Annotated in this window: 56 protein-coding genes and 5 tRNA genes (2 of these 61 only partly in view); 19 read left to right on the forward strand and 42 right to left on the reverse strand. The window is 64.0% G+C overall.

The window, feature by feature from the left end; translation table 11 throughout:
* The 21 genes from rplD to BUA26_RS03145 all read right to left on the reverse strand — a co-directional run.
* Window positions 1-553, reverse strand: the 5' portion of a protein-coding gene (gene rplD, locus BUA26_RS03045) for a 50S ribosomal protein L4 (RefSeq protein ID WP_072757744.1). Its footprint begins 50 nt before the window's first position; only the first 553 of its 603 coding nucleotides appear in the window; its start codon is at window positions 551-553; the stop codon falls past the left edge of the window.
* Between the two features lie 11 nt (window positions 554-564).
* A complete protein-coding gene (rplC, locus tag BUA26_RS03050) occupies window positions 565-1,206 on the reverse strand; it encodes a 50S ribosomal protein L3 (RefSeq protein ID WP_072757746.1) in 642 nt (213 codons plus the stop codon).
* A 20-nt stretch (window positions 1,207-1,226) separates the two neighbouring features.
* Window positions 1,227-1,538 (reverse strand): 30S ribosomal protein S10, encoded by a 312-nt coding sequence (gene rpsJ, locus BUA26_RS03055; RefSeq protein WP_007082173.1) that lies wholly within the window; start codon window positions 1,536-1,538, stop codon window positions 1,227-1,229.
* A gap of 440 nt (window positions 1,539-1,978) precedes the next feature.
* Window positions 1,979-3,169, reverse strand: a complete 1,191-nt coding sequence (gene tuf / locus BUA26_RS03060) for an elongation factor Tu (RefSeq protein WP_072757748.1) — start codon at window positions 3,167-3,169, stop codon at window positions 1,979-1,981.
* A gap of 49 nt (window positions 3,170-3,218) precedes the next feature.
* Window positions 3,219-5,336, reverse strand: a complete 2,118-nt coding sequence (gene fusA / locus BUA26_RS03065) for an elongation factor G (RefSeq protein ID WP_072757769.1) — start codon at window positions 5,334-5,336, stop codon at window positions 3,219-3,221.
* Between the two features lie 181 nt (window positions 5,337-5,517).
* Complete coding sequence (gene rpsG / locus BUA26_RS03070) at window positions 5,518-5,985, reverse strand: 30S ribosomal protein S7 (RefSeq protein ID WP_072757771.1); 468 nt, start codon at window positions 5,983-5,985, stop codon at window positions 5,518-5,520.
* Window positions 5,986-5,997: 12 nt separating this feature from the next.
* Window positions 5,998-6,372, reverse strand: a complete 375-nt coding sequence (rpsL, locus tag BUA26_RS03075) for a 30S ribosomal protein S12 (protein WP_056386848.1) — start codon at window positions 6,370-6,372, stop codon at window positions 5,998-6,000.
* Between the two features lie 177 nt (window positions 6,373-6,549).
* The gene (gene rpoC, locus BUA26_RS03080; RefSeq protein ID WP_072757773.1) at window positions 6,550-10,764 is read right to left on the reverse strand and encodes a DNA-directed RNA polymerase subunit beta'; all 4,215 of its coding nucleotides are present in this window, start codon (window positions 10,762-10,764) and stop codon (window positions 6,550-6,552) included.
* Window positions 10,765-10,789: 25 nt separating this feature from the next.
* Window positions 10,790-14,950: a DNA-directed RNA polymerase subunit beta gene (rpoB, locus tag BUA26_RS03085; RefSeq protein ID WP_072759979.1), complete on the reverse strand. Its 4,161-nt coding sequence runs from the start codon at window positions 14,948-14,950 to the stop codon at window positions 10,790-10,792.
* Window positions 14,951-15,189: 239 nt separating this feature from the next.
* Entirely contained in the window at window positions 15,190-15,558 is a 369-nt protein-coding gene (rplL, locus tag BUA26_RS03090; protein ID WP_072757775.1) for a 50S ribosomal protein L7/L12, read from the reverse strand.
* A 45-nt stretch (window positions 15,559-15,603) separates the two neighbouring features.
* Window positions 15,604-16,137, reverse strand: a complete 534-nt coding sequence (gene rplJ / locus BUA26_RS03095; protein WP_072757777.1) for a 50S ribosomal protein L10 — start codon at window positions 16,135-16,137, stop codon at window positions 15,604-15,606.
* A 352-nt stretch (window positions 16,138-16,489) separates the two neighbouring features.
* Window positions 16,490-17,197, reverse strand: coding sequence for a 50S ribosomal protein L1 (gene rplA, locus BUA26_RS03100; RefSeq protein WP_072757779.1), 708 nt, complete (start codon window positions 17,195-17,197; stop codon window positions 16,490-16,492).
* A gap of 3 nt (window positions 17,198-17,200) precedes the next feature.
* Window positions 17,201-17,629 carry a 50S ribosomal protein L11 gene (gene rplK, locus BUA26_RS03105; protein WP_072759980.1) on the reverse strand — a complete coding sequence of 143 codons (429 nt, stop codon included), beginning with the start codon at window positions 17,627-17,629 and terminating at the stop codon, window positions 17,201-17,203.
* A gap of 196 nt (window positions 17,630-17,825) precedes the next feature.
* On the reverse strand, window positions 17,826-18,386 hold the full coding sequence (nusG, locus tag BUA26_RS03110) for a transcription termination/antitermination protein NusG (RefSeq protein WP_072759981.1): 561 nt from the start codon (window positions 18,384-18,386) through the stop codon (window positions 17,826-17,828).
* A gap of 7 nt (window positions 18,387-18,393) precedes the next feature.
* The gene (gene secE / locus BUA26_RS03115) at window positions 18,394-18,789 is read right to left on the reverse strand and encodes a preprotein translocase subunit SecE (protein WP_072757781.1); all 396 of its coding nucleotides are present in this window, start codon (window positions 18,787-18,789) and stop codon (window positions 18,394-18,396) included.
* A gap of 81 nt (window positions 18,790-18,870) precedes the next feature.
* Window positions 18,871-18,946: transfer RNA gene (locus tag BUA26_RS03120), tRNA-Trp, on the reverse strand.
* Between the two features lie 93 nt (window positions 18,947-19,039).
* The gene (gene tuf, locus BUA26_RS03125) at window positions 19,040-20,230 is read right to left on the reverse strand and encodes an elongation factor Tu (RefSeq protein ID WP_072757748.1); all 1,191 of its coding nucleotides are present in this window, start codon (window positions 20,228-20,230) and stop codon (window positions 19,040-19,042) included.
* Between the two features lie 79 nt (window positions 20,231-20,309).
* Window positions 20,310-20,385, reverse strand: a tRNA-Thr gene (locus BUA26_RS03130).
* 84 nt (window positions 20,386-20,469) lie between these two features.
* Window positions 20,470-20,543: transfer RNA gene (locus tag BUA26_RS03135), tRNA-Gly, on the reverse strand.
* A gap of 18 nt (window positions 20,544-20,561) precedes the next feature.
* A tRNA-Tyr gene (locus BUA26_RS03140) sits at window positions 20,562-20,647 on the reverse strand.
* Window positions 20,648-20,750: 103 nt separating this feature from the next.
* On the reverse strand, window positions 20,751-21,239 hold the full coding sequence (locus tag BUA26_RS03145) for an acyl-CoA thioesterase (protein WP_072757783.1): 489 nt from the start codon (window positions 21,237-21,239) through the stop codon (window positions 20,751-20,753).
* A 134-nt stretch (window positions 21,240-21,373) separates the two neighbouring features.
* Between BUA26_RS03145 and BUA26_RS03150 the strand changes: the two genes are divergently transcribed.
* Both BUA26_RS03150 and BUA26_RS03155 read left to right on the forward strand, forming a co-directional pair.
* Window positions 21,374-23,686, forward strand: coding sequence for a SpoIIE family protein phosphatase (locus BUA26_RS03150; protein ID WP_072757786.1), 2,313 nt, complete (start codon window positions 21,374-21,376; stop codon window positions 23,684-23,686).
* Entirely contained in the window at window positions 23,683-24,072 is a 390-nt protein-coding gene (locus BUA26_RS03155; protein WP_072757788.1) for an STAS domain-containing protein, read from the forward strand. Before BUA26_RS03150 ends, BUA26_RS03155 begins: the two co-directional genes overlap by 4 nt.
* Before the next feature lie 24 nt (window positions 24,073-24,096).
* Here the strand turns inward: BUA26_RS03155 and ychF are convergent, their stop codons facing one another.
* The 8 genes from ychF to BUA26_RS03195 all read right to left on the reverse strand — a co-directional run bounded on the left by ychF (window position 24,097) and on the right by BUA26_RS03195 (window position 31,782).
* Entirely contained in the window at window positions 24,097-25,185 is a 1,089-nt protein-coding gene (gene ychF, locus BUA26_RS03160; RefSeq protein ID WP_072757790.1) for a redox-regulated ATPase YchF, read from the reverse strand.
* An 81-nt stretch (window positions 25,186-25,266) separates the two neighbouring features.
* Complete coding sequence (gene pth, locus BUA26_RS03165; RefSeq protein ID WP_072759982.1) at window positions 25,267-25,860, reverse strand: aminoacyl-tRNA hydrolase; 594 nt, start codon at window positions 25,858-25,860, stop codon at window positions 25,267-25,269.
* A 53-nt stretch (window positions 25,861-25,913) separates the two neighbouring features.
* Window positions 25,914-26,609 carry a 50S ribosomal protein L25/general stress protein Ctc gene (locus BUA26_RS03170; RefSeq protein WP_072757792.1) on the reverse strand — a complete coding sequence of 232 codons (696 nt, stop codon included), beginning with the start codon at window positions 26,607-26,609 and terminating at the stop codon, window positions 25,914-25,916.
* Window positions 26,610-26,755: 146 nt separating this feature from the next.
* On the reverse strand, window positions 26,756-27,697 hold the full coding sequence (locus tag BUA26_RS03175) for a ribose-phosphate diphosphokinase (RefSeq protein WP_178368568.1): 942 nt from the start codon (window positions 27,695-27,697) through the stop codon (window positions 26,756-26,758).
* A gap of 50 nt (window positions 27,698-27,747) precedes the next feature.
* A tRNA-Gln gene (locus BUA26_RS03180) sits at window positions 27,748-27,824 on the reverse strand.
* A gap of 46 nt (window positions 27,825-27,870) precedes the next feature.
* Complete coding sequence (gene ispE, locus BUA26_RS03185; RefSeq protein WP_072757794.1) at window positions 27,871-29,346, reverse strand: 4-(cytidine 5'-diphospho)-2-C-methyl-D-erythritol kinase; 1,476 nt, start codon at window positions 29,344-29,346, stop codon at window positions 27,871-27,873.
* Window positions 29,347-29,425: 79 nt separating this feature from the next.
* On the reverse strand, window positions 29,426-30,028 hold the full coding sequence (lolB, locus tag BUA26_RS03190; protein WP_072757795.1) for a lipoprotein insertase outer membrane protein LolB: 603 nt from the start codon (window positions 30,026-30,028) through the stop codon (window positions 29,426-29,428).
* Entirely contained in the window at window positions 30,025-31,782 is a 1,758-nt protein-coding gene (locus BUA26_RS03195; RefSeq protein ID WP_083572853.1) for a tetratricopeptide repeat protein, read from the reverse strand. Before BUA26_RS03195 ends, lolB begins: the two co-directional genes overlap by 4 nt.
* Before the next feature lie 93 nt (window positions 31,783-31,875).
* Between BUA26_RS03195 and hemA the strand changes: the two genes are divergently transcribed.
* From hemA to ppk2, 3 genes are all read left to right on the forward strand, one after another.
* Complete coding sequence (gene hemA, locus BUA26_RS03200) at window positions 31,876-33,147, forward strand: glutamyl-tRNA reductase (RefSeq protein ID WP_072757797.1); 1,272 nt, start codon at window positions 31,876-31,878, stop codon at window positions 33,145-33,147.
* Between the two features lie 65 nt (window positions 33,148-33,212).
* Window positions 33,213-34,292 carry a peptide chain release factor 1 gene (gene prfA, locus BUA26_RS03205; RefSeq protein ID WP_072757800.1) on the forward strand — a complete coding sequence of 360 codons (1,080 nt, stop codon included), beginning with the start codon at window positions 33,213-33,215 and terminating at the stop codon, window positions 34,290-34,292.
* A 59-nt stretch (window positions 34,293-34,351) separates the two neighbouring features.
* Complete coding sequence (gene ppk2 / locus BUA26_RS03210; RefSeq protein ID WP_072757803.1) at window positions 34,352-35,116, forward strand: polyphosphate kinase 2; 765 nt, start codon at window positions 34,352-34,354, stop codon at window positions 35,114-35,116.
* 3 nt (window positions 35,117-35,119) lie between these two features.
* Here the strand turns inward: ppk2 and BUA26_RS03215 are convergent, their stop codons facing one another.
* From BUA26_RS03215 to BUA26_RS03225, 3 genes are read right to left on the reverse strand one after another with little or no spacing between them, the layout of a single operon-like run.
* Window positions 35,120-35,401 (reverse strand): acylphosphatase, encoded by a 282-nt coding sequence (locus BUA26_RS03215; protein WP_072757804.1) that lies wholly within the window; start codon window positions 35,399-35,401, stop codon window positions 35,120-35,122.
* 13 nt (window positions 35,402-35,414) lie between these two features.
* A complete protein-coding gene (locus BUA26_RS03220) occupies window positions 35,415-35,900 on the reverse strand; it encodes a TlpA family protein disulfide reductase (protein ID WP_072757806.1) in 486 nt (161 codons plus the stop codon).
* The gene (locus BUA26_RS03225; RefSeq protein WP_072757808.1) at window positions 35,897-37,174 is read right to left on the reverse strand and encodes a YihY family inner membrane protein; all 1,278 of its coding nucleotides are present in this window, start codon (window positions 37,172-37,174) and stop codon (window positions 35,897-35,899) included. The genes BUA26_RS03220 and BUA26_RS03225 overlap by 4 nt, the downstream gene beginning before the upstream one ends.
* Window positions 37,175-37,311: 137 nt before the next feature.
* On the opposite strand from BUA26_RS03225, the gene wrbA reads away from it, so the two are divergent.
* From wrbA to BUA26_RS03245, 4 genes are all read left to right on the forward strand, one after another.
* Complete coding sequence (gene wrbA / locus BUA26_RS03230) at window positions 37,312-37,914, forward strand: NAD(P)H:quinone oxidoreductase (protein ID WP_072757810.1); 603 nt, start codon at window positions 37,312-37,314, stop codon at window positions 37,912-37,914.
* Window positions 37,911-38,264 (forward strand): DUF2069 domain-containing protein, encoded by a 354-nt coding sequence (locus BUA26_RS03235; protein WP_072757811.1) that lies wholly within the window; start codon window positions 37,911-37,913, stop codon window positions 38,262-38,264. The genes wrbA and BUA26_RS03235 overlap by 4 nt, the downstream gene beginning before the upstream one ends.
* A 58-nt stretch (window positions 38,265-38,322) precedes the next feature.
* Complete coding sequence (locus tag BUA26_RS03240; protein ID WP_072757813.1) at window positions 38,323-39,963, forward strand: acyl-CoA dehydrogenase family protein; 1,641 nt, start codon at window positions 38,323-38,325, stop codon at window positions 39,961-39,963.
* A 196-nt stretch (window positions 39,964-40,159) separates the two neighbouring features.
* Entirely contained in the window at window positions 40,160-40,651 is a 492-nt protein-coding gene (locus BUA26_RS03245; protein WP_072757815.1) for an asparaginase domain-containing protein, read from the forward strand.
* Between the two features lie 39 nt (window positions 40,652-40,690).
* Here BUA26_RS03245 and sufT read toward each other — a convergent pair whose 3' ends face one another.
* Window positions 40,691-41,248, reverse strand: coding sequence for a putative Fe-S cluster assembly protein SufT (sufT, locus tag BUA26_RS03250; protein ID WP_072757817.1), 558 nt, complete (start codon window positions 41,246-41,248; stop codon window positions 40,691-40,693).
* Window positions 41,249-41,475: 227 nt separating this feature from the next.
* Between sufT and BUA26_RS03255 the strand changes: the two genes are divergently transcribed.
* Window positions 41,476-41,928: a hypothetical protein gene (locus BUA26_RS03255; RefSeq protein WP_072757819.1), complete on the forward strand. Its 453-nt coding sequence runs from the start codon at window positions 41,476-41,478 to the stop codon at window positions 41,926-41,928.
* Between the two features lies 1 nt (window position 41,929).
* On the opposite strand, the gene BUA26_RS03260 is transcribed toward BUA26_RS03255, so the two are convergent.
* Window positions 41,930-43,408 (reverse strand): NAD(P)(+) transhydrogenase (Re/Si-specific) subunit beta, encoded by a 1,479-nt coding sequence (locus tag BUA26_RS03260; protein ID WP_072757821.1) that lies wholly within the window; start codon window positions 43,406-43,408, stop codon window positions 41,930-41,932.
* Window positions 43,408-43,713 (reverse strand): NAD(P) transhydrogenase subunit alpha part 2, encoded by a 306-nt coding sequence (locus BUA26_RS03265; protein WP_072757823.1) that lies wholly within the window; start codon window positions 43,711-43,713, stop codon window positions 43,408-43,410. The genes BUA26_RS03260 and BUA26_RS03265 overlap by 1 nt, the downstream gene beginning before the upstream one ends.
* 150 nt (window positions 43,714-43,863) lie before the next feature.
* Between BUA26_RS03265 and BUA26_RS03270 the strand changes: the two genes are divergently transcribed.
* From BUA26_RS03270 to BUA26_RS03280, 3 genes are read left to right on the forward strand one after another with little or no spacing between them, the layout of a single operon-like run.
* Window positions 43,864-44,448, forward strand: coding sequence for an RNA polymerase sigma factor (locus BUA26_RS03270; RefSeq protein ID WP_072759985.1), 585 nt, complete (start codon window positions 43,864-43,866; stop codon window positions 44,446-44,448).
* Complete coding sequence (locus tag BUA26_RS03275) at window positions 44,445-44,852, forward strand: DUF3619 family protein (RefSeq protein WP_072757825.1); 408 nt, start codon at window positions 44,445-44,447, stop codon at window positions 44,850-44,852. The genes BUA26_RS03270 and BUA26_RS03275 overlap by 4 nt, the downstream gene beginning before the upstream one ends.
* A 3-nt stretch (window positions 44,853-44,855) precedes the next feature.
* Window positions 44,856-45,350 (forward strand): DUF3106 domain-containing protein, encoded by a 495-nt coding sequence (locus BUA26_RS03280; protein ID WP_072757827.1) that lies wholly within the window; start codon window positions 44,856-44,858, stop codon window positions 45,348-45,350.
* Window positions 45,351-45,466: 116 nt separating this feature from the next.
* On the opposite strand, the gene BUA26_RS03285 is transcribed toward BUA26_RS03280, so the two are convergent.
* A complete protein-coding gene (locus BUA26_RS03285; RefSeq protein WP_072757829.1) occupies window positions 45,467-46,567 on the reverse strand; it encodes an NAD(P) transhydrogenase subunit alpha in 1,101 nt (366 codons plus the stop codon).
* 138 nt (window positions 46,568-46,705) lie between these two features.
* On the opposite strand from BUA26_RS03285, the gene cdd reads away from it, so the two are divergent.
* The 6 genes from cdd to BUA26_RS03315 all read left to right on the forward strand — a co-directional run bounded on the left by cdd (window position 46,706) and on the right by BUA26_RS03315 (window position 50,261).
* Window positions 46,706-47,122: a cytidine deaminase gene (gene cdd, locus BUA26_RS03290; RefSeq protein ID WP_072757831.1), complete on the forward strand. Its 417-nt coding sequence runs from the start codon at window positions 46,706-46,708 to the stop codon at window positions 47,120-47,122.
* A 62-nt stretch (window positions 47,123-47,184) separates the two neighbouring features.
* Window positions 47,185-47,754, forward strand: coding sequence for a nitroreductase family protein (locus tag BUA26_RS03295; RefSeq protein WP_072757833.1), 570 nt, complete (start codon window positions 47,185-47,187; stop codon window positions 47,752-47,754).
* Entirely contained in the window at window positions 47,742-48,656 is a 915-nt protein-coding gene (locus BUA26_RS03300; protein WP_072757835.1) for a 5'-3' exonuclease, read from the forward strand. Before BUA26_RS03295 ends, BUA26_RS03300 begins: the two co-directional genes overlap by 13 nt.
* Window positions 48,657-48,737: 81 nt before the next feature.
* On the forward strand, window positions 48,738-49,316 hold the full coding sequence (locus BUA26_RS03305; protein ID WP_072757837.1) for an NUDIX hydrolase: 579 nt from the start codon (window positions 48,738-48,740) through the stop codon (window positions 49,314-49,316).
* Between the two features lie 60 nt (window positions 49,317-49,376).
* A complete protein-coding gene (locus BUA26_RS03310; protein WP_072757839.1) occupies window positions 49,377-49,742 on the forward strand; it encodes a hypothetical protein in 366 nt (121 codons plus the stop codon).
* A gap of 153 nt (window positions 49,743-49,895) precedes the next feature.
* Window positions 49,896-50,261 carry a hypothetical protein gene (locus tag BUA26_RS03315; protein ID WP_072757841.1) on the forward strand — a complete coding sequence of 122 codons (366 nt, stop codon included), beginning with the start codon at window positions 49,896-49,898 and terminating at the stop codon, window positions 50,259-50,261.
* A 286-nt stretch (window positions 50,262-50,547) separates the two neighbouring features.
* On the opposite strand, the gene BUA26_RS03320 is transcribed toward BUA26_RS03315, so the two are convergent.
* The 6 genes from BUA26_RS03320 to BUA26_RS03345 form a co-directional block, all read right to left on the reverse strand.
* A complete protein-coding gene (locus BUA26_RS03320) occupies window positions 50,548-50,847 on the reverse strand; it encodes an STAS domain-containing protein (RefSeq protein WP_072757843.1) in 300 nt (99 codons plus the stop codon).
* Between the two features lie 10 nt (window positions 50,848-50,857).
* On the reverse strand, window positions 50,858-52,045 hold the full coding sequence (locus BUA26_RS03325) for a methyl-accepting chemotaxis protein (protein WP_072757845.1): 1,188 nt from the start codon (window positions 52,043-52,045) through the stop codon (window positions 50,858-50,860).
* Between the two features lie 16 nt (window positions 52,046-52,061).
* Window positions 52,062-53,153 (reverse strand): protein-glutamate methylesterase/protein-glutamine glutaminase, encoded by a 1,092-nt coding sequence (locus tag BUA26_RS03330; protein ID WP_072757847.1) that lies wholly within the window; start codon window positions 53,151-53,153, stop codon window positions 52,062-52,064.
* Window positions 53,154-53,236: 83 nt separating this feature from the next.
* Window positions 53,237-53,887, reverse strand: coding sequence for a chemoreceptor glutamine deamidase CheD (gene cheD / locus BUA26_RS03335; protein ID WP_072757849.1), 651 nt, complete (start codon window positions 53,885-53,887; stop codon window positions 53,237-53,239).
* Window positions 53,884-54,768: a CheR family methyltransferase gene (locus BUA26_RS03340; RefSeq protein WP_255368140.1), complete on the reverse strand. Its 885-nt coding sequence runs from the start codon at window positions 54,766-54,768 to the stop codon at window positions 53,884-53,886. Before BUA26_RS03340 ends, cheD begins: the two co-directional genes overlap by 4 nt.
* A gap of 1 nt (window position 54,769) precedes the next feature.
* A protein-coding gene (locus BUA26_RS03345) for a methyl-accepting chemotaxis protein (RefSeq protein WP_072757851.1) crosses the window boundary here: on the reverse strand, window positions 54,770-56,101 show its 3' portion. Its footprint extends 411 nt past the window's final position; only the last 1,332 of its 1,743 coding nucleotides appear in the window; the start codon falls outside the window, past its right edge; it ends in the stop codon at window positions 54,770-54,772.

Genomic DNA, 56,101 nt, shown 5'->3' on the forward strand with positions numbered 1-56,101 from the left:
CGTGGTCGGAACCGACCAGGCTGACCGGATTCAGGCCCATCACATCCAGCACGTGGATATAAGGAATGTTGCGTGCGGCCAGGAATACCGACTCGGAAGCATCCTCCGACACCAGCAGCACGCGACCGGACACTTCCAACTCGGCCAGCTTGGCCACCATCGCGGAGGTCTTCGGCGTCTCGACGCCAAAGCTCTCGACGACTTTCAGACGACCCTGACGAACCAGCTCGGAGAAAATCGAGCGGATCGCGACACGGTAGGCTTTGCGGTTGACCTTCTGCTCGTAACTGCGCGGCTTGGCTGCAAAGGTGCGACCACCACCGACAAAGATCGGCGCACGGTAATCACCGTGACGGGCGCCGCCGCCCTTCTGCTTCTTGAATTTCTTGGTGGTGCCGGACATCTCGCCGCGCGACAGCTGCGACTGGGTGCCTGCACGGCCGGCCGCCTGATAGGCGATCACGACCTGGTGAACCAGGGCCTTCTTGTACTCACCGCCGAACACTTCGTCCGACACATTGAGTGACTTGGCGCCAATAACATTGAGTTCCATGGCGTCTCTCCTCAGCTCTTCGTCGTCGGGCGGATGATGACGTCGCCACCGGTTGCACCCGGTACCGCACCCTTCACCGCGATCAGATGACGCTCGGCGTCCACCTTGACCACTTCCAGACCCTGCTGCGTGCGATTCACTGCACCCATGTGACCGGACATCTTCTTGCCCGGAAACACGCGGCCCGGGGTCTGGCGCTGACCGATGGAACCCGGCGCGCGATGCGACAGCGAGTTACCGTGGGTAGCGTCACCCATCTTGAAGTGCCAGCGCTTGATCGTGCCCTGGAAACCCTTGCCCTTCGACACGCCAGCAACATCGACCATCTGGCCGACGGTGAACACGTCGTCAGCCTTGATCTCGCCGCCCACGGTGTACTTGCCGAGATCTTCGGCAGACACACGGAATTCCCATAAGCCACGACCCGGCTCAACCTTGGCTTTTGCGTAATGACCCTTCAGCGGCTGCGTCAGCAGGTTCGCGCGTTTGCTGCCCGCCGAAACCTGGACGGCGCTGTAGCCATCGTTATCGTCCGTCTTCAACTGGGTCACGCGGTTCGGCGTCGCTTCAATCAGCGTCACCGGAATCGAGCGGCCATCTTCAGTGAAGAGTCGGCTCATGCCGCATTTGCGGCCAACCAATCCGATACTCATCTTCGTATCCTGTCTGTCGCTCAACCGAGCTTGATCTGAACATCGACGCCAGCGGCGAGATCAAGCTTCATGAGCGCGTCCACGGTTTTGTCGTTCGGGTCGACGATGTCGAGCACACGCTTGTGCGTACGGGTCTCGTACTGGTCGCGTGCATCCTTGTCGACGTGCGGCGACGTCAGAATGGTGTAACGCTCGATCTTGGTCGGGAGCGGAATCGGGCCGAGTACCGTGGCACCCGTGCGCTTAGCCGTCTCGACGATCTCGCTGGCTGAACGATCGATCAGACGATGATCGTACGCTTTCAGCCGAATCCGAATCTTCTGGTTCGCCATAACCGTGTCCTGTTGTCGAAAGAACGTAATGTGAAACGAAACGGCTTCTCACCGCTTCGCACAACCCTTTAGCACCACATCGGCAGCCGCGTAAAAACCGCACAGCCCCAATTCGAAAAGACCAAGCGAGCACATGGCTCGCTTGGACAGAAACTGCATCGCGCAAGCAACATGATCAACAGGGCGGACCCCGCGACGACATTGACTTGCGATGGCCATCCTGGCCGGCGAACTCGAAGCACTTCCAATGCCTCATTTCGCGGTAGATCGAGCGAGAACAAGCCTCGGTCGATAAGCAAGCTGCCAAGTATACCTGCAAAAATCTGCTTAGTGAAGCGATCCGGCGAAAAATTCATGCAACGGATGGCTTACCCGGCATCGCAGGCCTGAAACCTGGCAGCGCAGGGTCGCCATCGGCGACCCTGCGCAAGTACAGCGTCTTACTTGATGACCTTGGCCACCACACCGGCGCCGACGGTACGGCCGCCTTCGCGAATCGCGAAGCGCAGGCCTTCGTCCATCGCGATCGGGTGGATCAGGCTCACCACCATCTTCACGTTGTCGCCCGGCATCACCATCTCCACGCCGTCCGGCAACTGGCAAGCGCCCGTCACGTCGGTCGTGCGGAAGTAGAACTGCGGACGGTAACCCTTGAAGAACGGCGTATGACGGCCACCCTCGTCCTTCGACAATACATACACCTCAGCCTCGAAGTCCGTATGCGGGGTGATCGTGCCCGGCTTGGCCAGCACCTGGCCACGCTCCACGTCGTCGCGCTTCAGGCCGCGCAGCAGCAGACCGGCGTTGTCGCCCGCCTGACCCTGATCCAGCAGCTTGCGGAACATTTCCACGCCGGTGACCGTGGTCTTCTGCGTGTCGCGGATGCCGACCACTTCGATTTCGTCGCCCACCTTGATGATGCCGCGCTCGATACGACCGGTCACCACTGTGCCACGGCCCGAGATCGAGAACACGTCTTCCACCGGCATCAGGAACGGCTTGTCGATCGTGCGCACCGGCTCCGGAATGTAGCTGTCCAGCGCGTCCACCAGCTTGATGATCGCCGGCACGCCGATTTCGCTCTGATCACCTTCCAGCGCCTTCAGCGCCGAACCGTGGATGATCGGCGTGTCGTCGCCCGGGAAGTCGTACTTCGACAGCAGCTCGCGCACTTCCATCTCGACCAGCTCGAGCAGCTCCGCGTCGTCCACCATGTCCGCCTTGTTCAGGAACACGATGATGTACGGCACGCCGACCTGACGGCTCAGCAGGATGTGTTCACGCGTCTGCGGCATCGGGCCGTCCGCCGCCGAGCACACCAGGATCGCGCCGTCCATCTGCGCCGCACCCGTGATCATGTTCTTCACATAATCCGCATGCCCCGGGCAGTCCACGTGCGCGTAATGGCGCAGCGGCGACTCGTATTCCACGTGGGCGGTCGAGATCGTGATGCCGCGCGCCTTCTCTTCCGGCGCTGCGTCGATCGCGCTGTAATCCTTGAACTCGCCACCAAAACGTTCCGCACCGACCTTCGTCAGCGCTGCCGTCAGCGTCGTCTTGCCGTGATCCACGTGACCAATCGTGCCGACGTTGACGTGCGGCTTGGTGCGTTCGAATTTACCCTTTGCCATGACTCTGAACCTCTAGAAAAGAACGGTATATGTTGGAAAGTCGGCCTTATCAGGCCTTCTTTATGACCTGCTCGGCAACGTTGTTCGGCGCTTCGGCGTAGTGGTCGAATTCCATCGTGAAGGTGGCGCGGCCCTGGGTCAGCGAACGAATGGTCGTCGCGTAACCGAACATCTCGCCGAGCGGCACCATCGCATCGATGGTCTTGCCCGACGGCGTGTCGTCCTGACCCTGGAGCAGGCCACGACGGCGGCTCAGATCGCCCATGACATCACCGACGTACTCTTCCGGGGTCACTACTTCGATCTTCATGATCGGCTCGAGCAGTACCGGCGACGCCTTCGCGAAGCCCTGCTTGAACGCCATCGACGCGGCGAGCTTGAACGCCATTTCGGACGAATCGACGTCGTGGTAGGAACCGAACACGAGCTTCACTTTCACGCCGACGACCGGGAAGCCGGCCAGCGGACCGCTGGTAATGGTCTCGCGCAGGCCTTTCTCCACCGACGGGATGAATTCCTTCGGGATCACGCCACCGGTGATGTCGTTGATGAAGAGGAAATCATTCTTCACGTTCGGATCGGCACGATCGGCCTCGGTCATCGGGGACAGCTCGATCACGACGTGACCGTACTGACCCTTGCCGCCGGACTGCTTGGCGTGCTTGTAATCCGACTTGACATCCGACGAGCGGATCGTTTCGCGGTAAGCCACCTGCGGCTTGCCGACATTGGCCTCGACGTTGAACTCGCGGCGCATGCGGTCCACCAGGATGTCCAGGTGAAGCTCGCCCATGCCCGAGATGATCGTCTGGCCCGACTCTTCGTCCGTGCGGACACGGAACGACGGATCTTCCGCCGCCAGACGGCCCAGCGCGACACCCATCTTTTCCTGGTCCGACTTGGTCTTCGGCTCGACCGCCATTGAGATCACCGGCTCCGGGAACGTCATGCGCTCCAGAGTGATGATGTGATCCTGCGCGCACAGCGTGTCACCGGTCGTCACGTCCTTCAGACCGACCGCGGCGGCGATATCGCCTGCACGGACTTCCTTCAGTTCCTGACGCTCGTTCGCATGCATCTGCAGGATGCGGCCGATACGCTCTTTCTTGCTCTTGACCGGGTTGTACACGGCGTCGCCGGAGTTCAGCGTGCCCGAATAGACGCGGAAGAACGTCAGCGAACCGACGAACGGGTCGGTCATGATCTTGAACGCGAGCGCGGAGAACGGCGCCGCATCGTCAGCCTTGCGGGTGGCTTCGTTGTCGTCTTCGTCGATACCGGCGACCGGCGGACGGTCGGACGGCGACGGCAGCAACTGCACCACCGCGTCGAGCATCGCCTGGACGCCCTTGTTCTTGAATGCCGTACCGCAATAGGTCGGAATGACTTCGTTTGCGAGCGTACGCATACGAAGACCGGCGATGATCTCTTGCTCGGTGAGGTCACCCCCTTCGAGATACTTGGTCATCAGCTCTTCGGTGGCTTCGGCCGCGGACTCGACCATGTAGCTGCGCGCCTCGGCAGCCTTGTCGGCCAGCTCCGCCGGAACCTCGCGGTACTCGAACTTCATGCCCTGGGATTCCATGTCCCAGATGATCGCCTTCATCTTGAGCAAATCGACCACGCCCTCGAAGCCGTCCTCGGCACCGATCGGCACCTGCATCGGCACCGGATGCGCGCCAAGGCGCGCCTTCAGCTGCGCAATCACCTTGTCGAAATTGGCGCCGGTGCGGTCCATCTTGTTGACGAAGGCCAGACGCGGCACCTTGTACTTGTTGGCCTGGCGCCACACCGTCTCGGACTGCGGCTGCACACCACCGACCGCACACAACACGAATACGGCGCCATCGAGCACGCGCAACGAGCGCTCGACTTCGATGGTGAAGTCGACGTGTCCGGGGGTGTCGATGATGTTGAAGCGATGCTGCTCCATCGAGCCATCCATGCCCTTCCAGAACGCCGTCGTTGCCGCCGACGTGATGGTGATGCCGCGCTCCTGCTCCTGCTCCATCCAGTCCATCGTGGCCGCACCGTCATGCACTTCGCCAATCTTGTGACTGACGCCGGTGTAGAACAGGATGCGCTCCGTGGTCGTGGTCTTGCCGGCATCGATGTGAGCCATGATGCCGAAGTTGCGGTAGCGGTCGATTGGAGTGGTGCGTGCCATGATATATACCTGTGTCGGGCTACCTGCCCTGCTTCAAAACAGCCGTCCGGGCCGCGCTTCTAATGAAAAGTCCGGCATGAGTGCCGGATCGTTCTTGCCGCCAGGGACAACGGCTTGAACCTCAAGAACCCGCCTTGGACGGCGGGCTTGTCCTTTGCCGTCCCGGAGGACGGCAACACCATTACCAGCGGTAGTGCGAGAAGGCCTTGTTGGCTTCCGCCATGCGATGCGTCTCTTCACGCTTCTTGGCCGCGCCGCCGCGGCTTTCCGAAGCTTCAAGCAGTTCGGCTGCGAGCTTGCGCGGCATCGACGTCTCGCCACGCTTGCGCGCAGCATCGATGACCCAGCGCATGGCCAGCGCCATGCGGCGACCCGGACGAACTTCGACCGGTACCTGGTAGGTGGCGCCGCCGACTCGGCGGGACTTCACTTCGACCGCCGGAGCGATGTTGTTGAGCGCCTTCTCGACCAGAGCCACCGGCTCGGCATTCTTTTCACCGATGTGCTGCAGCGCACCATAGACGATGCTCTCGGCCACGGACTTCTTGCCGCTCTTCATCACCATGTTGATGAAGCGGGCAATCAGCTGACTGCCATGCTTGGGATCCGGCAGAATCAGACGGGCGGGATGTGAACCTTTACGCGACATGTTTCGAGTCCTTTACTTCTTCGGGCGCTTGGCGCCGTACTTCGAGCGCGATTGACGACGCTTGGTGACACCAGCGCAATCGAGGCTGCCGCGCACTGTGTGGTAACGCACACCGGGCAGATCCTTGACGCGACCGCCGCGGATCAGCACCACCGAGTGCTCCTGCAGGTTGTGACCTTCACCGCCGATATAGCTGATGATCTCGAAACCGTTGGTCAGGCGCACCTTGGCAACCTTGCGCAACGCCGAGTTCGGCTTTTTCGGGGTGGTCGTATAAACGCGCGTGCAGACACCACGACGCTGCGGGCTGCTCTGCAGTGCCGGCGACCCACTCTTGTAGGTCTTGGGGCTGCGGGATTTGCGCACCAATTGGTTGACTGTCGTCATGCGAAGCTGTTCCTGAAAACATAAAGGCAGCCCGATCAAGTTCGGTCTGCCAAGAAGCGGGAATTTAACATGAGCAACCTGCCAGAGGCAAGCCAGCGCTCTGCCGTCCTTGACCCGAACACGAGGTGCATCCATGCACCTCATTTCGTATGTCAGCGAGTGGAACCCTGAACGGGTTTACTCGACATCGTTATCACTACCGACCGGAGCCTCGGCGAACGAGGCTGCAGGCGTAGAACCGGAGAGAGTCTCCAGATCCGAAGCGGACAAACCGCCCTGGCGACGACGCGCTGCGTGGTACGCCAGACCTGTACCTGCCGGAATAAGACGGCCGACAATAACATTTTCCTTCAGGCCCCGCAAGGTGTCGCGCGTACCACGAACCGCCGCCTCGGTAAGGACGCGGGTGGTTTCCTGGAACGAGGCTGCCGAGATGAACGACTCGGTTGCCAGCGATGCCTTGGTGATGCCCAGCAGGATGGACTGGTATTCGGCCGGACGCTCGCCCTTGGCGATCGCACGGTCGTTTTCGCCATTGATACGTACGCGTTCGATCTGCTCGCCGCGCAGATAATGGCTGTCACCCGGCTCGACGATCTCGACCTTGCGCAGCATCTGGCGAATGATCGCTTCGATGTGCTTGTCGTTGATCTTCACGCCCTGCAGGCGGTACACGTCCTGGATTTCCTTGACCAGGTACGAAGCCAGCGGCTCCACGCCCAGCAGACGCAGGATGTCATGCGGGCTCGGCTCGCCGTCGACGACGGTTTCGCCCTTCTCCACATGCTCGCCCTCGAACACGATGACCTGACGCCATTTCGGAATCAGCTCCTCATGCTCGTTGCCGTCGACGTCCTTGATGATCAGGCGCTGCTTGCCCTTGGTGTCCTTGCCGAAGCTGATGATGCCGGAGCGCTCGGCGAGGATCGCCGGCTCCTTCGGCTTGCGCGCCTCGAACAGATCGGCCACGCGCGGCAGACCGCCGGTGATGTCGCGGGTCTTCGAGGTTTCCTGCGGGATACGGGCAACCACGTCGCCCACGCCCACTTCGGCACCGTTCTGGATCGACACGATCGCACCGGCCGGCAGGAAGTACTGCGCTGCGATATCGGTACCTGGCAGCTTGAGCTCCCGGCCCTTCGCGTCCTCCAGGCGCACGATCGGACGCAGATCCTTCGCCTGCGCGCCGCGACGCTTCGGATCGGTGACCACCGCCGACTCCAGACCGGTCAGTTCATCGGTCTGGCTCTGCACGGTGACGCCATCGAGGAAGTCGATGAAACGCACCACGCCGGCCACTTCGGTGACGATCGGATGGGTATGCGGATCCCAGTTCGCCACGGTCTGGCCGGGCTTGACCGGCGCACCATCCTTGACCGCGATGATGGCGCCGTACGGCACCTTGTAACGCTCGCGCTCACGGCCGCTGGCATCGATCACGCTGAGTTCGCCCGAACGCGACACCGCGACCAGGTGACCCTGCTTGTGCTGCACCGACTTCAAGTTGTTGAACTTCAGCGAGCCGGTGGTCTTCACCGTCACGTTATCCACCGCTGCCGCACGCGAAGCCGCACCACCGATGTGGAACGTACGCATGGTCAGCTGGGTACCCGGCTCACCGATCGACTGCGCGGCGACCACACCCACGGCCTCACCCATGTTGACCAGGTGGCCACGGGCCAGATCGCGGCCGTAGCACAGCTTGCACACGCCATGGGCGGCGGCGCAGGTAATCGGCGAGCGCACCTTGATGATCTGCACGCCAGCCTTGTCGAGCTTCTCGACCAGCGCCTCGTTGAGCAACGTGTCGCGGGTGACGATCGGCTGATCGTCGTCGCCGGGGGCGTAGACGTCCTCGACCACCACGCGGCCCAGCACGCGCTCGCGCAACGGCTCGACCACGTCGCCGCCTTCGACGATCGGCTGCATGATCACACCGTCCTCGGTGCCGCAGTCGTCCATCGTGATGACCACGTCCTGCGCCACGTCGACCAGGCGACGGGTCAGGTAACCGGAGTTCGCGGTCTTCAGCGCGGTATCCGCCAGGCCCTTACGAGCACCGTGGGTCGAGTTGAAGTACTGCAGCACGTTCAGGCCTTCGCGGAAGTTGGCCTTGATCGGGGTCTCGATGATCGAGCCGTCCGGACGCGCCATCAGGCCACGCATGCCGGCCAGCTGACGAATCTGCGCCACCGAGCCACGGGCGCCGGAGTCGGCCATGATGTACAGCGAGTTCATCGACTTCTGGTTGACCATCTTGCCGTCGGCATCCATCACCTTCTCGGTGCCGATGCCGTCGATCATCGCCTTGGCGACCAGTTCACTGGTGCGCGACCAGATGTCGACCACCTTGTTGTAACGCTCGCCGGCGGTGACCAGACCCGACTGATACTGCTGCTGGATCTCGACGACTTCCTTCTCGGCTTCTTCCAGGATCGGCTTTTTCTCGGCCGGAATCAGCATGTCGTCGATGCCGATCGAGATGCCCGCACGCGTGGCGAAACGGTAGCCGGTGTACATCAGCTTGTCGGCGAAGACCACGGTCTCTTTCAAGCCCAGCAAGCGGTAGCTGGAGTTGATCAGACGCGAAATGTTCTTCTTGGTCAGCTCGGTGTTGGCCAGCTCGAACGGCAGGCCTTCCGGCAGGATTTCAGCCAGCAGCGCACGGCCGACGGTGGTGTCGACGATCTTGGTCTCGTGCGTGCGGGTGCCGTCCTCGGCAATGTGCACCAGTTTCAGACGCACCTTGACCTTGGCATGCAGCTCGACCGCACGGTTGTCGTAGGCACGGCGTGCCTCGGCAACGCCGGAGAACACCATGCCGCTGCCCTTGACGTTGATCAGCTCGCGGGTCATGTAGTACAGACCCAGCACCACGTCCTGGGTCGGCACGATGATCGGCTCGCCGTTGGCGGGGCTGAGGATGTTGTTGGACGACATCATCAGCGTGCGCGCTTCCAGCTGCGCCTCGATCGACAGCGGCACATGGACGGCCATCTGATCGCCGTCGAAGTCGGCGTTGAACGCGGTACAGACCAGCGGATGCAGCTGGATCGCCTTGCCTTCGATGAGCTTGGGCTCGAACGCCTGGATGCCCAGACGATGCAGGGTCGGCGCGCGGTTGAGCAGCACCGGATGCTCGCGGATCACCTCTTCGAGGATGTCCCAGACCTGGGCCTCTTCGCGCTCGACCAGCTTCTTCGCCGCCTTGATGGTGGTGGCTTCGCCACGCGCCTGCAGCTTGGCGAAGATGAACGGCTTGAACAGCTCCAGCGCCATCTTCTTGGGCAGGCCGCACTGGTGCAGGCGCAGGGTCGGACCGACCACGATCACCGAACGACCGGAGTAGTCCACGCGCTTGCCGAGCAGGTTCTGGCGGAAGCGGCCCTGCTTGCCCTTGATCATGTCGGCGAGCGACTTCAGCGCACGCTTGTTGGTGCCGGTGATGGCACGGCCGCGGCGGCCGTTGTCGAGCAGCGCATCGACCGATTCCTGCAGCATGCGCTTCTCGTTGCGCACGATGATGTCGGGCGCATTGAGCTCGAGCAGACGCTTCAGACGGTTGTTGCGGTTGATCACGCGACGGTACAGATCGTTCAGATCGGAGGTGGCGAAACGGCCACCGTCCAGCGGCACCAGCGGACGCAGGTCCGGCGGCAGCACGGGCAGAACGGTCAGCACCATCCACTCCGGCTTGTTGCCGGACTCCAGGAACGCCTCGATCAGCTTCACGCGCTTGGTCAGCCGCTTCAGCTTGGTTTCGGAGTTGGTGGAGGTGATCTCTTCCTTCAGACGTATCACTTCGCCCGGCAGGTCGAGCGACTTCAGCAGGTGGAACACCGCTTCGGCACCCATGCGCGCGTCGAACTCGTCGCCGTGCTCTTCGGTCGCTTCCAGGTACTGATCTTCACTGAGCAGCTGGCCGCGCTCGAGCGCGGTCATGCCCGGATCGATCACCACGAAGGCTTCGAAGTACAGGATGCGCTCGATGTCGCGCAGCGTCATGTCCAGCATCAGGCCGATGCGGGAGGGCAGCGACTTGAGGAACCAGATGTGCGCGGTCGGGCTGGCCAGTTCGATATGGCCCATGCGCTCACGACGCACCTTGGCCAGCGTCACTTCCGTGCCGCACTTCTCGCAGACCACGCCACGATGCTTCATGCGCTTGTACTTGCCGCACAGGCACTCGTAGTCCTTCACCGGTCCGAAGATGGCGGCGCAGAACAGGCCGTCACGCTCCGGCTTGAAGGTGCGGTAGTTGATGGTTTCCGGCTTCTTCACTTCGCCGTACGACCATGAACGGATCAGCTCCGGCGAGGCCAACGCGATCTTGATCGCGTCGAAATCCGGCGTCGCGCGCTGCTGATTGAACAGATTGAGCAAGTCTTTCATTCGAAATCTCCGGTGACTGCGCGGATCACTTGATCTCTTCCAGATCGATGTCGATGGCAAGCGAGCGGATTTCCTTCACCAGCACGTTGAAGGATTCCGGCATGCCTGCGGTCATCTCGTGGTTACCGTCGACAATGTTCTTGTACATCTGGTTACGGCCCTGCACGTCGTCGGACTTCACCGTCAGCATTTCCTGCAAGGTGTAGGCCGCGCCGTAGGCTTCCAGAGCCCACACTTCCATCTCGCCGAAGCGCTGACCACCGAACTGCGCCTTGCCGCCCAGCGGTTGCTGAGTGACCAGCGAGTACGGGCCGGTGGAACGCGCGTGCATCTTGTCGTCGACCAGATGGTTGAGCTTGAGGTAATGCATGTAGCCGACGGTGACCGGGCGGTCGAACGACTCGCCGGTGCGACCGTCGAACAACATGGTCTGACCGGACTCCGGCAGGTCGGCAAGCTTCAGCATCGCCTTGATTTCGGTCTCTTCCGCACCGTCGAACACCGGCGTCGCCATCGGCACGCCTTCCTGCAGGTTGGTGGCGAGCGCGAAGATCTCCTTGTCGGTGAGCGACTTCAGGTCGACGTGCTGCACGGCTCCGGCTACATGGGTGTTGTAGATCTGGTCGAGGAACTCGCGGATCTTGCCGACCTTCTCCTGCGCTTCGAGCATCTTCTGGATCTTCTTGCCCAGGCCCTTGGCGGCCCAGCCCAGATGAACTTCCAGAATCTGGCCGATGTTCATGCGCGACGGCACGCCCAGCGGGTTCAGCACGATGTCGACCGGCACGCCGTCAGCGGAGTACGGCATGTCCTCGACCGGCACCACGTTGGAGACCACGCCCTTGTTGCCGTGACGGCCAGCCATCTTGTCGCCCGGCTGGATGCGGCGCTTCACGGCGAGGAACACCTTGACCATCTTCAGCACGCCCGGCGCGAGATCGTCGCCCTGGGTGATCTTGCCCTGCTTCTCCTTGAAGCGCTTGTCGAACTCCTCCTTGTGGCGCTTGACCTGATCGGCCGCACGCTCGAGGAACTCGGTGACTTCCTCGTCCTTGACGTTGATCTTGAACCAGTCGTCCTTCTTCAGGCCGTCCAGATAGGCGTCGGTGATTTCGGCGCCGCGCTTCAGGCCGCCCGGACCGCTCATCGCGGACTTGCCGACGAGCTGGGTACGCATGCGGCTGTAGATCGCGCCTTCGAGGATGCGGAACTGATCGTCCAGATCCTTGCGGATCCGCTTGACCTCGGTTTCCTCGATCTGCTTGGCGCGCTTGTCCTTCTCGATACCGTCGCGAGTGAACACCTGCACGTCGATGACGGTGCCGTCCATGCCTGGCGGCACGCGCAGCGAGCTGTCCTTCACATCGGACGCCTTCTCGCCGAAGATCGCGCGAAGCAGCTTCTCTTCCGGCGTGAGCTGGCTCTCGCCCTTCGGCGTGACCTTGCCGACCATGATGTCGCCGGCCTTCACCTCGGCACCGATGTAGACGATGCCTGACTCGTCCAGACGCGCCAGCGCCTGTTCGCCCACGTTCGGGATGTCGGCGGTGATTTCCTCGGCACCCAGCTTGGTATCACGGGCGATACAGGACAGCTCCTCGATGTGGATCGAGGTGTAGCGGTCTTCCTGCACGACGCGCTCGGACAGCAGGATCGAGTCTTCGAAGTTGTAGCCGTTCCACGGCATGAACGCGATCAGCATGTTCTGGCCGAGCGCGAGCTCGCCCAGATCGGTCGACGAACCGTCGGCCAGCGTGTCGCCCTTCGCCACCACGTCACCCACGTTGACCAGCGGACGCTGGTTGAGGTTGGTGTTCTGGTTGGAACGGGTGTACTTGGTCAGCGTATAGATATCGACGCCGGCATCGTTGTCGCCGACTTCGACTTCATTGACGCGCACCACGATACGGGCCGCGTCGACCTGGTCGATCACACCGCCGCGCTTGGCGGAGACGATGACACCGGAGTCGCGCGCCACGGCACGCTCGATGCCGGTACCCACCAGCGGAGTCTGCGAACGCAGGGTCGGCACGGCCTGACGCTGCATGTTCGCGCCCATCAGAGCGCGGTTCGCGTCGTCGTGCTCGAGGAACGGCACCAACGCCGCCGCCACCGACACGGTCTGCATCGGCGAGACGTCCATATAGTCGACTTCAGCGGCCGGACGCAGCTCGGACTCGCCACGGAAACGGCAGGACACGAAGTCCTCGACGAAACCGCCGTGCTTGTCCAGCGGCGAGTTCGCCTGCGCGATCACGTGGTCGCCTTCCTCGATCGCGGACAGGTAATCGACCTTGTCGGTCACCTTGCTGTTCGCCACCTTGCGGTACGGCGTTTCAAGGAAGCCATACGAGTTGGTGCGGGCGTACACGGCCAGCGAGTTGATCAGGCCGATGTTCGGGCCTTCCGGCGTTTCGATGGTGCAGACGCGGCCGTAATGGGTCGGATGCACGTCACGCACTTCGAAGCCGGCGCGTTCACGGGTCAGGCCGCCCGGCCCGAGCGCGGAGACGCGGCGCTTGTGCGTTACTTCGGACAGCGGATTGTTCTGATCCATGAACTGCGACAGCTGCGACGAGCCGAAGAACTCCTTCACCGCCGCCGCAACCGGCTTGGCGTTGATCAGGTCCTGCGGGGTCAGGCCATCGGCCTCGGCCAGCGACAGGCGCTCGCGCACCGCACGCTCGACGCGCACCAGACCGATGCGGAAGGTGTTCTCGGCCATCTCGCCGACCGAACGCACGCGACGGTTGCCCAGGTGATCGATGTCATCGACGGTACCGTGACCGTTCTTGATGTCGATCAGCACCTTCAGCACGTCAAGAATGTCGGACGTCTCGCCCTGCTCCTTGACCAGCCGCTGCGATTCGTCTTCCTTGCGCTCGCTGAAATACTTGTGGTCATACAGCACGCCCGGACCGAGGATTTCCTTGCGGCCCACGCGACGGTTGAACTTCATCCGGCCCACGCCCGACAGGTCGTAGCGGTCGAAGGTGAAGAACAGATTGAAGAACAGGTTCTGCGCGGCATCCTTGGTCGGCGGCTCGCCCGGACGCATCATGCGATAGATTTCCACCAGCGCCTCCAGCGGCGTCTTGGTGTTGTCGATGCGCAAAGTGTGCGAAATGTAGGCGCCGCGGTCGAGATCGTTGACGTACAGCGTCGGCACGACTTCGATACCCGCCTTGCGGAAGTTCTCCAGCTGCTCGGCAGTAATCTCGTCATTCGCCGAGGCCAGCAGCTCGCCGGTCTTGCTGTCGACGATATCGGTGGCCACGATGCGGCCGACCGGGTAATCGTCCGGCACTTCCAGCGCGGTGATGTTCTCGGCCGCCAACTGGCGCACGTGACGCGCGGTGATGCGCTTGCCGGCTTCCACCAGCACCTTGCCGCCAATCGCGAGGTCGAAGCTCAGCGTTTCGCCGCGCAGACGCTCGGCGACCAGCTCCAGCGTGGTGCCGCCCTTCTTGCCGAGGTGGAACACGTTGTGCTCGAAGAAGATGCCCAGCATCTCCTCGTTGTTGTAGCCGAGCGCGCGCAGCAGCACGGTCACCGGCAACTTGCGGCGACGGTCGATGCGGGTGAACAGCGCATCCTTCGGGTCGAACTCGAAGTCCAGCCAGGAGCCGCGGTAGGGGATCACGCGAGCCGAGAACAGCAGCTTGCCCGAGCTATGCGTCTTGCCGCGGTCGTGATCGAAGAACACGCCCGGCGAACGGTGCAGCTGCGAGACGATAACGCGCTCGGTGCCGTTGATGATGAAGGTGCCGGTCTCGGTCATGAGCGGAATCTCGCCCATGTAGACCTCCTGCTCCTTGATGTACTTGACCACCTTCTTCGAGGCCGGGCTGTCCTTGTCATAGATGACCAGGCGCACGGTGGTGCGCAGCGGCGCACCGTAGGTCATGCCGCGGTTGCGGCATTCGCGCTCGTCGAACGCCGGCTCGCCGAGCCGGTAATCGACATATTCCAGTGCGGCATTGCCCGAATAACTGGTGATCGGAAAGACCGATTTCAGTGCCGCATGCAAACCCTTCTCGCCGCGCTGTTTGGGCGCGACATGCTCCTGCAGAAACTCCCGGTAGGAATCAGTCTGGATGGTCAGCAGGTTCGGCACGCCCAGTACGGGCGGACGCTTGCCAAAATCCTTGCGGATGCGTTTCTTCTCGGTAAACGAGTAGGCCATGATCGGTAGCGCCTCGGTTCGCAGTGACGCCGGTGGTGCACACACCGGCTGAATGAAAAATCAGATGTTCGACAAATCCGTGGATTTGGGAATCGAGAATCGAGATTCGTGTAACGAATCCCGATTCTCCATTCCCCTCCTCGTTCAACACTTTCGCGCCTAAGCAGGCAAAGCCCGGGGGCTCGCGCCCCCAGGCTTGCTTGACGCTAGATCAAACTGACGGCGCGCAAGGGCGCCGATTACTTCAGTTCGACCGTTGCGCCGGCAGCTTCGAGGTCCTTCTTGAACTTCTCGGCGTCTTCCTTCGAAACGGCTTCCTTCAGGACGCCGCCGGCCTCGGTGAGGTCCTTGGCTTCCTTCAGGCCCAGGCCGGTGATCGCGCGAACAGCCTTGATCACGTCGACCTTCTTGGCGCCGGCGTTCTTCAGGATGACGTCGAATTCGGTCTGCGCCTCGGCAACCGGGGCAGCAGCAGCCGGGCCAGCCGCAGCGACCGGAGCGGCAGCGGACACGCCAAACTTCTCTTCGATGGCCTTCACCAGGTCCATCACTTCCATCAGCGACTTGGCGGCTACGGCTTCAACGATTTGTTCGTTGGACAGGGACATTTGATTTACCTCTGGAAATGGATTCAGTTTAGATAGACGTCGAACTTAGGCGGGCTCGGCTTCGGCCGGGGCTTCGGCGGCGACTTCGCCACCACCCTGCTTGTCGGCCACAGCCTTGACGGCGCGGGCAAACATCGAGGCCGGTTCGGCCAGCAAACGGGCCAGCATGGCCAGAGCCTGTTCGCGGGTCGGCAGCGAGGCCAGGACGTCGACGTGCTCAGCCGGCAGCAACTTGCCTTCCACCGAGACGATTTTCGCCTTCAGCTTGTCGTTGCCCTTGGCGAATTCCTTGATCAGACGCCCGGCAGCGCCGGGTTCTTCCATCGAGAACGCGTACAGCAGCGGACCGACCAGGACGTCCTTGACGACCTCGAATTCGGTACCGACCACGGCGCGCGAAGCAAGCGTGTTCTTGACAACTTTCAAGAACACCTTGGATTCGCGAGCCTTCTTGCGCATCGCGGTCATCTGTTCGACCGTGGTGCCCGCGTACTCGACAGCAATCAAGGAGTGAGCCTTCGCGGCAACTTCTGCCAGTTCGGCGACTACTTCATGCTTCTGAGACAGATTTAGAGCCATTGCACTCCTCCAAATGAACTCCGCTTACGGCTCCTGCCGCTTGCGGTCCTGGGCGACGCCATCCTTGACGTCGGGGACATGGGTTGTCCCGGGTGGTGGCCTTTCCAGAACACATCGAACAATTCCAGAAGGGGCAGCACCATCTGCGCAGGCCGGATTCGCGATAAACCCGATTAAGCGACCCCGCTGGTGACGACGGCGATTCCATGCCAATGCGAGCTCCCTGCCCGTCGTCATCACGCGCTGACCGCGCCTGCGGTCTTTGACAGCGGTCCCGACCTTCTTGCGAAGCATCAGGACTGCCCTCAAAAACTGCCCACACCGGCGAGATCGCCGGCGTGGGACTTGATATTTACTTGGTGGCGATCGTCAGCGACGAGGTATCGACGGCAACGCCGACGCCCATCGTGCTGGACAACGCCACTTTCTGCAGGAACTGACCCTTCGCGGTGGAAGGCTTGGCCTTCAGCAGGTCGGCGATCAGCGTGTTGAGGTTGTCCGCCAGCTGGGCAGCATCGAAGCTGGCCTTGCCGATGGTGGCATGGATGATGCCCGCCTTGTCGTTGCGGAACTTCACCTGGCCGGCCTTGGCATTCTTGACCGCGGTGGCGACGTCGGCGGTGACCGAGCCATCCTTCGGGTTCGGCATCAGGCCACGCGGGCCGAGCAGCTGACCGAGCTTACCGACGACGCGCATCGCGTCCGGCGTGGCGATCACGCGACCGAAGTCGAGATCGCCGGCCTGCATGCGCTCCGCCAGATCGTCCATGCCGACAGCGTCAGCACCGGCGGCCTTGGCGGCCTCGGCCTTCTCGCCCGGCGGGCAGAACACGGCAACCTTGACGGTCTTGCCGGTGCCGTGCGGCAGCAGCGACGAGCCACGCACGCCCTGGTCGGACTTCTTGGCGTCGATGCCCAGACGCACGGCCACATCCACCGACTCGGCGAACTTCGCCGTGGCGTTGTCCTTGACGATCTTCAGTGCTTCTTCCAGGCCGTAGAACTTGCCCGGCTGCACGGCGGCCGTAGCCGACTTCATACGCTTCGTGAGCTTTGCCATGTCTTAACCCTCCACCACAAGGCCCATGCTGCGGGCGCTACCGGCAATGGTGCGCACCGCGGCGTCGAGATCGGCAGCCGTCAGATCCGGCTCCTTCTGCTTCGCAACGTCTTCCAGCTGCTTGCGGGTGACCTTGCCGACCTTGTCGGTATTCGGCTTGGGCGAACCCTTGGCGACGCCGGTGATCTTCTTCAGAAGAATCGTGGCGGGCGGGGTCTTAGTGATGAAGGTGAAGCTGCGGTCGGAGTACGCGGTGATGATGCAAGGAATCGGCAGACCCGGCTCCAGCTTCTGCGTGGCGGCATTGAACGCCTTGCAGAACTCCATGATGTTCAGACCGCGCTGACCGAGGGCGGGGCCCACCGGCGGCGACGGGTTGGCCTGACCGGCCTTGACCTGCAACTTGATGTAACCGACAACTTTCTTTGCCATGGGATTTTCCTCGCGAGTCCAGGCGCCTTGCGGCTCCTCGCTGTGCACCGATCCGTGGATGAAAGGAACGGATCCGCATCGTGCAGATCCTGAAACGCGGGCACGCCGGATCAAAAAGATCCAGCGTGAACCGCGCAGTATAGAGATTGGTCAGGCTTTCAGCAAGCCCCGTGCCAAGATGAAGCAACCAGCCGAATCAGGCCTTCTCGACCTGACCGAATTCCAGCTCGACTGGGGTCGACCGACCGAAAATCAGCACCGCAACGCGCAGGCGACTCTTCTCGTAGTTGACTTCCTCGACCACGCCGTTGAAATCGTTGAACGGGCCTTCGGTGACGCGAACCATCTCGCCCGGCTCAAACAACACCTTGGGCCGAGGCTTCTCGACACCCTCGCGCACGCGACTGAGGATGGCATCGGCTTCGCTGTCCTTGATAGGCAGCGGGCGATCGGCGGTACCGCCGATGAAACCCATCACTTTCGGGGTTTCCTTGATCAGATGCCAGCACTCGTCGTCGATCCGCGGCGCCTTGCCTTCGGTATTCGTCTCGATCTGCACCAGCACGTAGCCGGGGAAGAACTTGCGCTCGCTGCGCCGTTTCTGGCCGCCGCGCATTTCGATCACTTCCTCGGTCGGCACCAGCACTTCGCCGAACTTCTCTTCCATCTCGGCACGCTTGATCCGTTCATCGAGAGAACGTTTCACCTGATTCTCGAAGCCCGAATAGGCGTGCACCACATACCAGCGCTTGCTCATGCTCACCTCAGCCACCCAACTTCAGCAGCCAGTCGAGAATGACCGACTTCAGGATCAGATCGATCAGACCCAGCAGCAGCGACAACACAACCACCACCAACATAATGATGCCGGTCGTCTTGATCGTCTCGTCGCGAGTCGGCCAGACCACCTTGCGCATTTCGAACTGCGACTCGGCGATGAAATTCCGCATGCGCCGGCCCAGCGCGGTGAACGCGGCGATCGCCAGCGCAAGCACCAGCGCGGCCAGCACGCCCAGCAGGCGCACCGACGAGGAAATGTTGCCGTCTCTGCCGAGCCAGGAATAGGCAAAGACACCGGCAGCCAGCACCAGCACCGCCAGTACCAGCTTGCCGATGTCGGCGGCGTTCGTGCCCTTGGGCTGTTCTGCCTTCGTATTCATGCACTAATGACAAGGTGCCAGCAGCATGCCGTGCCTTGCGGCCGACCTTGCCATCGTCACCCGTCTCGATCCTCGGGGAAGTGGCACGCCAGGAGGGACTTGAACCCCCAACCTGCGGTTTTGGAGACCGCTGCTCTGCCAATTGAGCTACTGGCGTACATGGCTTGAACTTGAAACACGACAGCGAGCGGCTTGAATCCGCTCGCCTCCGTGAACTTTGAGCGGCGCACCGAAGCGCGCCACCCATATCTTACTTGATGACCTTGGCCACCACACCGGCGCCGACGGTACGACCGCCTTCGCGAATCGCGAAGCGCAGGCCTTCGTCCATCGCGATCGGGTGGATCAGGCTCACCACCATCTTCACGTTGTCGCCCGGCATCACCATCTCCACGCCGTCCGGCAACTGGCAAGCGCCCGTCACGTCGGTCGTGCGGAAGTAGAACTGCGGACGGTAACCCTTGAAGAACGGCGTATGACGGCCACCCTCGTCCTTCGACAACACATACACCTCAGCCTCGAAGTCCGTATGCGGGGTGATCGTGCCCGGCTTGGCCAGCACCTGGCCACGCTCCACGTCGTCGCGCTTCAGGCCGCGCAGGAGCAGACCGGCGTTGTCGCCCGCCTGACCCTGATCCAGCAGCTTGCGGAACATTTCCACGCCGGTGACCGTGGTCTTCTGCGTGTCGCGGATGCCGACCACTTCGATTTCGTCGCCCACCTTGATGATGCCGCGCTCGATACGACCGGTCACCACTGTGCCACGGCCCGAGATCGAGAACACGTCTTCCACCGGCATCAGGAACGGCTTGTCGATCGTGCGCACCGGCTCCGGAATGTAGCTGTCCAGCGCGTCCACCAGCTTGATGATCGCCGGCACGCCGATTTCGCTCTGATCACCTTCCAGCGCCTTCAGCGCCGAACCGTGGATGATCGGCGTGTCGTCGCCCGGGAAGTCGTACTTCGACAGCAGCTCGCGCACTTCCATCTCGACCAGCTCGAGCAGCTCCGCGTCGTCCACCATGTCCGCCTTGTTCAGGAACACGATGATGTACGGCACGCCGACCTGACGGCTCAGCAGGATGTGTTCACGCGTCTGCGGCATCGGGCCGTCCGCCGCCGAGCACACCAGGATCGCGCCGTCCATCTGCGCCGCACCCGTGATCATGTTCTTCACATAATCCGCATGCCCCGGGCAGTCCACGTGCGCGTAATGGCGCAGCGGCGACTCGTATTCCACGTGGGCGGTCGAGATCGTGATGCCGCGCGCCTTCTCTTCCGGCGCTGCGTCGATCGCGCTGTAATCCTTGAACTCGCCACCAAAACGTTCCGCACCGACCTTCGTCAGCGCTGCCGTCAGCGTCGTCTTGCCGTGATCCACGTGACCAATCGTGCCGACGTTGACGTGCGGCTTGGTGCGTTCGAATTTACCCTTTGCCATGCGCGCTAAACCCCGATGGAGTCAATGAGTTGGAAGGAACTAGCCCTTGCGGGGCGATAACCGTAACGGTCGAAAAAGATGGTGCTCATAACAGGAATCGAACCTGTGACCTCTTCCTTACCAAGGAAGTGCTCTACCGACTGAGCTACATGAGCATGTATTGGTGTACTTCAACCGTCCTCCATGACAGCGAAATCAAGACCAGCATCCTGCTGGACTTTTCAATTAAAGCAGAGCAATGGAGCGGAAGGCGGGAATCGAACCCGCGTAATCAGTTTGGAAAACTGATGTTCTACCATTGAACTACTCCCGCCCTGCGCGGAACTCTTGCTGGTGGAGGGAGGTGGATTCGAACCACCGAAGGCGTAAGCCAGCAGATTTACAGTCTGCCCCCGTTGGCCGCTTGGGTATCCCTCCAACAAAGAACGCGTATTGTGTGGATCGGGCCCCAAACTGTCAACACCTTGCGGCGCCAGATTCGAATGCGGGACTGAATTTCCGGCGAGATTCGATACGCGCCTCAGTCCAGTGAAGCGGCCCGCAGGTCGACCAGCTTCTCCATCCCCTTGGACAGCTCCAGCAACTGTTTCGCCTGCGCCTGCAGGCGCCGCTCGTTGTCGTCACGCGGTTCCCAGTGCGGCACCGGCGTGGGCTTGCCGTCGGGGCGATCCAGCGCCACGAACACCATCACGCAGCTGGTCGCCAGCCGGTGCTCATCCGTGCGCAGGTCACGTGCCAGGACGTCCACGGCCAAATGCATGCTGGAGGTGCCGGTATGAATCAGGCGTGCCCGCACCGTGACCATGTCGCCGATCAGGATCGGCGCGACAAACTGGATCCCGCTGACCGAGGCGGTGACGCAATACGCTCCGCTCCAAGCCACCGCACAGGCGTAACCGGCCTGATCGATCCATTTCATCGCCATGCCGCCATGCACCTTGCCGCCGAAATTGACATCGGTGGGCTCGGCGAGAAAACGGAACGTGACCTCGTGCTGTTGTCCTGACATGGGTTTGTTGCTGCCTGCGTGAAAGGTCCGGGAGCGCGATTATGCCTTGACTGCCGACCACGTCGCAGTCGCCGCACCTGCCGCCTTGCAGACGGCATGGCTTCATGGCTAGATGCGGAACAGGGGAGGACTGTATGACCTTGCACAGCATTTCATCGCGAATGGCGCTGTGGGTTCTGGCCGGTTCTACCCTTGTGCTCGCTACCGTCGGCGCCCTGTTATTCAGCTTCACTCGCGCCCAGATACTGCAGCACAGCCATCATGAAGCCGCTGCCCTCGCCGCCAGCGCAGGCAGCCAGATCCAGGCCCGGATCGACCGCGTCGCGGTCTCCGCGCAGATGCTCGCGACGATCATCGCCACGCGCCAGGACAGCGCCGAGCCGCTGTTGCGCGACACATTGCAGGCCAATCACGACATGGACGGGCTGGCTGCCGTCTTCAAGCCTTCGTCAGAGCCAGGCGACATCCACCCCTACTCGCCATTCATCCGCCGGCTGGACGACGGCACATTGATCACTCGCGACCTGTCATACGATGCCAATCCCTACGGGGACAGCAACTGGTTCCTGGGCGGACTGAGCTGTTCGGCTGGCTGCTGGCAGCGGCCGTTCGTTTCGCTGTCGCGGCGGCGCCAGCTGATCAACTATTCGGTGGCCATCAGCCGCGAGGGGCATCCTGTTGGCATCATCAATGCCGACGTGACGCTCGACTGGCTGCATCAGATCCTCGGGCATCTGAACAAACCGGAAGGCGCCTATGCCTTCGTGCTCGACAGCGATGGCAACTACCTGGCGCACGACAATCCCGCCCTGGTGGGCAAGCGTGGCACGCCGACGCTGCTCGAGGTTCTGGCCGGCGACCGGGCTGAATCGGTGCGCCTGCCGGTCGCGCAGAACCCGCGGGTGCGGGGTGCGGTGTGGATCTATTCCGTGCCGATCGAAGGCACTCATTGGCGGCTCGGCCTGGTAGTGCCGGAGATTCAGATCTATGCCGGCGTGCGTCGCATCTTCTTGTGGAGTCTGGCGCTGGGCATGCTGGCACTGCTGGCGGTTGCCCTGATCACGTTGCTGACCATCCGCCGCACGATGGCGCCGCTGGGCGTGCTGGCCGACCGCGCCGAGCATGTCGCCCGCGGCGAACTGGATTTCGAATTGCCGCCGACCACTCGCCATGACGAAGTGGGGCGTCTTACTCAATCCTTCGACCAGATGCGCCATGAACTCGCGTTGCATATGGAGGATCTGGCACGAGTCGCGCGGGAAAAGCAGCGGCTGGCCAGTGAACTGGAAATCGCCCACCAGATCCAGATCGGCCTCCTGCCCAGCGAACACTACCTCGACGCCGTCTGCGCCCACTTCGAACTGCATGCGGCGCTGCGTCCCGCCCGCGCGGTCGGTGGCGACCTCTACAGCTATTTCATGCTCGACCCGGGACGTTTCTTCGTCATGGTCGGCGACGTCTCCGACAAGGGTATCCCGGCCGCGCTGTTCATGGCGCAAACCATCACCCTGGCCAAAGCGCTGGCGCCGCGCGGGCAGACCCCACAGAGCCTGCTTCGGCTGCTCAACCTGGAGCTTTGCCGCGGCAACGACAGCTGTATGTTCGTCACTTTGTTATGCGGCCTGCTCGACACCGGCAATGGCAATCTGGTGCTCGCCAGCGCCGGGCACGAACCGCCGATCCTGTGCAGCCGCGATGCCCCGCAACTGCTGGACTTCCCTACCGGCGCGGTACTCGGGCTGTACGAGGACTCCGACTATCCGGAACACCGCCTGCGTCTGCGCCGGGGCGAGACGCTGCTGATGTATACCGACGGCATCACCGAGGCCAGCGACCATCATAAGCAGATGTACGGCATCGAACGCACCATGGAAAGCCTCGGGCAGGTTTCGTCGATGGCCCCTACGGCGGGCTATATCGAACGATTGCTGGGAGACGTGGATCTCTTCGTGGCGGACGCTGCACAGGCCGATGACATCACTTTGCTGGCGCTGACCTGGCACGGCTCCACGCCGCCGAGTACCGAAATAGGCATCGGCAACCAACTGCCGGAGGTATTCGACGCACTCGATCGCTGCGAGCACTTGCTGCGGGAAGCCGACGTTCCGCTCTCGCTGCACAGCGATATGCGTCTCGTGCTGGAAGAACTCATGGTCAACACGGTCGAGTATGGCTATCCCGAGGGGCGCCCTGGCCAGATCCGCATCCTGCTGCACCCCAGTCCAGACGCGGTCACGGTCGAGTTGATCGATGACGGCATTGCATTCGACCCGTTGCAATCCGTCCTCCCGGACCTTCCGGGCGACCTCGCTGACCGCGAAGACATCGGCGGTCTCGGCATTCACCTCGCACGCACCATGACCAGCGAGATGCGCTACACACGGGACGCGCATCGCAACCATCTGCTGCTTCGCTTCATCTACCCGAACCAGGACTCCTCATCATGACACTCCGTCTGCATAGTGAATTCCCGGCGCCCAACCGTGTCATCTTGCAAGTCGGCGGCCGTCTCGATGCGATGACCTTCGGCGAACTCGACGAAGCCGCGCTGGCCCTGCTCCGGCGACTCGACGATGGCGGCACCGTGGTGATCGACCTGGCCGGCCTCGAATATGTCAGCAGCGCCGGGCTGCGCAGTTTCGCCAAGATCCGCAAGAGCATGCGTGCCCGCGGCGGGCACACTTTGCTGCTGAATCCGCAGCCGCAGGTGCGCAAGGTATTCGACATCGTCAAGGCGGTGCCGGTGAGCGAAGTTTTCACCAGCACGCAGGAGCTCGACGCATATCTCGATCGCATGCAGCGCCAGATCACCGAAGGCGACAACGACGAGTGATCAGCTCAGCACGCTGCCAGTGTTTCAGACGTTGAACAAGAAGTGCAGCACGTCACCGTCCTTGACGATGTAGTCCTTGCCTTCCTTGCGCAGTCGGCCAGCCGCACCGGCACCGGCTTCGCCCTTGTACTGGATGAAATCGTCATAGCTGATCGTCTCCGCGCGGATGAAGCCGCGTTCGAAGTCGGTGTGGATCACCCCCGCCGCCTGCGGTGCGGTGGCGCCGCGCTTCACCTGCCACGCGCGCACTTCTTTCACGCCGGCGGTGAAGTAGGTCTGCAGGTCGAGCAGTTTGTAACCGGCGCGTATCACCCGGTTCAGACCCGGCTCGTCCAGGCCCATGTCCTTCAGAAACTCGTCGCGATCGGCGTCTTCCAACTGCGCCATCTCCTCCTCGATCGCCGCACACACCGGCACCACCTCGGCGCCTTCGGTGACGGCACGTGCACGCACGGCATCGAGCAGCGGATTGTTCTCGAAACCGTCGTCGGCGACGTTGGCGATGTACATCAGCGGCTTCAAGGTGAGCAGGAACAGGTCGCGCACCAGCGCCTTCTCTTCCTCGTCCAAGCCCAGGCTGCGCGCGGACTTGCCTTCATTGAGGCCGGCCGACAGCTTCTGCAGCACCGGCTTCTTCGCCAGAGCTTCCTTGTCGTTCGCCTTGGCCGCGCGCTCGGCACGGTTCAACGCCTTGTCGACCGATTCCAGGTCGGCCAGCGCCAGCTCGGTGTCGATGGTCTCGATGTCGGAAATCGGATCGACCTTGCCGGCGACATGGATCACGTCACCCTCGAAACAGCGCACCACGTGGGCAATCGCATCCACTTCGCGGATATGCGCGAGGAACTTGTTGCCGAGACCTTCGCCCTTCGACGCACCCGCAACCAGGCCAGCGATATCGACGAACTCCACCGCGGTCGGAATTACCTTCTGTGGATTGACGACGGCGGACAGCGCGTTGAGTCGTGGATCCGGCACCGGCACCACGCCCACGTTCGGCTCGATCGTGCAGAACGGAAAGTTCGCCGCGGCGATACCGGCTTTGGTCAGCGCGTTGAACAGGGTGGACTTGCCGACGTTAGGCAGACCGACGATGCCGCATTTGATACCCATGATGATTCCGGTGGGGAAACGCGCCTGGCAACCGTTCGAACGACCGGCCTGCCACGCGCGTCTGCCGCATGAATTGTGGTGTTACTTGGTTTTGCCGTCTTCTGTCGTATGCAACTGTTGCATCGCCTTGTCGAACTGGCCGTCGACTGCCAGCGGCAGCACGTCCAGCGCGCGGGCGATGCCTCCGAGGATCGCCTCCTCGTCCTGCGCCGATGGCCGGCCCAGCACCCACGGCGTGACCTGATCGCGATGGCCGGGATGACCGATGCCCACGCGCAGGCGATGAAACTTGCCATGACCCAGATGCGCCATGAGGTCGCGCAGACCATTCTGGCCGCCGTGGCCGCCGTCGAATTTCATCCGCACGATACCGGCAGGCAGGTCCAGATCATCGTGCGCAATCAGGCACTGTTCCGGCTCGATCTTGTAATAGCGCAACGCCGAAACCACAGCGATGCCGCTCTTGTTCATGAAGGTGGCGGGCTTGAGCAGCCATACCTGCTGTCCACCGATGCGCACTCGGCAGGTTTCGCCGTGCAGCTTGCCTTCGAAACCGAAACGCTCGCCCTGCCCGGCAGCCAGAGCATCAACAAACCAGAACCCGGCGTTGTGCCGGGTTCGGAGATATTCGGCACCGGGATTGCCCAGTCCGACGATGAGTTGCAGTCCAGCCATGGGCAGCCAGCCATGCAAGTCCCGCGCTCGATGCGAGCGCGGGACAGCATGACTTACTTCTTGTCGGCAGGCTTGGCAGCGGCCTTGGCTGCCGGCTTGGCAGCTGCGGCCTTGGCGGCCTCGGCCTCGGCTTCGGCGGCCGCGTCTTCGGCCGCGTCTTCGGCACTTTCCTTGACCACGTTCACCGTGACCACCGGGATGTCATGCGCCTCACCGAGCTGCAGCGCGGGCAACTCGACATTGGGCGGCAACTTCAGCTGCGACAGGTGAATGATGTCGCCCGCTTCGAGCTTGCCCAGATCCAGCTCGATGAACTCGGGCAAGTGCTTGGGCAGGCAGCTGATTTCCACTTCGGTCAGGTTGTGCGAGATCACCACACCGGAAGTCTTGCCGGCGGTCGACGATTCCTGGTTGAGGAAGTGCAGCGGCACGTTCACGCGCACTTTCGCGTTCTCGTCGATGCGCAGGAAATCCATGTGCATCATCAGCTGCTTGAACGGATGCTTCTGCCAGTCGCGCACCAGCACCTTCTCTACCTTGCCGTCGACGTTGAGGTCGAGCACCGAGGAGAAGAACCACTCGTGCTTGGCGGCGAGCAGGATGGTGTTGTGCTCGATCTGGATGCTCTGCGGATCCTGTCCGGTGCCGTATACGACAGCAGGCACGAAGCCGGCATGACGCAGGCGGCGGCTCGCACCTTTCCCCTCGTCCTTGCGGCTCTGCGCCTTGATTTCATGAGTCTTGGCCATTTCAGTATTACCTTGGGTTTTGAAGAACCGCCTCGCGGCGGTTTTGTGACTTTTCCGCGACCAGAAAAGCCGGTTACTTCCACGCGGCATCCGTGCCGCGAAAAGCTGAACATCAAAACCGCCCATCCTGGGCGGACTTTCAACTATCAATCCACGTACAGCGAACTCACCGACTCGCCAAAGGCGATGCGGCGAATGGTTTCCGCCAGCAGCTCGGCGACCGAGAGCTGACGGATCTTGGCGCAGGCCTGCACTTCCGGGCGCAGCGGCAAGGTGTTGGTGACGACCAGCTGGTCGAGCTGGGAGCCTTCGATATTGCTGATCGCCGCGCCCGACAGCACCGGGTGCACGCAGTAGGCGACCACCTTGCGGGCGCCGCGCTCCTTGAGAGCTGCAGCTGCCGCACACAGTGTGCCGGCGGTGTCGACGATGTCGTCGACCATCACGCAGGTCTTGCCGTCCACGTCACCGATGATATTCATCACGGTGGACACGTTCGCCCGCGGCCGACGCTTGTCGATGATGGCCAGATCGGCGTCATCCAGCCGTTTGGCGATGGCACGGGCACGCACCACGCCACCGACGTCCGGACTGACCACGATCAGGTCGTCCATGCTGTGGTTGCGCCAGATGTCTGCCAGCAGCACCGGCGAGGCATACACGTTGTCGACCGGGATGTCGAAGAATCCCTGGATCTGGTCGGCGTGCAGATCCACCGTCAGGACCCGATCGACACCGGCGGCGCCGATCATCCTGGCGGCCAGCTTGGCGGTGATCGGCACCCGCGCCGAACGGGGCCGGCGATCCTGCCGGGCGTAACCGAAATACGGGATCACCGCGGTGACGCTGGCCGCCGAGGCGCGCTTGAGCGCATCGGTGAGGGCCAGCAGCTCGAACAGGTTGACCGCGCTCGGCGCGCCGGTGGGCTGCAGCACGAACACTTCCTGCTTGCGGACGTTTTCCTCGATCTCGATCTGCACTTCGCCGTCGCTGAACGTGCCGACCTGCGCCTTGCCCAGCGGCACGCCCAGACGATGGGCGACATCCTCGGCCAGGGCACGATGCGCGTTACCGGTAAACAACATCATCGGGGTGGACGTGTCCACTGTGTTACCTCGAAACAAAAGCCATCATGAAATGGCTGGGGCGGCAGGATTCGAACCTGCGTATGCGGGAATCAAAATCCCGTGCCTTAACCAGCTTGGCGACGCCCCAGTAATATTTGTGTTCGTTTGTATCTGTCGCTGTTCTTGCCTGACCGTCAGCGGCCGTCCGTTGTCCGTGTCGCCCGCTCCGCGCCCTGATGGCGCGCCAATGCATCGCGCAGGGGTGAAACGTCGACACCCATGGCCACCTGCGCCGTGAATGCCGCCGGACATCGCGCGGCAATCGCCGTCGCCCGATCGAATGACTTCGCTTCCAGAAACACGCAGCCACCGCTGCCGGAAAGCCGCGCCTGACCGAAACCGCCCAGCCAGTCCAGTGCTGCAGCGACCCGCGGGTGCCGCGCACGGACCACCGGCGCAAAGGCGTTTTCCGTCGTTTCACCGGAAACAAAGGATGAAATTGTCGCCCGCGGCGCATTTCGTGTCAATTCAGACGCTTGAAAAAGCGCGGCGGTCGGCACCGGCTCATGCGGGTCGAGTACTACATAGTGGCGCGATGGCAGGCTCAGCGGCGTGAGCTGCTCGCCGATGCCTTCGGCCCAGGCCGAGCGGCCGCGCACGAACACCGGCACATCGGCGCCAAGCTGGCGACCCAGTTCGGCCAGCACGTCCTCGGCCAGGTCCAGCCCCCATAGCCGGTTCAGCGCCACCAGCACTGTCGCCGCGTCGGAACTGCCGCCACCCAGCCCGCCACCCATCGGAATGCGCTTGCTCACCTCGATGTCCACGCCGATCGAGGCGTCGGCGTGCTCGATATCCACGCCGGTCGGGACGCCGGCGCGCTCGATATCCGCGCCGGTCGCGATACCGGCATGCCGCTGCAGCAGTTGCGCCGCGCGCACCACCAGATCCGTGTGCGCGGGCACGCCGGGTATCTCCCCCAGCCGCCGAACCTCGCCATCGTCGCGCAAGCGCAGGCGTATCTCGTCGCCCCAGTCGAGCAGGCGGAACACAGTCTGCAGCTCGTGGTAGCCATCGGGCCGCCTGCCGATGATGCGCAGGAACAGGTTCAACTTGGCCGGCGCCGGCCACACTGTCCATTCGTCGTGATCCGGCGCCGACAGCGGCCGGCTCATGAATACGCGCAAGTGATCGGGAAACCCATTCTCGCGATCGCGCTCACGCGCATACGCAAACGCCGGATCGTCCTTATCGACCACCGCAAAACCGTGCTTCGCATAGAACGGCGCATTCCATGGCACATCGGCCAGCGTGCCCAGGTCGACCCGCCGGTAGCCGGCTGATCGTGCCCATGCACAGGCACGCTCCAGCAAGGCCGCGCCGATGCCGCGCCGACCGTAATCCGGCAACACGTCGATTTCGGCGATGCCGATGACGGCATCGCCCGCGTCCGTATCCAGCCACACAAAACCGACGGGTACTGCGGCCTCGTTCAATGCCACCCAGACCAGACCGCGACCGATCGCCTGCTGCAGCAGTTCCGGTGGGATCGACATGGCCGAGTAACTCGCCCACGCCGGATGACCACGGAACAATTGCACGGCCTGGCGCTCGATCGCGCACAAGGCGTCGACCTGACCCGGATCTGCACGTTCGATCAGGAATGACATCGTGGTTCCGCAATCCGCACAACGGCCGTGTCGCCGCCAGAGGGCGCAAAGCCTAACCCAACCGGGATGACATCGGTGCTTACTGGAACTGCCACGACTCGATCGACAGTTTCACCTTGTACGGCAATTTCTCGGCGTACACCTTTTTCGGCAGCGGCGGCTGGCGCGTGGCGTCCCATTCCCGATAGTCGACCGCCCAGCCATCCTGCTGCAACAGCGCCGGCAACCGGTCCGTACCGAAGCTCAGTTCGGCCGGACCACTGTCGGCACGCAGACCCAGCACCCAGGCGCGCAGGTTGCGCAGCGGCACTTCCCAGCCCAGCGCCTTGCGCATCAGCGCCTCGGCATCCGGGCCGCGCAACGGGCCCGATCCGAGACCCTCCAGCAGGGCTTCATCCGGGCCACCGCTGAGGCGAAAACTCTTGCCCGTGATCGGTGCGCGCAGCACGAATTCGTACTGGTCGCCGTTCTGCGTCCAGCTGAAACTGCCGCTGCCGCCGTCCTTTCCGTCGGAAACGCCGAGGCGTCCCTGCAGCACCCAGTGATCGGCATGCGCCAGCGCCTGCTCGCGTTGAACCTGGGCATTGAGCAGCCCGGTATCGCCCTTCATGCGCACCGCGGGCACGCAGGCGGCGAGCAGCAGCGGCAGCGCGACCGCGAGAAAACGGAGATTTCGCGTCATGGTTGCAACCGCTTCAGGGCTTCCTGCAGGCTGCTGCTGTGCGGATCGAGTTTGCGCACTTCGTCGAAGATCCGCTGCGCGTCCTGCGTATGGCCCAGCTTCCAAAGCACCTCGCCCAGGTGCACGCCGACGTCGGCATCCTTGCGCGCCAACCACGCGCCGCGCAGGGCCTGCGCGGCCTGATCCAGGTTGCCCATGCGGTATTGCAGCCAGCCCCACGAATCGGCAATGGCTGGATCATCCGGTTTGGCTGCGCGGGCGGCACTGAGTAAGCGCTCGGCCTCGGGCAGGTCGCGGTTCGCATCGGCCAAGGTGTAGCCGAGCGCATTGCTGGCGTCGACATCGCCTGGCTTGATCTTCAGCAGATGCTGGAAATCCTGCACCGCCTGATCGATCTGGCCTGCCTGGGCATAGGTCAGGCCGCGGTCGTACAGCAGCGCCGGATCGTCAGGTGCCACCTGCAACGCGTGACTGAAGGCGGCCTCGGCCTTCGCATACTTCTGTTCGCGCAGGTACAACTCGGCATCGGCCTGCCAGACCTGCCGCAGTTGCGCCGGCTGATTGAGATAGCTCAGCTGCATCTGCTCCAGCATTTGATGCGCGTCGGCCTGCCGGCCTTGCGAATGCAGCAGCAGCGCACTGCGCAGGTCGGCGTCGAACGCGTGCGCATCGTCATCGCCCACCTGCTCGTACCAGGCCAGTGCCTCGGCCTCGCGATGCTGCATCTCGGCTAGTTGCCCCAACAGGTAGGCGTTGCTTGAACGTACGGCGGGTGTCGCCTTCTGCAGCTCCTGGTACAACGCCGCCAGCGCTTCTTCATTCTTTTCGTGCGCAGCCAGACCTGCACGCATCGAGTAGATGTCGGCGTTCTGTGGCCCCTGTTCGAGCAACCTGGCCGCGCCGGCATAGTCACCGGCCTGGCTGAGCAGGCCGGCATAGGCCAACCGCAGCTGGGTATTCTTCGGCGCCTTCGCCAGCGCCTTCTGCAGCAACACGCGGGCACCCGCGCGATCACCGTCCTTGAACTTCATCTGCGCCGCCCAGGCGTAGGTTTCGGCACTCTTGAAACGCTGCACCGCCGCGTCGGCGATCTGCACGGCGTAGGCGTGCCGCCCGAACTTGTCGCCCAGTTCGCTCATCGCCAGCCACGCCTGTGCCTCGCCGGGCAGGCGCTGTGGCGTCGCCAGGGCTTCCAGCAGACGCGCCGCCTGGGCCTGATCGCGGGCACCCACCAGCACCCGGCCGAACTGACGCCAGGCATCTTTGTCGCCGCTGCCGGTCAGCAGCTCCAACTGACGGCGCGCCTCATCGGCATCGCCACGATTCAGCGCAAGCTCGGCGCGCGCCTGGGCCATCTCGGCCGGCTTCGCGCCCAGCGCCTGCCAGCGGTCCAGTGCGCGCTGGGCAGCTGCATTGTCATTCACGGCAATTGCCAGGCCGGCAGCCCGTTCGGCCACCCCGGGATCGTTGCTCAGCGCCATCGCCTTCTCGTAATGGTCCGATGCCGCCTTCAGGTCGGTGCGGCTCAGCGCCATCTCGCCGGCCAGCAATTGCGCCATCACGTCATGATCAGCGTCCGGCGTGGCCACCACCAGATGGGCCAGCGGCTGCGCTGTGCCGGCCGTTTTCTGCGCAGACCGCAGCGGCGTACCGGCGCAACCAGCCAGGCCCAGCGCCAGCAGCGCAAGTGCCGTAAAATGCCGCAGTTGCTTGAACTTGCTTGCCCCGCTCCGCACACTACTCTCCATCCACATGCCTGTTCCGATCGCACTGCTCGTCGCAGGGCGACATTGCACCAAGCTTAGCCTACGCCGCCGGATTCCTGCCGCCGAGATGCTCTCCTCACCATGCCGCTGATCGCCCTCGGGCTCAATCACCTCACCGCGCCGGTCAGCCTGCGCGAGCAGGTGGCGTTCGATACGGACGCCGCGGGTGAGGCTTTGCTCGAGCTGACCCGCGAACCGGGCGTGGAAGAGGCGATGATTCTGTCCACTTGCAACCGCACCGAGCTGTATGTCGGCGTGGCGGCCGGTGCCGAGGACATTCCACTGGCATGGCTGAGTCGTCATCATCGTCTGACTCCCGGCAAGCTGGATGAGTTCCTGTATCGGCACGATGAAGACGACGCCGTGCGCCACATGTTCCGCGTCGCCACAGGGCTCGACTCGATGGTGCTGGGCGAACCGCAGATCCTCGGCCAGGTGAAGGATGCCTACCAGCAGGCGCGCGGTGCGCAGACACTGAAAGCACCGCTGGACCGGCTGATGCAGCAAACCTTCGCCGTAGCCAAGCGTGTGCGCACCGACACCCGTATCGGCGCGCACACGGTCTCGGTCGCGTTCACGGCGGTGCGGCTGGCCGAGCAGGTATTCGCCGATCTCCAACAGGCCTGCGTATTGCTGATCGGTGCCGGCGATACGATCGAGCTGGCCACGCGGCATCTCGCCGAGAAGCAGGCGCGCCGGATCATCGTCGCCAACCGCACGCTGGAAGCCGCGCAGGAACTGGCCGGCCGCTACGGCGGTTACGCGATCGCGCTGGCCGACCTGCCGCAGCATCTGGCCGAGGTCGACATCGTGATTTCCTCCACCGCCGCACGGCAACCGATCGTGACCCGCGCGATGGTCGAGCAGGCGATGGCGACACGCCGGCGCAAACCCATGTTCATGGTCGACATCGCGGTACCGCGCGACATCGAGGCCAGTGTGGGCGAGCTGCCTGACGTCTATCTGTACGGCATCGACGATCTGCGTCAGGTGATCGATGAGAACCTTCGCTCGCGCGCCGCCGCCGCGCACGATGCCGAAGCGATCATCGATCTGCAGGTAGGCCGCTACATGGCCTGGCGCCGCGCGCTGACCTTGAAGAATCCCGCAGTGGATATGCGCCAGCACGCGGAAATCTACCGTGATGAAGTGCTGGGCAAGGCCCGCGCGATGCTGGCCAACGGCAAACCGGCCGACGAGGTGCTGGCGTTTCTTGCCAACACGCTGACCAACAAGCTGCTGCACCACCCCAGCGCGCGTCTGCGCGAGGCGGCGCTGAGCGGCGATCTGGATCTGTTGCATGCGGCGGGCCGTTTGTACGGACTGGACCAAGAAGTGAGTGAAGAGGAGTGAGGAGTTAGAGAAAGCACCACCCCGCCTTTACTCTTTTCTCACTCCTCTCCACTCACTCCTCAACCATGACCCCATCGATCCGTCGCAAGCTCGAAGCACTGGCCGAACGCCACGAAGAAATCGGCCTGTTGCTGTCGCAACCCGACGTGCACGCCGACAACACCCGATTCCGCGAGCTCTCTCAGGAGTATGCGCAGCTCGAGCCGGTCACCACTTCGCTGCGCGAGCACGACCAGGCCGAACGCGAGCTGGCCGAAACCCGCGCCATGCTGAATGATCCCGAGCTGCGTGAAATGGCGCTCGACGATGTGCGTCGGCTGGAGCAGCGTCTGCTCGACCTCGACAGCGAACTGCAGCTGCTGCTGCTGCCGAAGGACCCGCGCGACCAGGCGAACCTGTACCTGGAAGTGCGGGCCGGCACCGGCGGCGACGAGGCCGCGATCTTCGCCGGCGACCTGTTCCGCATGTACCTGCGCTACGCCGAAGGGCGCCGCTGGCACGTCGAGATCCTCAGCGAGCATGCAGGTGAACATGGCGGTTACAAGGAGATCGTGGCCCGCATCGAAGGCAACGGCGCGTACTCGCAGCTGAAGTTCGAGTCCGGCACCCACCGTGTGCAACGCGTGCCGGAGACCGAATCGCAGGGCCGCATCCACACCTCGGCCGCGACCGTGGCGATCCTGCCGGAACTCGACGAGATCGACGAGATCGAGATCAATCCGGCCGACCTGAAGACCGACACCTTCCGTGCATCAGGCGCGGGCGGCCAGCACGTCAACAAGACTGACTCGGCGATCCGCATCACTCACCTGCCGACCGGCACGGTGGTGGAATGCCAGGAAGAACGCAGCCAGCACAAGAACCGTGCCCGCGCGATGAGCCTGCTCAAGGCGCGCCTGCTCGACACCGAACGCAGCAAGCAGAATGCCGAACAGGCCGAGGCGCGCCGGCTGCAGGTCGGCTCCGGCGATCGCAGCCAGCGCATCCGCACCTACAACTACCCGCAGGGCCGGATCACCGACCACCGCATCAACCTCACGCTCTACCGGTTGCCCGAGATCATGCAGGGCGACATGGCCGAACTGGTCGACACGCTGACCCGCGAGCATCAGGCCGATCAGTTGCAGGCGCTCGGCGGCATCTGACAACGCCGTCACGGCGTACCGGGTTAACCTGCGGCGAAGCCACATCCAGCGAGATAGCCATGGACAAGCACTATCGCAAGGCGATGAAGGAACTGCAGCTCGAATTGATACGGCTGCAACACGGCCTGAGCAGCAGCGGCAAGCGGTTGCTGGTGATCTTCGAAGGCCGCGATGCCGCCGGCAAGGGCGGCACCATCAAAGCCATCACCGAGAGCCTGGACACTCGCGACTATCGCATCGCCGCGTTGCCCAAACCGAACGGGCGGGAGGCCACGCAATGGTATTTCCAGCGCTACGTCGCTCACCTGCCCAGTGCCGGCGAGTTCGTCCTGTTCGACCGCAGCTGGTACAACCGCGCCGTAGTGGAACCGGCGATGGGCTTCTGCAGCCCGAAGGAATATGAGGCCTTCCTCGACGCGGTGCCCGCGTTCGAGAAACTGCTCGTCGATGACGGCATCATCCTGCTCAAGTACTGGCTGGCGGTGGATCAGGCCGAGCAGGAAAAGCGCTTCGCCGAGCGCGCCGACAATCCGCTGAAGCGCTGGAAGCTCTCGCCGGTGGACCTGACTGCGCGGCAGAAATACGTCGAGATGGGCAAGCTGCGCGACGTGATGATCGAGCGCACGCACGCGGTCAACGCGCCATGGTTCGTCGTCGATTTCAACGACCAGAAGCGCGGCCGCGTCAACCTGATCCGGCATCTGCTGCAGCAGGTGCCATTCGAAGACAAACCGATCGCCGACGTGAAGCTGCCCAGGCTCAAGGGCAAACCGAAGACCGAGCACATCACCGACAAGGCCGTGCTGGTGCCGGACACGTTCTGATCCTCAGCCGGTATGGAAACCGCGCAGATCATGCCCAGACAGATCATGCTCGGTGAGATCCGCGCGATCGACCGTCTCGACGCGTGCCGCCGGCGGCCCCTGCAGCAACCAGCGCTCCAACGCATCGAGCGCTTCCGCTTCGCCGCTGGCCAGCACTTCCACGCTTCCATCGAACCGGTTCTTCGCATGCCCGGCCAGGCCGAGGCGCAACGCCTGCTCGCGGGTGCTGGCGCGGAAGAACACGCCCTGCACCTTGCCGCAGACGATGAACCTCGCGCTCGGCATCACGGCATCTCCATCACGGCTGGCCGATAGCCGCCTCGAGTGAGGCGGCGGTGACCGGGCCAATGAACGGTTTGGCCACCGTGCCGTCCGGGCGAATCAGATAAGTGGTGGGCAAACCGCGCGGTTCGTCGAAATCCTTCAGCGGCTTGTCCAGCGTGACCTGGGCGATCGGGTAGACCACCGGATGCTTGGCGATAAATGCCTTGATGTCGGCCGGTTCGCTGTCGTCGTAGGCCAGGCCGATTGCCGCGACGTTCTTGTGCGTGGCGACGAAATGCGAGATGTCCGGCATCTCCTTGATGCATGGCACACACCAGGTCGCCCAGTAGTTGACGATTACCCACTTGCCGCGCTGCGCGGCCAGGTCGAACGTCTTGCCGTCCAGCGTGGTGACATGCAGTGCCGGCTGCGCGGGCATGGCGGCCTGCGCGGGCGCCGCGAACGCCAATGCCACGGCCAATGCGGCCACCGGAGTGGAAATGGATGAGAACAAGGTCATGCGGGTAGTTCCTCGGTATCGGCGGCGGGGCCGGTGCTCACGGGATAGATCTGGTCGAGCCGTACGCCCAGCTTCGCTTCCAGCACTTCGGCCAGTTCGGCCAGCATAGTCAGCAATTCCGGCGGCAGTTCGATGCCCAATGCCTTGGCCTCCTGCACCGGCTGCAACGGCAGGGGATAGTCGATATGCCGGTATATGCGCAGCAGATCGGTGCAATCGAGGCTGCGGCAGAGCAGCCAGCCGCCGGCCTCGCCGCGCTGGATCAGGTCGGCCTCGCGCAAGTCCTCGAAATAGGCCGCGATCAGCGCGCTGCGCAGGTACGGTTCCTTGGCGCGCACGCCGGCCGGATCCACGCAGCCACCGGCCCGCTGGGCTTCCACGAAATGTCTCAGCACCACCAGCAGTCCGAGGAACTCGGAACCTTCCGGCAACGTTTCCATCGGCGCGTGATATTCGAACGCCGACGCTGAAGCGGCAATCGACGCAGCCAGGATCACGATCACCCACGACAGATAAATCCACAGCAGGAAGATCGGGATAGCCGCCAGCACGCCGTAAATTTGCTGGTAGGTCTGCGCATGCTGCACGAACATGGTAAAGCCCCAGCGCGCGATCTCGAACAGCACCGCGCCGAGCAGTGCGCCGATCGCCGCGTCACGGCGCGACACCTTGCAGTTCGGGATCACCGAATACATCAGCCACAGCGTGAAAAACGTCACCAGGAACGGCAGCGTGCCCAGCAGGCTGCGGGCGATGCCGCCCAGCTGGTTCGCGGCGCTGTGCAGCAACGGCACGGCGGTGACGTAGGAGGTCACCGCGATGCCGCCGACCACCAGGATCGGCCCCAGCGTCAACGCCGCCCAGTACAGCAGCAGGCGCGACCCCCAGTTGCGCGGCTGATGCACGCGCCAGATCCGGTTCAACCGATCCTCGATGCTGATCATCATCGACACCGCGCTGAACAGCATCACCAGGATGCTGATGCCGGTGAGCTTGCTGGCATTGGCCGCGAAGCCAAGCATGGTGTTCTGCACCGCCTCGCCCGCCGACGGCACGAAATTGTCGAACACGAAGTCGATCAGCGTATCGCGCGCCGGCTGGAAAACCGGAAACGCCGAGAACATCGCCAACACCGCCACTGTCAGCGGTACCAGCGACACCAGCGTGGTGTACGACAGGGCGCCCGCCGTCTCGAAACACTTGTCGTCGACAAAGCGTTGCCAGATGAAGCGGCTGAAACTCGCCGTACGATCGCGATTGAAACGCCGGACCATCGGTATCCTTGCGTAGGGCGGCACAGTGCCGCGGCCAACCATCGTGGGTATCGGTCGTTACACTAGCGTATTGCCGATGAATGTCCCAAGCACACGAGCCACGCCCACATGAGCCCCATTCGCATGAGCTCCCGCGCATGAACCACGAAATCCTTGTCCTGTACTACAGCCGCAGCGGCCACACCGCCCAGATGGCACGCCTCATCGCGCGCGGCATCGAGGAAGTGCCAGGCATGCGCGCACGCCTTCGCCAGGTGCCTCCGGTGTCGCCGGTGACCGAAGTGGCACAGCCGCCCGAGCCCGAGGACGGCGCACCGTACGTGCAGCGACAGGATCTGCTCGACTGCATCGGACTGGCGATGGGCAGCCCCACCCGCTTCGGCAACATGGCCGCGCCGCTGAAATATTTTCTCGACTCGACCGGCGCCGAATGGGCCAGCGGCGCGCTGGTCGGCAAGCCCGCCGTGCTGTTCACCTCGACCAGCACCATGCACGGAGGCCAGGAATCCACCTTGCTGACGATGGCGCTGCCGCTGCTGCATCACGGCATGCTGCTGCTAGGTGTGCCGTACACCGAACCGGCGCTGACCACCACGCAGAGCGGCGGCACCCCGTACGGTGCCAGCCATGTCGCCGGCGCCAAAGGCGACAATCCGATCAGCGAACATGAACGCGAATTGGCCCGTGCGCTGGGCCGCCGGCTCGCCGACACCGCACGCAAGCTGGCCGGTAACGCATGAGCGCGCCCTCCCCACTGCCAACGGAACAACGGATCGGCCTGCTCGCCTGGGCCGCGCTGGTCGTGCTGCAGCTGCTCTGGCATGCGTGGCTGTTTCCCGCGCAGCACATGCCGGCGTGGCTGCTGCTCTCGATCACGGTGATCCCACTGCTGCTGCCGCTGCTGGCGATCCGCGATGCACGCCGTGCCTTGCTATGGGTTGGCATCCTCAGCCTGTTCTATTTCTGCCACGGCATCGCCGAAGGCTGGAGTTCGTCCGCCGAACGCGGGCTGGCGCTGGCCGAAATTGTGCTCACCCTGTTGTTGATCGGCACTCTCGGTGCCGGCGTGAAGCGCAAACAACGCGGTTAACCAACTCTATATAGCCTGGTTGCCTATACTCGGGGGATTGCAGCGAGGAGAGCTTCTCATGGGATTCCTGCAGGACGCGCCGCAACTGCCGCATCCTTATCGCAGCGACCGCTCGCTGCTGGCCTTGCTCGATCGCGCGCTACCGGCCGGTCGACGAGCCGCGCTGGACGCCGATCTCGATGCGTTGGGCGATTACGCGCAGATGGCATGGCGTCGCGCATACGCGACGACACGCCGCAAGCCGGTACTGACGCAGTGGGATGCGTGGGGGCAGCGGGTCGATCGGATTGAGCTGACCACGGCATGGCAGGAAGGCCCGCAACTCACCACGCGACATGCGGTGCTCGCCGCCGGCCACGCGGACAGCGAACATGCGCGACTGGAGGAGTTCGCCCGTGTCTATCTGTATCACCTCGCCAGCGAGTTCTATACCTGTCCGCTGGCAATGACCGACGGTGCAGCGACGGCGATCAAAGCGTCCGGCAATCGCGAATTGATCGAACGCGCGCTGCCGCATTTCCTCAGCCGCGACGCTTCGACCCTCTGGCTCAGCGGCCAATGGATGACCGAGAACAGCGGCGGCTCCGATGTGGGCAACACCGAAACCGTTGCACGAAAAGACACCAGCGGCCAATGGCGACTGTACGGACGCAAGTGGTTCAGCTCGGCAGTCGTCGGCGAGGCGGCGCTGGCGCTGGCGCGGCCCGAAGGTGCAGGAGCCGGCACTGCTGCGCTGGCGCTGTTCTATGTCGAAACGATGGACGGTGAACGGCGCAAGCCGGAACTCGTGGTCGATCGCCTGAAGGACAAGCTCGGCACACACGAACTGCCCACCGCGGAAATCCATCTGGACGGCCTGCCCGCCTGGCCGCTGGGCGAGCTTGCCCACGGTGTCCGTCAGGTGGCGCCGATGCTCAATGTCACCCGAACCTGGAACGCAATCTGCGCGATCGCGAGCATGGCGCGCGCGATCAGCCTGGCGCGCGATTACGCGACGCGCCGACAGGCGTTTGGCCGTCCATTGATCGAGCAGCCGCTGCATGCGCAGACACTGGCTAACATGCAAGCCGAATTCGAGGCTGCGTTCGCGCTGGCGTTCGAGGTCGCTCACCTGCTCGGCCGCGTCGAGCATGGTGCCGCCGCACCGCAGGAAGCCGCGCTGCTGCGCCTGCTCACGCCGCTGGCCAAGCTGTGGACCGGCAAGCTGGCGGTGAAGCTGTGTTCCGAGGCGCTGGAGTGTTTCGGCGGCGCCGGCTACATCGAGGACACCGGCCTGCCGCAGCTGCTGCGCGACGCGCAGGTGTATGCCATCTGGGAAGGCACCACCAATGTGCTGTCGCTGGATAGTCTGCGCGCGCTGGCTGGCGACAGTTTCGAAGCTCTGCGCGCGTCCAGCGCCATTTGGCTGGCCGGCAACGACGACATGCACGCGGCCAGCGCGATCCGGCAGACGCTGGACGCCGCCGCACGCTGGCTCGACCAGCACGCGACCGCGCGCGACACGCTGGAGGCCGGCGCACGCGGCCTCGCCTTCACGCTGGCCCGCTGTGCGAGTGCCGCATTGCTGGCACGCCAGGCCACCTGGTCGCGCCAGCACGGCGAGCAACGTTCGGCGGCAGCGCTGCGGCGCTTCGTCGGCCGCGGCCTCGATCGGCTGGTGACACCGGATGCCGGCGACACCGCGCTATTGCTGGGATGACCTTTCGCTGGTTGTTGTTGTAGGTGTAGGAGCCCGCTCGCGGGCGATGCTGTTGTTCTGATTTTCCCCACCCGACATCAAAGCAACAGCATCGCCCGCGAGCGGGCTCCTACAACGACACGATAAACCAGGGCGGCGAGCGCTTCAGGTGAGCACAGGCTAAAATGGCCCGTCCCTCTCCTCTTCGGCCACCCGCATGCAGCATCTGACCATCGTCACCACCGGCGGCACGATCGACAAGATCTATTTCGACGACAAGTCGGACTACAAGATCGGCGCGCCGCAGATCGGCGAGATCCTCGGCCAGCTCGGCGTGGCGTTCCAGTTCGACGTGATTCCGATCCTGCGCAAGGACAGCTTGCACATGGGTGCCGAGGACCGCGCGCTGGTGCGCTCGACGATCGAGGCCCAGCCGCATCGCCATGTGCTGGTCACCCACGGCACCGACACCATGGTGGAGACAGCGAAGGAACTGGCGACGATCAAGGGCAAGGTGATCGTGTTGACCGGTGCGTTGAACCCTGCGCGTTTCCAGGGCTCCGATGCGGTGTTCAACATCGGCTGCGCGGTGGCCGCGGTGCAAACCCTGCCCGACGGCGTCTACATCACCATGAACGGCCGCGTGTGGGACCCGTCGAAGGTGCGCAAGAACCGCGACGCCAACCGTTTCGAGGAAGTGGGCGGCTGAGCGCATCGACTTCCTCTCCCCCGTGAGAGGGAGTCGAGCTCACAGCATGCCGGTCTCGAGTTTGGCGGCGTCGGACATCATCGAATGGGACCATGGCGGATCGAACACCAGATCCACGTCCGCCTCGGCCACGGTGGGAATCATTTCCAGTTTGGTGCGGGCGTCGTCCACCAGAATGTCCCCCATGCCGCAGCCCGGCGCGGTCAAGGTGAGCTTCACATAGACCTTGCGCTCGCCCGATGCGGTCTGTTCCAGGCTCAGGTCATAGACCAGCCCCAGCTCCACTACGTTGACCGGGATCTCCGGATCGAACACGGTGCGCAGCTGATCCCAAGCCAGTTTTTCCACATCCGCGTTGGTGGCATCGGCGGGCACCTCGATCGGAGCAGGCGGCTCCTTGCCCAGCGCGTCGGCGTCGTTGCCGGCGATGCGGAACAGGTTGCCTTCCACGTACACGGTGAAACTGCCGCCCAACGCCTGGGTGATGTAGCCGATCTGGCCGGCAGGAAGGCTCACCACGTCGCCTTGCGGCACCATGACGGCGCTGCAGTCACGCAACAAGGTGAAGGGTTCGCTGCTTAGACTGAAACCACTCATGCCACTTGCCAATCCCGTATCTGCGAGTACGACCACGCGTCGAACCCAGGTTGTCTATTATGCCGTTCGCCGCGCGGACCCGCTTGTCTCAGATCAGGCCGGAATCGTGGAACTCAAGGGAATGCCGCCATGCACTCGTCGGCGACGCCTGCCGGCATGACGTTATGATGAGCACTTTGCCTGATGGACAAACGCATGTTCCAAGCCACCCCGCCGTGCCGTCATCGATGAGCGTGCGCAACGTATTGATGTTTGCTTTCGCGCTGTTCAGCGCCGCGATGCTGGGGCTGGCCGCCGGTGCGGTATGGATGGTTGCTGCCCTGTATCTGCGTCAGCCGCTGCCGTGGCTGGTAGTGCCGATCGGCGCGCTGCTGGCTTGGGCCATCCGCAGCTACGTGCGTTCGGCGGGTGTCGGTGCCGCGCTGTTGGCGGTATGGGCCACGATGCTGGCGGCGATCTACGTGAACATGCTGATCGCCGGCGTGCTGATCTCCGGCAACATGGGCATGGATCTGATCGAGACCTTGCGTACGGCCGGTGCCGGCATGCTATGGCAACTGGCGCGCATGGCATGGTCGCCGGCGGATATCGGCTGGACCACGCTGGCCATGCTGCTGGCCGCGTGGCTGGCCTGGCGCACGCCACGCAAGCATGCGCGCACCGTGGCGACCGGCAAGTAGCTCAGGCGTCGATCGCCTTCAGCTCCGTCACCAGTTCGCCCATCGCCGCCTGGCCGTCGCCGTACAGCATGCGTGTGTTGTCGGCGTAGAACAGCGCATTCTCGATGCCTGCAAAGCCAGTGCCCTTGCCGCGCTTGATCACGATCACGTGCTTGGCCGCACTGACATCGAGAATCGGCATGCCGTAGATCGGTGAAGCCGGGTCGGTCTTGGCCAGCGGATTCACCACGTCGTTCGCGCCGATCACCAGCGCCACGTCGGTGGCCGGAAATTCCGGATTGATGTCATCCATGTCGGCGATCAGGTCGTACGGCACCCCGGCCTCGGCCAGCAGCACGTTCATGTGGCCGGGCATGCGGCCGGCCACGGGATGGATCGCGAATTTCACCTTCACCCCGCGCTTCAGCAACAGCTGGGCGAACTCCCACACCTTGTGCTGCGCCTGCGCCACGGCAAGACCGTAGCCGGGCACGATCACTACGCGCTCGGCGTACGCCATCATCACCGCCGCATCGGCCGCGTCGATCGGCTTCTGGGCGCCCTCGATCGCCTGCGCCTCGCCGCCGGCCGCGCCGAAGCTGCCGAACAGCACGTTGCCGATCGAACGGTTCATCGCCTTGGCCATCAACTGGGTCAGCAGCGTGCCGGCGGCGCCGACCACCATGCCGGCGATGATCATCGCCTCGTTGCCCAGCACGAAACCCTCGAACGCCACCGCCAGCCCGGTGAATGCGTTGTACAGCGAGATCACCACCGGCATGTCCGCGCCACCGATCGGCAAGGTCATCATCAGCCCGAACAGCAGCGCCAGCACGAAGAACACCGCGATCAGCGGCAGGCTGGCATGGCCGCAAGCCAGCAGGATGCCGATCAGCACCGCCGCGGCAAGCAGCAGCAGATTGACCGCTCGCTGGCCCGGAAACACGAAACGCTTGTCCAGCCAGCCCTGCAGCTTGGCGAACGCGATCAGCGAACCGGAAAAGCTCACCGCGCCGATCAGCGCGCCAAGCACGCCCAGCGCCAGCTCGACCGGGGACAATGCGACCATCGCCGGCATCGGCGTCAGCGCATTGATCGCCCAGCTCTCCGGGCGCAACGGCGAGGTATCCGGGATGCCAGGCGGATGCAGGATCGCCAGCGTGCGCACGTAACCGATCAGCTCGACCGCGCCGATCGCCGCCGCCGCGCCGCCGCCCATGCCGTTGTACAGCGCCACCATCTGCGGCATCGCGGTCATCGCCACGCGCTTGCCGCTCCACCAGGCGGCGCTGACGCCGATCAGCACGGCGGCGATGATCAGCCCACGGTTCTGCATGTCCGGCAGGAAGAACGTGGCCAGCACCGCCAGCAACATGCCGTAACCGGCCCAGACGATGCCGCCGCGCGCCGTGCGCGGCGAACTCATGCGTTTCAGACCCAGGATGAACAGCAATGCGGCGAGGAAGTAACAAGCCTTGATCACGATCGGCAGCCAGCTCATCAGTGAGCTCCCTTGCCGGCATCCGGCTTGCTGGGCTTGAACATCTCCAGCATCCGCTCGGTCACCACGTAGCCGCCGGCGGCGTTGCCGGCGCCCAGCAGGACGCCGATGAAGCCGATCACGATCTCGAACCGCGTCTGCGCATGGCCTAGCGCAATCATCGCCCCAACCAGCACAATGCCGTGCACGAAGTTGGAACCGGACATCAGCGGCGTGTGCAGGATCACCGGCACCCGCGCGATGATTTCGTAGCCGGTAAACGCAGCCAGCATGAAGATATACAGCGCCAGGAAACCGTCGATCATGACCCCACCCCCTATGAGAGCCGCCCGCCAGGACGTAGTGCTCGCATCATACGGGTGCGGGTCAACCCGTGCGAGCCTGCTGCGTTGATTACGGGAACCGAACCGATGGAGCCCGAGGATGCGTCATCCGACGATGCGGACGAGGCGGCCATGAGCAGCGTGGCCGGTACGCTCGACGCTGAACTGCTGAGCGACACCCGCGAGACTCCCGCCACGCTGGACGCGTTTCTGGCGCAGGTCGAGCGGCGCGCGTTCCGCATGGCCGAGCTGCAGCTGCGCCAGCGCGAGGACGCCATGGACGCGGTGCAGGACGCCATGCTGCGGCTGGTCAAGCATTACCGCGACAAACCCGCCGTGGAATGGTCGCCGCTGTTCTGGGGCATTTTGCGCCGGCGCATCGTCGATCTGCAGCGCCGCCGCAAGGTACGCTCGATCGTAGTGGGCTGGCTCGGCGGCGGGCGCGACGACGATGGCGACGAACTGCCTTCGTGGGAACCCGCCGACCATGGCCCCGGACCGCTCGACCGGTTGCACGATGCGCAGTCGTACGCCGACATGGCCGCCGCGGTCAGCCAGCTGCCGCAGCGCCAGCGCGAGGCTTTCATGCTGCGCATGCTGGAAGGGCTGGACGTGGCGGAGACCGCACGCGCCATGGGCTGCTCCGAAGGCAGTGTAAAAACACATCTCTCACGCGCGATGCATCATCTGCGCGATCAACTGGAGGACTGGCGATGACCTCGTCCGATAAGAACCGGCCCGACAAACATTTCGAACAGCGTGCCCGCAAGCTCTGGCACGAAGCAGCCCAGCGCATCGATCCGGCCACCGCCGGGCGCCTGCGCGCGGCACGGCGGCGGGCGCTGGAAACGAAACAGGCACCGGTACACCACACCGTCCGCTGGCTGATCCCGACCGGCGCCTTCGCAGTGATCGCACTGGCCGCGATGATGGTGTGGCAGCCATTGCCGCGGCATCATGCGGCAACATCCACGCCAGCCGTCTACGGCACCGCCAGCGCAACGGCCGATGTCGACAACGATCTGCCGCCAGATGCCGACAAGACCGATCCGAACCTCTATCAGAACCTCGACTTCTATGGCTGGCTGGCTACCGCCGACAGCCATCCGGCAACCCGCTGAGCCATGACCAGACTCCTACGCCCGCTCCTCCTCCCGCTGCTGGCCGCGCTGCTTGGCAGCGTGATGGCCATGCCGCTGCATGCGCAGAATGCGCCGGCGCACCCGTGGAGCAGCCTCGATCCGGCCCAGCGCGAAGTGCTGGCGCCGTTGCGGCAGGAGTGGGACAGCATGCCGCCAGGCAAGCAGGCGCACATGCTGAAGCGGTCCGAGCACTGGATCACCTTGCCGCCGCAAAAACGCGAGGAAGTTCGCCAGCGCATTGCCCGCTGGCAGCAGATGACGCCGGAAGAACGTCAGCAGGCACGCGAAAACATCCGCAAGTTCAATCAGCTGCCGCCTGAGCAGCGCCAACAGTTGCACAACACCTTCGAGCGCTTTCAGCAACTGCCGCCGGCACAGCGCGAAAAACTGATACGCGAATGGCACGCCCTGCCTCCTGCGCAACGCCTGCAATGGGGCCGCCCCGGCCACGGCCACCCGCCTCCCGGCAAGCCATGACCCAGCCCCGCCCCGCCTTGCGCGGGGCAGTTTGTTTTTGGACCGTCATCCCAGCGAAAGCTGGGATGACGGGCTAATGGCGAGTTTTTTGAAGCCCGCCAGGGTGACCCGGCCGCTTACGCATTGAACCGGGTTTCGCCGGCGTGGCTGAGACAGCTCTTGGCGACCAGTTCGTCATTGAAATCCGGCTGCAGCGCGCCGTCGTGCACCAGCAGTTCGATGAAGTTGACGACGTTGCGTGCATACATCTCCGATGCATGCAGCGGCGCGCCAGCCGGCAGGTTCAGCGGCCCCAGGATCACCACGCCGCCATGCTCGACCCGCTCGCCCGGCCGGGTCAGTTCGCAGTTGCCGCCACCCTCGGCGGCCAGATCGACGATCAGCGCACCCGGCTTCATGCCGTCGACCATCGCTGCCGTGAGGATCTTCGGTGCCGGCCGTCCCGGCACGGCCGCGGTGGTGACGATCACGTCGATCGATTTCAGATGTTCGGCCAGCGCCTGTTGCTGCGCGGCGCGCTCCTCCGCCGACAATTCGCGCGCGTAGCCGCCGCTGCCGGCCGCACTGACGCCGAGTTCGAGAAACTTCGCACCCAGCGATTCGACCTGTTCGCGGGTTTCCGGGCGCACGTCATAGCCTTCGATCTGCGCACCCAGCCGGCGCGCGGTGGCGATCGCCTGCAGTCCGGCCACGCCCGCGCCGATCACCAGCACTTTGGACGGCCGGATCGTGCCGGCGGCGGTGGTCAGCATGGGGAAGAACTTCGGCGAGGCCTCGGCGGCGATCAGCATGGCGCGATAACCGGCCACCGCTGCCTGCGAACTCAATACATCCATCGCTTGCGCCCGCGTGGTGCGCGGCAGCAGCTCCAGCGAAAACGCGGTCAGCTTGTGCGCGGTCAGCGCGGCTACCCGATCGGCCGCGCCGTAGGGACGCAGTTGGCCCACCACCACACTGCCCTCGCGCAAACCGGCGAATACCGCGTAGTCCGGCGGCAGCACGCAGGCCAGCAGATCGGCTTGTGCCAGCACGCCGGCGGCGTCGGCGAACTCGGCTTCGGCATAGGAACTGTCGGGAAAGCCGGCGGCACGTCCCGCATCGCGTTCCAGCAGGACGCGCAGGCCTTTGCCGTGCAGCTTCTTCGCCATCTCGGGCGTGATCGCCACGCGACGCTCCCCGGCGGCGGTCTCACGCAAAGCGGCTACGGTGATCGGCATGGTGCAGTCCCCTCGACAGTGGTCGGAACATCTTAGCGGCTTGCGACGCCGGTTTTGATCTCGGATCAAGCGAAAAGAGTAAGCTGACCCGCCGACACATGCGGCCCGCGCCGACCGGGGTCCTTGCCGGAGATCCCGATGCCCGTATCCACCACCACGCTTACCGATTTGCTGGCACTGGCGCGCAGCGCGCGCGAGCAGGCTTACGCGCCGTATTCGCACTTCCGGGTCGGTGCCGCGCTGCTGACCCGCGACGGCCGCCGATTCAGCGGTTGCAACGTGGAGAACGCGTCCTACGGTCTGTGCAATTGCGCCGAACGAACCGCGCTGTTCAGCGCGGTCGCCGCTGGGTGCCGACCCGGCGATTTCGTGGCTGTGGCCGTGATCGCCGATACCGACGGTCCAGTCAGCCCCTGCGGCGCCTGCCGCCAGGTGATGGCCGAACTGTGCGACGGCGCCATGCCGGTTTTGATGGCCAATCTGAGCGGCGACACACAGCAAACCACCGTGGCCGCGCTGCTGCCCGGCTCGTTCAAGCTGCCGCTGCCGGCGTGACCGTTCGCGCGCGGTCGGCCCGCCAGTTAGCATGGGCGTCTTCGCGTCCAAAGAACTAATCCATGCCCCCTGCCCTGTCCCTGCTCCAGCAACGCCATTCCATCCCATCGCGACAGCTGGGTGAGCCGGCGCCGGATGAGGCGACGCTGCAGGCGCTTCTCGAAGCGGCGATCCGCGTGCCCGATCACGGCAAACTGGTGCCGTTCCGGCTGATCCGTATGCAAGGCGACGCGAAGCTGCGCTTCGGCGAACGGCTGGCCGCGATCGCGATACGCAACAATCCCGACATGTCTGAAGCCAAGCAGGAGAAGGAGCGCCTCCGCTACACCTTCGCACCACTGGTCGTGGTGGTTGTCGCCTGCCTGCATGCCGACAGCAAGGTGCCTGAGATCGAGCAGAAGCTGTGCGCCGGCAACGTCGCCTACAACATCCTGCTCGGTGCACATGCGCTGGGCTTCGGCGCGCAATGGCTGACCGGCTGGGCTGCATATGACCGCGACGCGGCGGCGATACTCGGACTGGCGGAGCACGAACACGTGGTCGGTTTCGTGCACCTGGGTACACCGCAGGTCGAGGTACCCGATCGCGATCGCCCGGCGCTGGCCGATCTGCTCAGCGCATGGACGCCGTGAACACGCCGGCGAACGGACTTCCAGCCGTCCATCTGGTCGACGGCAGCTTGTATGTATTTCGCGCCTGGCATTCGATGCCGAACGAGTTTTTCGACGCGGACGGCCATCCGGTCAACGCCGTGCACGGCTACGCCCGCTTCCTGTGCGAGCTGCTGGAGCGCGCGCAGCCCGAGCACATCGCGGTGGCGTTCGACGCTTCGCTGACCAGCTCGTTCCGCAACGCGATCTATCCGCCGTACAAGGCCAACCGTGAGCTGCCGCCACCGGATCTGGAGCGCCAGTTCGTGCAGTGCCGCGCGATCACCGAGGCGCTCGGCATCCATCTGATGATCGACCACAGCTTCGAGGCCGACGACCTGATCGGCAGCACCGTATGGAGCCTGCGGGCGCACGGCTGGCGCAGCGTGATCGTGTCCGCCGACAAGGACTTCGGCCAGTTGCTGGGTACGCACGACGAACAGTGGGACTATGCGCGCGGCCTGCGCTGGGGTCCGGCTGGCGTACATGAAAAACTCGGCGTGCATCCGCACCAGGTGGCCGACTATCTCGCGCTGTGCGGCGATGCGGTGGACAACATCCCCGGCGTGCCCGGCATCGGCGCGAAAACCGCCGCAGCCTTGCTGAGCCATTTCGGCAGTCTCGACATCCTGCTCGATCGCATCGACGAGGTCGCGTTCCTGCGGCTGCGCGGTGCGGCGGCGTGCGCCGCGAAACTGCGCGAGCACGCCGAGCAGGCGCGACTGTACCGCCGGCTCACCCGCATCGCGCTGGATGCCCCCGGCGCCAGCACTCTCGAAGTCATGCTGCGCGCGCCCCGGCAACCCGCCCAGCTCGACAGCCTGTGCGAACAGCTGCGCTTCGGGGCTTTCACCCGCAGCCGGCTCCGCGCCTTGCTGCGCTGAACCCATCTCCTCGCTGCCGGTTGTCGCTGCCAGTCGGACAGTTCAACATGTCCGCCGGATTTCCCGGACCCTCGAGCACCCATGAACGATTCCGCCAGCCGCATTCCCGCCGACGCCAGCGCACCGGTGGAAACCCTGTACGAAGGCCGCTGGCTCAGCCTGCGCAAGCGCGGCCGCTGGGAGTATGCCGAGCGCAACAATCCCGGCGGCGCGGTCATCATCCTGGCGGTGACGCCTGACGACCATGTGCTGTTCGTCGAGCAATACCGCGTATCGATCCTGCAGAACACGATCGAGATGCCGGCCGGGCTGGTCGGCGACGAAATCGGCATGACCGACGAGAGCGCACTGCTCGCCGCACAGCGCGAGCTGGAGGAAGAAACCGGCTATCGCTGCGAGCGGGTGGAATTCGTGCATTGCGGCCCGTCGTCATCCGGCATGAGTACCGAGATGATCACCTTCGTGCGGGCATGGGGGCTCACCAAGGTCGGTCCGGGCGGCGGCGACGAAACCGAAAACATCGTGGTGCACGAAGTACCGCGCCGGGAAGCCGGTGCCTGGCTGTTCGCCCGTTCCGCCGAGGGTTATTCGATCGATCCCAAGCTGTTTGCGGGGCTGTGGTTCATCGAACATTTCCGTTCGGCCACCTCGGGGCCCTAAAGATTTCTCCGGTGCGGCCGATCTCAGGATCAATGGTCCCTTGATCCTGGAACGCCCACCATGAAATCCCGTCTGCTTGTTTCCGCCCTGTGCCTGTTCGCTCCGATGGCAGCAAACGCAGCCTGCGCCGCCACGGATTTCGTCATCAAGAATTTCGCTGTCAGCGCCGGCTCTGGCGGCTTGAGCAGCAAGATGATCATGAAAGGTCAACTGGTCAACAACTGCGCCGAGGCTGCCGCCGCCCAGATCGAAGTCCAGGCCAAGGACAGCAGCGGCAACGTGCTGCAGTCCAAGAAAGGCTGGCCGGCCGGCACCACCAACATCGCGCCCGGTCAATCGGTGCAGTTCGACGTCGGCCGTCAATTCCACTACGACCCCAGCATGCAGACCTATGCCGCCGGCATCGTGAGCGTGCGCAGCTGGTAAGCCGGCGACGGCAACCATCCGCGGCCAGTGATAGCCGATCATGGGATGTCGCGCCGACGCGCGCTCTCCCGGCCGGCTGCGCGACTGCTCTAAAGTTTTCCGGGTCGCTGCCGCTTAACAGGTATCCCCCACCCGATGATGAGATAACCCGAGATGAAGAACATCCTGCTCGCCTCTGCCCTGCTCCTTGCCGCCCCCATGGCGGCACACGCAGCTTGCTCGGCCACCGATTTCACGATCCAGGATTTCAAGGTCGCCGCCGGTTCCAGCGGCCTGAGCTCGAAGATGACCATGAAAGGCCAGCTGGTGAACCATTGCGCCGAAGCGGCTGCCGCACAGGTCGAGATCCAGGCCAAGGACGCCAGCGGCAACGTGATCGCGAGCAAGAAGGGCTGGCCGGCAGGCACCACCAATATCGGGCCGGGGCAGTCGGTGGAATTCGACCTCGGCCGCCAGTTCCATTACGACCCCAACATGCAGACCTACGCCGCCGGCATCGCCAGCGTTCGCGCCTGGTAAGCAGACACGACGATCCACGCAGGCCTGACCAGGTTTCCTGATCGTCGCCAGCAAGCAGCAAACGAATACGGGTCGCCATCATGGCGGCCCGTATTCATTTGCTTGCACGCGTTGAATCGCTGATTCATCGAAGCCCCGCAGGGGACTGGCCCCTTCCTGCCGGTGGCCTAGTCCACTTCGCAGATACGAAAAGGCTCCGGAGTCCGGAGCCTTGAGGCACAACGCGCGCGCCAAAGGGATGTATCGCAGTCCGGGAAGGCAAACGGCCCACCGGTCGCTGCAAGAATCAGTGCAGCACGAACAACTTGTCGAAACCGGCCACACGCAAAGTGCTGCGCAACTCGGTGCCCGCGTTGACGATACGGATCTCGGCGCGGTCGGCGCCGGCGTGTTCGCGCAGCAGCAGCAGCATGCCCAGCGCCGAGCTGTCCATGCTGGTGACTTCGCCCAGGTCGATGACGTAGCTGCGCGCGGCGCCACCAGTGCCGAGGCAGGCCTCGTGAAAATCGCGATGGATGCTGAAATCGAAACGCTCGCCCAACTGCAGGGTCAGGCAATCGTGTTCGCTGTCGTGGTGGACGATCATGCTGTACTCCTCAAAACAATTCGATTTCGCCGGCATCCATCGAGCTCTGCAATGCCGGACCGCGGGAACGCAGACGCGCCTTTTCGCGCTGAATGGCCAGCCGGCTGCGCACCCGCTGCGCATGCTCGGCCAGGTTGTCGGCGTTGACCGGTGCGCAAGCCAGCTCCTCGATGTCACGCGTGCATTCGCCGACCACTTCCTGCAGCTCGACCAGCCGGGTGCGCGTCTGCCGCAGCAGCTGGCTGAGGATGTCCTCGAACTGCAGCGATCTGATCGTGGTGGAAACATCGCTGCCCAGGCCCCGATTGATCTCCACCACCTGGTCGGCGACCGCACTGGTGCGCGCGTCGCTCTCGGTGACGTGCGCCATCATGGCGTCGATGCCGCCCTTGGCCGACAGCGCCACGTTCAGGTCCTGCGAGGCCATCGTGCCGACCAGCCCACGCAATTGTTCCATCGCGGTACGTGCACGCTCGACGTGGCTGCCGATCTGCTCGTTGAACTGGTTGGAATTGCTGGCCAGGTTGCGGATCTCGCCGGCCACCACGGCGAAGCCGCGGCCGGACTCGCCCGCGCGCGCCGCCTCGATCGCGGCATTGAGCGCCAGCAAGTTGGTTTCCTCGGCGATCGTGTTGACGTTCTTCAGCAGTCCGAACACGGCATCCATCTCCTTCGCCATGCCGTCGATGCGGTAGACGATGCGCAGGCTTTCGCGCGACATCTGCACGATCATGCCGACGAAGTGCTGCAGCAAGTCACCGGTGCGGGCTGCGAAATCCTGCACCGAGACGCCACCATTCTGGGCGTCGATGATCTGCTTCAGCAGTGACTGCTGCAGCCCGGTCTTGTGCGACAGACCGTCGAACCCGCCGCCCAGTTCGGACACCGCGTCACGCAGCAGGTCGAGTCCCTGATGCAGCTCGCGGGTGGCGTGGCCGAGCTCGTCCACCAGCGCACCACGTACGTCCTCCAGCGCCTCGCGCACCGGGGTGCTGTTGCCGGCTTCAGCCATCGGCGCGGCCAGCAGCGGCCTGCGCCGGCTCTCGACAATCCATACCGCGGTGAGTACGACGATCAGCAGCGGCGCCAGCCATGCGGGATGCCACAGCAGCGCCAGCAACAGCGCGAGCGTGCTGGCGATCCAGCCGTAGAGCGGGCGGTCAGCGAAGATCCGGGCAATGTGAGATAGGACAACCATGAGCCGATATCCGATGTCAGGTGCGTGAAACACCGTCGTGGGGTTGGCGCGCCAGTGCGAGCAGGCGCGCGGCAATGTGATCAAGCGGCTGCATTTCCGCAGCCGCACCGAGTTTCCATGCGGCACCGGGCATGCCCCATACCACCGAGCTGGCCTCGTCCTGCACCAGCGTCGCCGCGCCGGCCTGTTTCAGTTCGAGCAGGCCGCGGGCACCGTCGTCGCCCATGCCGGTGAGCAGTACGGCAATGGTGCCCACGCCGGCGCTGGCCGCCATCGAACGGAACAACACGTCCACGCTGGGCTTGTGCCGGTTGACCGGCGGGCCATCGTGCAGCCGGCATACGTATTTGGCGCCGTCCCACATCACCAGCAGATGGTGGCTGCCCGGAGCAATGTAGGCATGGCCGGACTGGATCGGCTGGCCATCCTCGGCCTCGCACACGCGCATCGCCGAACACCGGTCCATGCGCGCGGCAAACGGGCCGCTGAAAGCCGCCGGAATGTGCTGGGTCACCAGGATAGGCGGCGCATCGGGCGGCATCGATTCCAACACCACGCGCACTGCTTCAGTGCCGCCGGTCGAGGCGCCGATCACGATGATCGGGCTGCCACCGCGGGTACCCGAGGTCTGTACGCGCGGCAGCACCGCATCCGCCGACAAACGCGGGGGCACATCCAGCCTGCGCACCGCCGTGCGTGCGCGCGGTTTGGCCCTGGCCGCCAGCTTCACTTTGGCGCAGATTTCCTGCGCGCTCTGACCGAAGCTGTTGGCCAGGTCACTGCTGGGCTTGGCCAGAAAATCCACCGCGCCCAGCTCCAGCGCGCGCAAGGTCACTTCGGCGCCTTGCACCGTCAGCGACGACACCATCACCACCGGCATCGGCCGCAACCGCATCAGGTTTTCCAGAAACGTGAGACCGTCCATGTGCGGCATCTCGACGTCCAGCGTCAACACGTCCGGATTGAGCTGCTTGATTTTCTCGCGGGCAATCAGCGGATCGGCAGCCGTGCCCACGACCTCGATCTCCGGATCGCAGGCAAGCATGGTCGTCATCAGCTTGCGGACCAATGCCGAATCGTCGACCACCAGGACACGTACTCTTTCCATTGCCATTCAACTCACCTGCCATGAAGCTCGAGCCGCGTCGCGATCGACGGCGGCCTCGCCGGTTTTCCGCGATGAAGCCGTCGCTAGAAAAGCTCGACCTCACCCTTTATCGGGTCATTTGCCAAACGCTTGAGGTAGCCGGGCTCATCGGCCACCAGCTGCACATCGTCGTGGCGACGCAGCAGCCGCACGCGCGCCCGGCCACTGCTGGGAAAGAACTGCACCTGCCGCGGATACACGTCGCCGAGATCCGATGCACACAGGTTCAGCTTTTCGGTGGCGATGTAGTGCTGCACGAAATCGATGTTGCGCTGACCGATGTCGGTCAGCTGCGCCAGCACGCGGCCACCGCCGAATATCTTGACCTGCAGATGGGCGCGCTGGCCGCCGGCGACGAGAATGGCGTTGATCAGCTGTTCCATCGCATCGCTGCCGTAACGCGCTGCGCGGCCCACCGTGGAAGTCCAGCTGTCGCGCTCGCCGCGCGGCTCCGGCAGCATGAAATGGTTCATGCCGCCGATGCCGCGGTGCGGATCGTGGATGCACGCCGACACGCAGGATCCGAGCACGGTCGTGACCAACTCGTTCTGCGCGCTGACATAGAACTCGCCGGGCAGCACTTTCACCGTCATGCATGCCTGCGCCGGATCCCAGTACCGGCGCAGATGCTCGAAGCCGGGCAGCACCGAAGCGTGGTTGGCGGTATCGGCGCGGCGATCGGCCAGTAGTGTCATCCGCCGATCTTCCGGTGGACGGTGCGGCCGATGAGCTCGAACTGGTCGTTGACGCCGTGCAGCGATTCGGAGTGGCCGAGAAACAGGTAGCCGCCCGCGGGCAGCAGCTCGGCGTAGCGGCGGAACAGCCGCTGCTTGGTCGGCTGGTCGAAATAGATCACCACATTGCGGCAGAAAATCGCATCGAACGGACCGCTCATCGGCCACGAATGCAGCAGGTTGAGCGGCTCGATGGTGACCAGTTCGCGCAGGCGCGGATGCACACAGGCCAGCCCGTCGTACTCGCCCTCGCCACGCAGCATCCAGCGCCGGCAGCGCTCGGCGCTGATGCCGGCCAGACGCTCCAGCGGATACACGCCTTTGCGCGCGGTTTCCAGCGCCTGCGGCGACAGGTCGGTGGCCAGGATCTTGGCGTCCACCTTGCTGCCGCTCTGCTCGATCGCCTCGGCCAGCACCATCGCCAGCGCGTAGGGCTCTTCGCCGGTGGAACAGCCCGCCGACCAGATCCGCAGGCGATCGCCTTCGCGACGCTTTTCGTGCAGCCAGCGCGGCAACAGCTCGTTGACCAGAAGGTCATAGTGGTGCACTTCGCGGAAGAACGCCGTCACGTTGGTACTGATGGCGCTGGCCAGTTCGCCGAGCTCGCTGTGCGGATCGCGCCGCAGCAACTCGCAATAGCCGCTGAAGCTCGACAGCCCCAGCGCGCGCAGCCGCCGCAGCAGACGCCCCTGCACCAGCTGGTGCTTGTGCTCGCCCAGCGCGATGCCGCAGTGCTCCAGCACGAAGGCGCGCAGGTACTGGAAATCGATGTCCCCCAGCAGCGGACCCGCGTGGCCCGTCGCAACGGCTTTGTCGTCGAGGGCAGCGGTCACCGCATTCACGTCAGAATTCCTTCCACACACCGGTTGCGCTGGCGGGTTCAACCGTCGCGCGCGCCGGGCGGACAGCTGCCGGCGCCGTGTTGCGCACGGCGGCGAATACCGCCTCGGCCTCCGCCGCTACCGTCTTCGCCCGCGTCGACGCCGCTGACGCCGCGGATGCCGCGCCGTCGTCGCTCAAATGGAAGAAGCCGACTTGGCGGGTCAGTTCGCCGGCCTGCTCATGCATGGCGCGAGCGGCGGCCGCGGCCTCTTCGACCAGCGCGGCATTCTGCTGGGTCATCTCGTCCATCTGCATCACGGCGTTGTTGACCTGGTCGATGCCGGCGGACTGTTCCTGGCTGGCGGCGGCGATCTCGGCCACGATGTCGGTGACCTTCTTCACGCTCTCGACGATCTCGGCCAGCGCCTTGCCCGATTGATTCACCAGCTCCGAACCGCTGCGCACTTTCTCCGCGCTGTCGTTGATCAGCCCTTTGATCTCCTTCGCCGCACCGGCGCTGCGCTGGGCCAGGCTGCGTACTTCGGTGGCCACCACGGCGAAGCCGCGGCCCTGCTCGCCGGCACGGGCCGCCTCCACCGCGGCATTCAGCGCCAGCAGGTTGGTCTGGAACGCGATCTCCTGGATCAGCCCCACGATGTCGGCGATCTTGCCGCTGGACGCGTTGATTTCGCTCATCGCGAGGATGGCTTTGCCGGCAACCTCACCGCCGCGCTCGGCCTGTTCGCGGGCGCCGCGGGCGAGCTGGTTGGCGTGGCTGGCGTTCTCGGCATTCTGCTTGACGGTGGAGGTCATCTGCTCCATCGACGAGGCGGTCTCTTCCAGGCTGGAAGCTTGTTCCTGCGTGCGCTGGCTGAGGTCGTCGTTGCCGTGCGCAATCTGCTGCGCCGCCGTGCTGACCGCATCGGAGCCGCGGCGAACTTCGCCGACCGTGAGGGTGAGCCGGTCGTCCATCGTGCGGAACGCTTCCAGCAGACGCCCCAGTTCGTCTTTGCGCTGGGTGGTGATGTGATGGCCCAGCTGACCTTGCGAAATGGCGTTGGCCAGATGCACCGCCCGGTTGAGCGTGCCGACGATGGAACGGATCAGGAAGAACGCCATCAGCACGGCCAGCAGCATGCCGGCGCCGAGTGCGGCGAAGGTCATCAGGCGGATGCGCTGGTAGCTGCTCACGGCCGACTCGTACTGCAGGCGGCTTTCATCGACCTGCAGGGCGATCAGCTTGTTCATCTCCGAATCCATGATCGTCATATTCGGCAGCACGTCGGAGTAGAGCAGGCTGCTGGCGCCGTCATCGGCCTTGTTCAGAGCGTCGGTGATCTCGGTCATCGACGA

Origin of the sequence: Rhodanobacter sp. OK091, assembly GCF_900142825.1 — a bacterium.
In the GTDB taxonomy this organism is placed as follows: domain Bacteria; phylum Pseudomonadota; class Gammaproteobacteria; order Xanthomonadales; family Rhodanobacteraceae; genus Rhodanobacter.

Coding starts and splice junctions, on each gene's coding strand:
- rplC (WP_072757746.1), bottom strand. CDS start 1,206: ATGAGTATCGGATTGGTTGGCCGCAAATGCGGCATGAGCCGACTCTTC.
- rpsJ (WP_007082173.1), bottom strand. CDS start 1,538: ATGGCGAACCAGAAGATTCGGATTCGGCTGAAAGCGTACGATCATCGT.
- tuf (WP_072757748.1), bottom strand. CDS start 3,169: ATGGCAAAGGGTAAATTCGAACGCACCAAGCCGCACGTCAACGTCGGC.
- fusA (WP_072757769.1), bottom strand. CDS start 5,336: ATGGCACGCACCACTCCAATCGACCGCTACCGCAACTTCGGCATCATG.
- rpsG (WP_072757771.1), bottom strand. CDS start 5,985: ATGTCGCGTAAAGGTTCACATCCCGCCCGTCTGATTCTGCCGGATCCC.
- rpsL (WP_056386848.1), bottom strand. CDS start 6,372: ATGACGACAGTCAACCAATTGGTGCGCAAATCCCGCAGCCCCAAGACC.
- rpoC (WP_072757773.1), bottom strand. CDS start 10,764: ATGAAAGACTTGCTCAATCTGTTCAATCAGCAGCGCGCGACGCCGGAT.
- rpoB (WP_072759979.1), bottom strand. CDS start 14,950: ATGGCCTACTCGTTTACCGAGAAGAAACGCATCCGCAAGGATTTTGGC.
- rplL (WP_072757775.1), bottom strand. CDS start 15,558: ATGTCCCTGTCCAACGAACAAATCGTTGAAGCCGTAGCCGCCAAGTCG.
- rplJ (WP_072757777.1), bottom strand. CDS start 16,137: ATGGCTCTAAATCTGTCTCAGAAGCATGAAGTAGTCGCCGAACTGGCA.
- rplA (WP_072757779.1), bottom strand. CDS start 17,197: ATGGCAAAGCTCACGAAGCGTATGAAGTCGGCTACGGCCGCCGTGCAG.
- rplK (WP_072759980.1), bottom strand. CDS start 17,629: ATGGCAAAGAAAGTTGTCGGTTACATCAAGTTGCAGGTCAAGGCCGGT.
- nusG (WP_072759981.1), bottom strand. CDS start 18,386: ATGAGCAAGCGCTGGTATGTGGTGCACGCCTATTCGGGCTTCGAGAAT.
- secE (WP_072757781.1), bottom strand. CDS start 18,789: ATGAATACGAAGGCAGAACAGCCCAAGGGCACGAACGCCGCCGACATC.
- tuf (WP_072757748.1), bottom strand. CDS start 20,230: ATGGCAAAGGGTAAATTCGAACGCACCAAGCCGCACGTCAACGTCGGC.
- BUA26_RS03145 (WP_072757783.1), bottom strand. CDS start 21,239: ATGTCAGGACAACAGCACGAGGTCACGTTCCGTTTTCTCGCCGAGCCC.
- BUA26_RS03150 (WP_072757786.1), top strand. CDS start 21,374: ATGACCTTGCACAGCATTTCATCGCGAATGGCGCTGTGGGTTCTGGCC.
- BUA26_RS03155 (WP_072757788.1), top strand. CDS start 23,683: ATGACACTCCGTCTGCATAGTGAATTCCCGGCGCCCAACCGTGTCATC.
- ychF (WP_072757790.1), bottom strand. CDS start 25,185: ATGGGTATCAAATGCGGCATCGTCGGTCTGCCTAACGTCGGCAAGTCC.
- pth (WP_072759982.1), bottom strand. CDS start 25,860: ATGGCTGGACTGCAACTCATCGTCGGACTGGGCAATCCCGGTGCCGAA.
- BUA26_RS03170 (WP_072757792.1), bottom strand. CDS start 26,609: ATGGCCAAGACTCATGAAATCAAGGCGCAGAGCCGCAAGGACGAGGGG.
- BUA26_RS03175 (WP_178368568.1), bottom strand. CDS start 27,697: ATGATGTTGTTTACCGGTAACGCGCATCGTGCCCTGGCCGAGGATGTC.
- ispE (WP_072757794.1), bottom strand. CDS start 29,346: ATGTCATTCCTGATCGAACGTGCAGATCCGGGTCAGGTCGACGCCTTG.
- lolB (WP_072757795.1), bottom strand. CDS start 30,028: ATGACGCGAAATCTCCGTTTTCTCGCGGTCGCGCTGCCGCTGCTGCTC.
- BUA26_RS03195 (WP_083572853.1), bottom strand. CDS start 31,782: ATGTGGATGGAGAGTAGTGTGCGGAGCGGGGCAAGCAAGTTCAAGCAA.
- hemA (WP_072757797.1), top strand. CDS start 31,876: ATGCCGCTGATCGCCCTCGGGCTCAATCACCTCACCGCGCCGGTCAGC.
- prfA (WP_072757800.1), top strand. CDS start 33,213: ATGACCCCATCGATCCGTCGCAAGCTCGAAGCACTGGCCGAACGCCAC.
- ppk2 (WP_072757803.1), top strand. CDS start 34,352: ATGGACAAGCACTATCGCAAGGCGATGAAGGAACTGCAGCTCGAATTG.
- BUA26_RS03215 (WP_072757804.1), bottom strand. CDS start 35,401: ATGCCGAGCGCGAGGTTCATCGTCTGCGGCAAGGTGCAGGGCGTGTTC.
- BUA26_RS03220 (WP_072757806.1), bottom strand. CDS start 35,900: ATGACCTTGTTCTCATCCATTTCCACTCCGGTGGCCGCATTGGCCGTG.
- BUA26_RS03225 (WP_072757808.1), bottom strand. CDS start 37,174: ATGGTCCGGCGTTTCAATCGCGATCGTACGGCGAGTTTCAGCCGCTTC.
- wrbA (WP_072757810.1), top strand. CDS start 37,312: ATGAACCACGAAATCCTTGTCCTGTACTACAGCCGCAGCGGCCACACC.
- BUA26_RS03235 (WP_072757811.1), top strand. CDS start 37,911: ATGAGCGCGCCCTCCCCACTGCCAACGGAACAACGGATCGGCCTGCTC.
- BUA26_RS03240 (WP_072757813.1), top strand. CDS start 38,323: ATGGGATTCCTGCAGGACGCGCCGCAACTGCCGCATCCTTATCGCAGC.
- BUA26_RS03245 (WP_072757815.1), top strand. CDS start 40,160: ATGCAGCATCTGACCATCGTCACCACCGGCGGCACGATCGACAAGATC.
- sufT (WP_072757817.1), bottom strand. CDS start 41,248: ATGAGTGGTTTCAGTCTAAGCAGCGAACCCTTCACCTTGTTGCGTGAC.
- BUA26_RS03255 (WP_072757819.1), top strand. CDS start 41,476: ATGAGCGTGCGCAACGTATTGATGTTTGCTTTCGCGCTGTTCAGCGCC.
- BUA26_RS03260 (WP_072757821.1), bottom strand. CDS start 43,408: ATGAGCTGGCTGCCGATCGTGATCAAGGCTTGTTACTTCCTCGCCGCA.
- BUA26_RS03265 (WP_072757823.1), bottom strand. CDS start 43,713: ATGATCGACGGTTTCCTGGCGCTGTATATCTTCATGCTGGCTGCGTTT.
- BUA26_RS03270 (WP_072759985.1), top strand. CDS start 43,864: ATGAGCAGCGTGGCCGGTACGCTCGACGCTGAACTGCTGAGCGACACC.
- BUA26_RS03275 (WP_072757825.1), top strand. CDS start 44,445: ATGACCTCGTCCGATAAGAACCGGCCCGACAAACATTTCGAACAGCGT.
- BUA26_RS03280 (WP_072757827.1), top strand. CDS start 44,856: ATGACCAGACTCCTACGCCCGCTCCTCCTCCCGCTGCTGGCCGCGCTG.
- BUA26_RS03285 (WP_072757829.1), bottom strand. CDS start 46,567: ATGCCGATCACCGTAGCCGCTTTGCGTGAGACCGCCGCCGGGGAGCGT.
- cdd (WP_072757831.1), top strand. CDS start 46,706: ATGCCCGTATCCACCACCACGCTTACCGATTTGCTGGCACTGGCGCGC.
- BUA26_RS03295 (WP_072757833.1), top strand. CDS start 47,185: ATGCCCCCTGCCCTGTCCCTGCTCCAGCAACGCCATTCCATCCCATCG.
- BUA26_RS03300 (WP_072757835.1), top strand. CDS start 47,742: ATGGACGCCGTGAACACGCCGGCGAACGGACTTCCAGCCGTCCATCTG.
- BUA26_RS03305 (WP_072757837.1), top strand. CDS start 48,738: ATGAACGATTCCGCCAGCCGCATTCCCGCCGACGCCAGCGCACCGGTG.
- BUA26_RS03310 (WP_072757839.1), top strand. CDS start 49,377: ATGAAATCCCGTCTGCTTGTTTCCGCCCTGTGCCTGTTCGCTCCGATG.
- BUA26_RS03315 (WP_072757841.1), top strand. CDS start 49,896: ATGAAGAACATCCTGCTCGCCTCTGCCCTGCTCCTTGCCGCCCCCATG.
- BUA26_RS03320 (WP_072757843.1), bottom strand. CDS start 50,847: ATGATCGTCCACCACGACAGCGAACACGATTGCCTGACCCTGCAGTTG.
- BUA26_RS03325 (WP_072757845.1), bottom strand. CDS start 52,045: ATGGTTGTCCTATCTCACATTGCCCGGATCTTCGCTGACCGCCCGCTC.
- BUA26_RS03330 (WP_072757847.1), bottom strand. CDS start 53,153: ATGGAAAGAGTACGTGTCCTGGTGGTCGACGATTCGGCATTGGTCCGC.
- cheD (WP_072757849.1), bottom strand. CDS start 53,887: ATGACACTACTGGCCGATCGCCGCGCCGATACCGCCAACCACGCTTCG.